Source organism: Clostridium sp. 1001271B_151109_B4, from assembly GCF_015670405.1.
In the GTDB taxonomy this organism is placed as follows: Bacteria; Bacillota; Clostridia; order Clostridiales; family Clostridiaceae; genus Clostridium.
In genome coordinates, this window is the sequence record NZ_JADPBQ010000005.1 from 57672 (window position 1) to 115342 (window position 57671).

Annotated in this window: 53 protein-coding genes and 2 pseudogenes (2 of these 55 cut by a window edge); 42 read left to right on the forward strand and 13 right to left on the reverse strand. The window is 27.6% G+C overall.

The genetic code is table 11. From position 1 onward, the window contains the following. From I4V63_RS04970 to I4V63_RS05010, 9 genes are all read left to right on the forward strand, one after another. Positions 1-188, forward strand: partial view of a polysaccharide deacetylase family protein gene (locus I4V63_RS04970; RefSeq protein WP_196000196.1) — the end only. 736 nt of this gene lie to the left of the window's left edge; 188 of the gene's 924 nt are visible here — the last part of the coding sequence; its start codon lies off the left edge, out of view; its stop codon occupies positions 186-188. Between the two features lie 96 nt (positions 189-284). After that, entirely contained in the window at positions 285-986 is a 702-nt protein-coding gene (locus I4V63_RS04975; protein ID WP_196000197.1) for a response regulator transcription factor, read from the forward strand. After that, positions 967-2373, forward strand: a complete 1407-nt coding sequence (locus I4V63_RS04980) for a HAMP domain-containing sensor histidine kinase (RefSeq protein ID WP_196000198.1) — start codon at positions 967-969, stop codon at positions 2371-2373. The genes I4V63_RS04975 and I4V63_RS04980 overlap by 20 nt, the downstream gene beginning before the upstream one ends. After that, positions 2370-3839 carry a hypothetical protein gene (locus I4V63_RS04985; protein WP_196000199.1) on the forward strand — a complete coding sequence of 490 codons (1470 nt, stop codon included), beginning with the start codon at positions 2370-2372 and terminating at the stop codon, positions 3837-3839. The genes I4V63_RS04980 and I4V63_RS04985 overlap by 4 nt, the downstream gene beginning before the upstream one ends. Positions 3840-4028: 189 nt before the next feature. Then, complete coding sequence (locus I4V63_RS04990; RefSeq protein ID WP_042394571.1) at positions 4029-4187, forward strand: zinc-ribbon domain-containing protein; 159 nt, start codon at positions 4029-4031, stop codon at positions 4185-4187. Positions 4188-4368: 181 nt separating this feature from the next. Then, on the forward strand, positions 4369-5532 hold the full coding sequence (locus I4V63_RS04995) for an LCP family protein (protein ID WP_243280450.1): 1164 nt from the start codon (positions 4369-4371) through the stop codon (positions 5530-5532). A 210-nt stretch (positions 5533-5742) separates the two neighbouring features. Then, on the forward strand, positions 5743-7728 hold the full coding sequence (gene pulA, locus I4V63_RS05000) for a type I pullulanase (protein WP_196000200.1): 1986 nt from the start codon (positions 5743-5745) through the stop codon (positions 7726-7728). 105 nt (positions 7729-7833) lie between these two features. Beyond that, entirely contained in the window at positions 7834-8646 is an 813-nt protein-coding gene (locus I4V63_RS05005; protein WP_196000201.1) for a nucleotidyltransferase domain-containing protein, read from the forward strand. A 74-nt stretch (positions 8647-8720) separates the two neighbouring features. Beyond that, positions 8721-9779, forward strand: coding sequence for an aldose epimerase family protein (locus tag I4V63_RS05010; protein WP_196000202.1), 1059 nt, complete (start codon positions 8721-8723; stop codon positions 9777-9779). A gap of 46 nt (positions 9780-9825) precedes the next feature. On the opposite strand, the gene I4V63_RS05015 is transcribed toward I4V63_RS05010, so the two are convergent. The 4 genes from I4V63_RS05015 to I4V63_RS05030 are packed head-to-tail and all read right to left on the reverse strand — an operon-like array spanning position 9826 to position 12896. After that, positions 9826-10260: a Fur family transcriptional regulator gene (locus tag I4V63_RS05015; RefSeq protein WP_196000203.1), complete on the reverse strand. Its 435-nt coding sequence runs from the start codon at positions 10258-10260 to the stop codon at positions 9826-9828. A 21-nt stretch (positions 10261-10281) separates the two neighbouring features. Next, on the reverse strand, positions 10282-11124 hold the full coding sequence (locus tag I4V63_RS05020) for a metal ABC transporter permease (RefSeq protein WP_196000204.1): 843 nt from the start codon (positions 11122-11124) through the stop codon (positions 10282-10284). 3 nt (positions 11125-11127) lie between these two features. After that, positions 11128-11922: a metal ABC transporter ATP-binding protein gene (locus tag I4V63_RS05025; RefSeq protein ID WP_196000205.1), complete on the reverse strand. Its 795-nt coding sequence runs from the start codon at positions 11920-11922 to the stop codon at positions 11128-11130. Then, positions 11919-12896 (reverse strand): metal ABC transporter substrate-binding protein, encoded by a 978-nt coding sequence (locus I4V63_RS05030; RefSeq protein WP_196000206.1) that lies wholly within the window; start codon positions 12894-12896, stop codon positions 11919-11921. Before I4V63_RS05030 ends, I4V63_RS05025 begins: the two co-directional genes overlap by 4 nt. 324 nt (positions 12897-13220) lie before the next feature. On the opposite strand from I4V63_RS05030, the gene I4V63_RS05035 reads away from it, so the two are divergent. Continuing rightward, a complete protein-coding gene (locus tag I4V63_RS05035) occupies positions 13221-14528 on the forward strand; it encodes an NCS2 family permease (protein WP_196000207.1) in 1308 nt (435 codons plus the stop codon). Between the two features lie 110 nt (positions 14529-14638). On the opposite strand, the gene I4V63_RS05040 is transcribed toward I4V63_RS05035, so the two are convergent. Further along, positions 14639-15079: a MarR family transcriptional regulator gene (locus I4V63_RS05040; protein ID WP_196000208.1), complete on the reverse strand. Its 441-nt coding sequence runs from the start codon at positions 15077-15079 to the stop codon at positions 14639-14641. Between the two features lie 183 nt (positions 15080-15262). Here I4V63_RS05040 and I4V63_RS05045 point away from each other — a divergent pair, with 183 nt between their 5' ends. Together I4V63_RS05045 and I4V63_RS05050 are read left to right on the forward strand one after the other, a co-directional pair. Continuing rightward, positions 15263-17506, forward strand: a complete 2244-nt coding sequence (locus I4V63_RS05045) for an ABC transporter ATP-binding protein (protein WP_196000209.1) — start codon at positions 15263-15265, stop codon at positions 17504-17506. Next, positions 17499-19349, forward strand: coding sequence for an ABC transporter ATP-binding protein (locus I4V63_RS05050; protein ID WP_196000210.1), 1851 nt, complete (start codon positions 17499-17501; stop codon positions 19347-19349). The genes I4V63_RS05045 and I4V63_RS05050 overlap by 8 nt, the downstream gene beginning before the upstream one ends. A gap of 56 nt (positions 19350-19405) precedes the next feature. Here the strand turns inward: I4V63_RS05050 and I4V63_RS05055 are convergent, their stop codons facing one another. Both I4V63_RS05055 and I4V63_RS05060 read right to left on the reverse strand, forming a co-directional pair. Then, on the reverse strand, positions 19406-20647 hold the full coding sequence (locus tag I4V63_RS05055) for a GerMN domain-containing protein (protein ID WP_196000211.1): 1242 nt from the start codon (positions 20645-20647) through the stop codon (positions 19406-19408). A 242-nt stretch (positions 20648-20889) separates the two neighbouring features. After that, positions 20890-22239 (reverse strand): [Fe-Fe] hydrogenase large subunit C-terminal domain-containing protein, encoded by a 1350-nt coding sequence (locus I4V63_RS05060; protein WP_196000212.1) that lies wholly within the window; start codon positions 22237-22239, stop codon positions 20890-20892. Between the two features lie 164 nt (positions 22240-22403). On the opposite strand from I4V63_RS05060, the gene I4V63_RS15580 reads away from it, so the two are divergent. The 14 genes and pseudogenes from I4V63_RS15580 to I4V63_RS05125 all read left to right on the forward strand — a co-directional run bounded on the left by I4V63_RS15580 (position 22404) and on the right by I4V63_RS05125 (position 37498). Continuing rightward, a complete protein-coding gene (locus I4V63_RS15580; protein ID WP_243280451.1) occupies positions 22404-22511 on the forward strand; it encodes an ATP-binding protein in 108 nt (35 codons plus the stop codon). An 18-nt stretch (positions 22512-22529) separates the two neighbouring features. Next, positions 22530-22706: pseudogene (locus I4V63_RS15585) on the forward strand (ATP-binding protein); the annotation flags it as partial. A gap of 17 nt (positions 22707-22723) precedes the next feature. Next, the gene (locus tag I4V63_RS05070) at positions 22724-23404 is read left to right on the forward strand and encodes a Crp/Fnr family transcriptional regulator (protein WP_196000213.1); all 681 of its coding nucleotides are present in this window, start codon (positions 22724-22726) and stop codon (positions 23402-23404) included. A 98-nt stretch (positions 23405-23502) separates the two neighbouring features. Then, a complete protein-coding gene (gene hcp, locus I4V63_RS05075) occupies positions 23503-25230 on the forward strand; it encodes a hydroxylamine reductase (RefSeq protein ID WP_196000214.1) in 1728 nt (575 codons plus the stop codon). A 346-nt stretch (positions 25231-25576) separates the two neighbouring features. Beyond that, complete coding sequence (locus I4V63_RS05080) at positions 25577-25954, forward strand: hypothetical protein (protein WP_196000215.1); 378 nt, start codon at positions 25577-25579, stop codon at positions 25952-25954. Between the two features lie 269 nt (positions 25955-26223). Next, on the forward strand, positions 26224-26706 hold the full coding sequence (locus tag I4V63_RS05085; protein ID WP_196000216.1) for a flavodoxin: 483 nt from the start codon (positions 26224-26226) through the stop codon (positions 26704-26706). Between the two features lie 12 nt (positions 26707-26718). Beyond that, positions 26719-28476, forward strand: coding sequence for a helicase-related protein (locus tag I4V63_RS05090; RefSeq protein WP_196000217.1), 1758 nt, complete (start codon positions 26719-26721; stop codon positions 28474-28476). 257 nt (positions 28477-28733) lie between these two features. Continuing rightward, positions 28734-30281, forward strand: coding sequence for a YceG family protein (locus I4V63_RS05095; RefSeq protein ID WP_196000218.1), 1548 nt, complete (start codon positions 28734-28736; stop codon positions 30279-30281). Positions 30282-30297: 16 nt separating this feature from the next. Beyond that, positions 30298-31527, forward strand: a complete 1230-nt coding sequence (locus tag I4V63_RS05100; RefSeq protein ID WP_243280452.1) for a toxic anion resistance protein — start codon at positions 30298-30300, stop codon at positions 31525-31527. Positions 31528-31733: 206 nt separating this feature from the next. Continuing rightward, complete coding sequence (locus tag I4V63_RS05105) at positions 31734-32360, forward strand: TerD family protein (RefSeq protein ID WP_196000219.1); 627 nt, start codon at positions 31734-31736, stop codon at positions 32358-32360. A gap of 88 nt (positions 32361-32448) precedes the next feature. Then, positions 32449-33027 (forward strand): TerD family protein, encoded by a 579-nt coding sequence (locus I4V63_RS05110; RefSeq protein WP_196000220.1) that lies wholly within the window; start codon positions 32449-32451, stop codon positions 33025-33027. Positions 33028-33038: 11 nt separating this feature from the next. Next, entirely contained in the window at positions 33039-33668 is a 630-nt protein-coding gene (locus tag I4V63_RS05115; RefSeq protein WP_196000221.1) for a TerD family protein, read from the forward strand. Positions 33669-33822: 154 nt separating this feature from the next. Continuing rightward, positions 33823-36474, forward strand: coding sequence for a calcium-translocating P-type ATPase, PMCA-type (locus I4V63_RS05120; RefSeq protein ID WP_196000222.1), 2652 nt, complete (start codon positions 33823-33825; stop codon positions 36472-36474). 145 nt (positions 36475-36619) lie between these two features. Continuing rightward, entirely contained in the window at positions 36620-37498 is an 879-nt protein-coding gene (locus tag I4V63_RS05125) for a GGDEF domain-containing protein (RefSeq protein WP_243280455.1), read from the forward strand. Between the two features lie 95 nt (positions 37499-37593). Here the strand turns inward: I4V63_RS05125 and abc-f are convergent, their stop codons facing one another. The 3 genes from abc-f to I4V63_RS05140 form a co-directional block, all read right to left on the reverse strand. Then, positions 37594-39510 carry a ribosomal protection-like ABC-F family protein gene (abc-f, locus tag I4V63_RS05130; RefSeq protein WP_196000224.1) on the reverse strand — a complete coding sequence of 639 codons (1917 nt, stop codon included), beginning with the start codon at positions 39508-39510 and terminating at the stop codon, positions 37594-37596. Positions 39511-39767: 257 nt separating this feature from the next. Then, positions 39768-40385: a DUF4397 domain-containing protein gene (locus I4V63_RS05135; RefSeq protein ID WP_196000225.1), complete on the reverse strand. Its 618-nt coding sequence runs from the start codon at positions 40383-40385 to the stop codon at positions 39768-39770. 9 nt (positions 40386-40394) lie between these two features. Beyond that, positions 40395-41048: a hypothetical protein gene (locus I4V63_RS05140; RefSeq protein WP_196000226.1), complete on the reverse strand. Its 654-nt coding sequence runs from the start codon at positions 41046-41048 to the stop codon at positions 40395-40397. A gap of 166 nt (positions 41049-41214) precedes the next feature. Between I4V63_RS05140 and I4V63_RS05145 the strand changes: the two genes are divergently transcribed. Beyond that, the gene (locus I4V63_RS05145) at positions 41215-42510 is read left to right on the forward strand and encodes an aminotransferase class V-fold PLP-dependent enzyme (protein ID WP_196000227.1); all 1296 of its coding nucleotides are present in this window, start codon (positions 41215-41217) and stop codon (positions 42508-42510) included. 112 nt (positions 42511-42622) lie between these two features. Here I4V63_RS05145 and I4V63_RS05150 read toward each other — a convergent pair whose 3' ends face one another. Further along, the gene (locus tag I4V63_RS05150) at positions 42623-43840 is read right to left on the reverse strand and encodes a 6-phosphofructokinase (protein ID WP_196000228.1); all 1218 of its coding nucleotides are present in this window, start codon (positions 43838-43840) and stop codon (positions 42623-42625) included. A 233-nt stretch (positions 43841-44073) separates the two neighbouring features. Here I4V63_RS05150 and I4V63_RS05155 point away from each other — a divergent pair, with 233 nt between their 5' ends. From I4V63_RS05155 to ybaK, 6 genes are all read left to right on the forward strand, one after another. Next, positions 44074-44631: a manganese efflux pump gene (locus tag I4V63_RS05155; protein WP_196000229.1), complete on the forward strand. Its 558-nt coding sequence runs from the start codon at positions 44074-44076 to the stop codon at positions 44629-44631. A 170-nt stretch (positions 44632-44801) separates the two neighbouring features. Beyond that, the gene (locus tag I4V63_RS05160) at positions 44802-46007 is read left to right on the forward strand and encodes a dicarboxylate/amino acid:cation symporter (protein WP_196000230.1); all 1206 of its coding nucleotides are present in this window, start codon (positions 44802-44804) and stop codon (positions 46005-46007) included. Positions 46008-46335: 328 nt separating this feature from the next. Beyond that, positions 46336-47604, forward strand: a complete 1269-nt coding sequence (locus I4V63_RS05165) for a DEAD/DEAH box helicase (protein WP_196000231.1) — start codon at positions 46336-46338, stop codon at positions 47602-47604. Positions 47605-47710: 106 nt separating this feature from the next. After that, positions 47711-48145 (forward strand): hypothetical protein, encoded by a 435-nt coding sequence (locus tag I4V63_RS05170; protein ID WP_196000232.1) that lies wholly within the window; start codon positions 47711-47713, stop codon positions 48143-48145. A 218-nt stretch (positions 48146-48363) separates the two neighbouring features. Next, a complete protein-coding gene (locus I4V63_RS05175) occupies positions 48364-48516 on the forward strand; it encodes a zinc-ribbon domain-containing protein (RefSeq protein ID WP_196000233.1) in 153 nt (50 codons plus the stop codon). Between the two features lie 233 nt (positions 48517-48749). After that, positions 48750-49217, forward strand: coding sequence for a Cys-tRNA(Pro) deacylase (gene ybaK, locus I4V63_RS05180; protein ID WP_196000234.1), 468 nt, complete (start codon positions 48750-48752; stop codon positions 49215-49217). Between the two features lie 147 nt (positions 49218-49364). Here the strand turns inward: ybaK and I4V63_RS05185 are convergent, their stop codons facing one another. After that, the gene (locus tag I4V63_RS05185) at positions 49365-50222 is read right to left on the reverse strand and encodes a patatin family protein (protein ID WP_196000235.1); all 858 of its coding nucleotides are present in this window, start codon (positions 50220-50222) and stop codon (positions 49365-49367) included. A 326-nt stretch (positions 50223-50548) separates the two neighbouring features. Between I4V63_RS05185 and I4V63_RS05190 the strand changes: the two genes are divergently transcribed. The 3 genes from I4V63_RS05190 to I4V63_RS05200 all read left to right on the forward strand — a co-directional run bounded on the left by I4V63_RS05190 (position 50549) and on the right by I4V63_RS05200 (position 51846). After that, on the forward strand, positions 50549-51040 hold the full coding sequence (locus I4V63_RS05190; protein ID WP_196000236.1) for a DUF1648 domain-containing protein: 492 nt from the start codon (positions 50549-50551) through the stop codon (positions 51038-51040). A 76-nt stretch (positions 51041-51116) separates the two neighbouring features. Next, a complete protein-coding gene (locus I4V63_RS05195; RefSeq protein WP_196000237.1) occupies positions 51117-51566 on the forward strand; it encodes a sensor histidine kinase in 450 nt (149 codons plus the stop codon). Between the two features lie 10 nt (positions 51567-51576). Further along, positions 51577-51846, forward strand: coding sequence for a hypothetical protein (locus I4V63_RS05200; protein ID WP_196000238.1), 270 nt, complete (start codon positions 51577-51579; stop codon positions 51844-51846). Positions 51847-51887: 41 nt separating this feature from the next. Here I4V63_RS05200 and I4V63_RS05205 read toward each other — a convergent pair whose 3' ends face one another. After that, on the reverse strand, positions 51888-52337 hold the full coding sequence (locus I4V63_RS05205) for a hypothetical protein (RefSeq protein WP_196000239.1): 450 nt from the start codon (positions 52335-52337) through the stop codon (positions 51888-51890). Positions 52338-52498: 161 nt separating this feature from the next. Here I4V63_RS05205 and I4V63_RS05210 point away from each other — a divergent pair, with 161 nt between their 5' ends. The 6 genes and pseudogenes from I4V63_RS05210 to I4V63_RS05240 form a co-directional block, all read left to right on the forward strand. Beyond that, positions 52499-52897, forward strand: coding sequence for a DUF6762 family protein (locus I4V63_RS05210; protein WP_196000240.1), 399 nt, complete (start codon positions 52499-52501; stop codon positions 52895-52897). A 36-nt stretch (positions 52898-52933) separates the two neighbouring features. Next, positions 52934-54730 carry an oligoendopeptidase F gene (gene pepF, locus I4V63_RS05215; RefSeq protein ID WP_196000241.1) on the forward strand — a complete coding sequence of 599 codons (1797 nt, stop codon included), beginning with the start codon at positions 52934-52936 and terminating at the stop codon, positions 54728-54730. Between the two features lie 110 nt (positions 54731-54840). Next, positions 54841-55701: pseudogene (locus tag I4V63_RS15590) on the forward strand (rhomboid family intramembrane serine protease). A 19-nt stretch (positions 55702-55720) separates the two neighbouring features. Next, positions 55721-56335, forward strand: coding sequence for a hypothetical protein (locus I4V63_RS05230; RefSeq protein WP_196000243.1), 615 nt, complete (start codon positions 55721-55723; stop codon positions 56333-56335). Positions 56336-56517: 182 nt separating this feature from the next. Beyond that, a complete protein-coding gene (locus tag I4V63_RS05235; RefSeq protein ID WP_243280453.1) occupies positions 56518-57042 on the forward strand; it encodes a phosphatase PAP2 family protein in 525 nt (174 codons plus the stop codon). 68 nt (positions 57043-57110) lie between these two features. After that, on the forward strand, positions 57111-57671 hold the 5' end (the start) of the coding sequence (locus I4V63_RS05240; RefSeq protein ID WP_196000245.1) for a glycosyltransferase. Its footprint extends 597 nt past the window's final position; 561 of the gene's 1158 nt are visible here — the first part of the coding sequence; its start codon is at positions 57111-57113; its stop codon lies off the right edge, out of view.

Consider the following 57671-nt stretch of genomic DNA (forward strand, 5'->3'; position numbering starts at 1 on the left):
GAAATGGTAAAACAGTTGATCAATTAATTAATAGATTAAAAGAAACAGTAACTAATTTATGTGGAAATGATGATGTTTTAGTTGTTTTAATGCATGATACTGATGCAAAACCTACTACAGCAGAATCATTGCAACAAAGTATAGACTATCTAAAGTCTTTAGGATATGAATTTAGAACTTTAAAATAAGATACTGGATAAATACAAATTTTATCCAGTATTTTATTTGCATAAAATTCAAATTATAAATAGTGGACTATAATAATTTATATTTGTGAGGGAGTAATGAGAAAGATATTAATAGTGGAAGATGAAGAAAGTATAAGAGGATTTTTAAGAATAAATTTGAGAAGAAATGGGTATGAAGTTATTGAAGTAGATAATGGAGAAGAGGGTATAAAAATAGCTAAAAATGAAAAACCGGCAATCGTAATACTTGATGTAATGTTACCGGGAATAGATGGTTTTAATGTATGTAAGAGAATTAGAGAAGAAGAAAAGAATATTGGGATTATTATGCTTACAGCAAAAAGTCAAGATATTGATAAAATAACAGGATTAGAATATGGAGCAGATGATTATATTGTAAAGCCTTTTAATCCTATGGAGCTTTTATTAAGAATAAAAGCAATATTAAGAAGAATTGGTGATGAAGAAGAAAAAAGAACTATATCTCAAGGTAGATTTAAAATAGATACTTATGCAAAAAAGGTATTTAAAGAGGATAAGGAAATTGATTTAACGCCAAAAGAGTATTCTATAATAAAGTTATTTTTAGAGAATCCGGAGAAGGCATTTTCTAGAGATGAATTAATGGATTTAATTTGGGGAGAAAATTATATTGCAGATCCTAAAATTGTTGATGTTAACATAAGAAGATTAAGAAGTAAAATAGAATGTTCTTCATCAAAGCAAGGATACATAGAAACTATATGGGGATTTGGATATAGATGGAGAGGCGAAGAAGTTGAAGAGTATACGAAGTAGACTATTAAAAAATTTTTTAATAGTAATAGTATCTACGGTATTAGTCTTTGATATATTAACAATTTTATGTCTTAAGGGATATTATTATAAAAATACTCAAAATACATTAATTAATCAATTAGAGTCAGCTATAAATTTTTATCAAAAATATTTTTCAAATAATAAGTTAATGGAAAATATTTATGATAATGTGGATATTTTTTGGAATACAAAGGAAGAGCAAATTGAAATATTAGATTCAGATGGGAATTTATTAATGGATTCTTATGGAATTAGGGATAATCAACTTTTAACTACTCCAGATATAGCAAAGGCTAAAAGTGGAAGTGTAGGAATATGGAGTGGACATATTGATTGGTATAATGACAAAGTAATGATCATTTCTAAGAGTATTAATTCTAAGATTGATGAAGATGAAATGATTGGAATAGTAAGAATAATCTTTCCGTTAAATGAAGTAAACAAGATATTAGATTCATTTAGTGTTTTAATATTATTTGTTTCTGTCGTAGTTATATTATTAGGAGGAATAATGAGCTTAATAATAGCCAGAGATATAGTTAAACCTATAAAAAAAATAACAAAAGTAGCTAAAGAAATGGCTGATGGAAATTTGGATATAAGAAGTAATATTACAGATAATATTGAAATTTCGCAATTATCGAAAACATTAAACTATATGGGAAGTGAATTAGAGAAGAGAGAAAAGTTGAAAAATGAATTTATTTCATCTGTTTCACATGAATTAAGAACTCCATTAACATCTATTAAAGGATGGGCTATAACATTAAAGTATGATTATAGTGATATTGATACACTTGAGTTAGGGCTAGATATTATAGAGAAAGAAAGCGATAGATTAACAGATATGGTTGAAGAATTATTAGATTTTTCTAAATTAATCAATGGAGTTATTACATTAAATAAAAGTAATTGTGATATAAAAGAATTTATGCAATTTATAGAAAATAACTGGAAGCCGAGAGCTATAAAAGAAAGAAAAAAATTTACTATATTAATCCAAGAAAACATAGGGTATGGCTATTTTGATGAGAATAGGTTAAAGCAAGTATTAAATAATGTTATTGATAATGCCTTTAAGTTTACTGATAAAAATGGGGTAATAATTATAAAAGCAAGCAGGGTAGAGAACATGTTTCAATTAATGATAGAGGATAATGGAATAGGAATAACTGAAGAAGATTTACCAAGGGTTAAGGATAAATTCTACAAAGGGAAAAACAGTAAATCTAAAAATGGAATAGGATTATCAATTGCAGATGAAATAATTATGCTTCATGGAGGAGAATTTAAAGTATATAGTAAAGAAAAAGAAGGAACGATAATACAAATAGAAATTCCCTTATGTGAAGGGAGAGATCTATGATGAAGGTAAAAAGAGGTTTAATAGTATTAATTACAATATTCGTATTAATATTCATAAGCTGTGAAAATGCAAATAAAAAGTCAGAAAAAATAAATACTTTCAAATTTATAGGAAGTTGGAAGGTAAATTCTGTAGAAGTACTTGATGAGGATGAAGCAGACTATACTGATAACATTTTGAACAAAGAAATAAAAATAGGAAATAATGAAATAAAGATATTAGATAATAATAAAAAAAAGGTAAGGTATAAATTAAAGGCCGTTAAAAGTGACTATATGCTATCATATGAAAAAAATTTATCTATAAGTAAATATATGAATGGGAGAGACTTTATAGATTTGATTTCAGTAATAGATAATAATCAAATAATAGGAGAGTTTTTCTTGAATTCGGATACGGAAATGACATTTATATATCATGGATATTTATTGAATTTAACTAGAATTAGTCAAAATGTGAATTTTACAAGAGATGAAGAAGATAAAAATATAAGCAGTAAAGTTAAGTATGATGATTTTGAGGCAGTAGAAGGAGTTATGTTAGGATTGAAGACTCCTAGAGAAGAATTAGAGGATATGAGTTATAGCGAAGAAAGTTATAGAACACTTTGGATATCACATGATAATTATAGACTTGGATATGTATATGCAAAAGAAAATATAATATTTCCAAGGCTAAGTGGAATTTGGAGTTTGGGAGTAAATGAAAAGAGTAAAAATGGATTTGTAATTGATGAATTTAAAGTTGGAGTATATGGGGAAGTGGGTAGCGAAAAAAATGAAAGTAGTAATTCTTTTACTACTAATATATTAAAAAGCATACTTTTTGTTGGTAATGATTATATAGCCATTGAAAAGTATATAGGAGATAACTTTCAAGGAAATTATCCGATATATGAAATAATTCCAGTAAGCAATATTAATATAGATAGTGGATTACAAGTGAATGAAATATTTAATGAAAATGAAAATGAAAAATATCTTAATGAGTTAAAAAATAAAATAGATAGTTTGTCAGATGAGGAAAAAGAAAGATTAAATACTGGGATTTATGATGAAAGCAATATTGCTATTAAAAGAGAGCTTGGAAAGTGGAGATTTATAGGTAAAATTTTACCTAAAAATATGAATGAAGACGGCGAAGAATTTAATATAGGAATATTACCAGAAAAGAGATTCATTAATTATAATAATATGTATATTTCTTGGAAAGATTTAAAGAGTGAGTTGGGGTTATTTAAGGATGCATTTATATCTCCGTTAGGGAAAATTGCATTAATTCAGTTTGATAGATATATTTCAATATATAAAATAGAAAATGGAATGTTAATTGCTGAGCCTATAGAAATGATTCCAATTGATGAAAATGAAGAGGTGATAATGGCTGAATGGTGTGATGGTAATTATGTAGAGCAATGGGAAAAAGTATTTATTGATGGTGATGTAATTTTAGATGATGATTATTAGTTTACAATTATGTAAAATGTTTAATATAACAATATAAAAGTATTGAAAACAGAAAAAAATATGGTATAATAAAGAAGAAGTCGATTTTGACAATAACAAGATTTAAAATAGATTAATAAAATTTCTCCTTATTTTTTAAGAGTAATATTATTAACCATGATAAATCTTAAGAAAATGGAGGAATTTATAATGGCAGATAAGACTATTGTATGCAGAGATTGCGGAAAAGAATTTTTATTCACAGAAGGTGAACAAGCATTCTACAAAGAAAAAGGATTCGATAACGAACCAGTAAGATGCGTTGAATGCAGAAGAGCAAGAAAAGCACAACAAAACAACAGAAAGTAATTGAATTTTCAAGGCTGTAAGATTAATTCTTACAGTCTTTTTTTATTATAAAAAGATAAATATAGTATAAAATATATTAAGATAAATTGTTTTTGTGAAAATATAACAATTTAACACATATAATAAAAAATATGGTAAAATATATAAATAATATACAGTTTATTAATAGGGGGCAATAAAATTGAGCAAAAAAACAGTAGATAAGAAAAAGAAAAAGAAGCCTAAAAAAAGGATTATAATTCTATCTATAATAATTATACTGATGGTTGGGATTGTTGGAACAGCTGTAGGGTATTATAGTTATGTTAAAAGCAAAATATATACGAAATCTAATGAAATAAAAATTAAAACTGTAGATAAGAAAAGTGAAGATGATGTTGATTATAAAGAGGTTGAAGGTATTACTAATGTATTGTTAGTTGGAACAGATGGTAGAGATCTAAATGAAAAAGCAAGAGCAGATTCTATTATAATTGCAACTTTAGATAGTAATAACAAAGAAATAAGGTTAACATCATTATTTAGAGATACGTTAGTCAATATTGAAGGATATGGACCATATAAATTAAATGCAGCTATGGCTTTTGGGGGAATAGATTTATTAAAAGATACAATACAGGAAACATATGATATAAGCATAGATAAATATATCATAATAAACTTTTGGGGATTTGAAGCTATTATAGATCAAATAGGTGGATTAGATATAGATGTTAAAGACTATCAATTAGATGAATTAAATAAGTATATAGGTGAGTCTACAGGAGGTAATGATTGCCCAGTTACAGAATCAGGATTACAATTATTAAATGGAAAGCAGGCATTATCTTATGCAAGAATAAGAAAAGGTGTTGGAGATGAATTTGAAAGAACTGAAAGGCAACGAGAAGTATTATTCAAGGTTATAGAAAAGTTAAGAGAAACAAAGCCAACGAAATATTTAGGAATTGTAAATAGTATGCTTGATTATATAAATACAAATATAGATATTTTTGATGCATTGGATATGGCATATACAATTTATAAATTTCCTAGTTTAGATACCAAACAAATTCATATACCTGTTACGGAATTATCGGATGATATGGATTATGGAGGCGAAGTTGGTTGGGTATTTATAATGGATAGAAAACAAAATACAGAAATTTTACATGATTTTATATTTAATAACATAGAACCAGATGAAAGTAACTTTGATTATAGTTCGTTAAAAAAAGCGCTTAGTGAATATAGAACTGGTGAATGGGTTGAAGATTATGAAAGTAATTATGAGGATGATAGTTCAAGTGCTAGTGTAAATAATCAAGACGAAGATGATATAACTTATACAGATGATTGGGAATAAATAAGAAAGAAAATTGTTTATAATTAATTTGGTGATTATAAACAATTTTCTTTTAATAAATAATATAAGTTTACAATAAATAAAAATTATTGATAAAATTACATTTACTGTAGATAAGTAATGAAAAATAGTATAGAATTAAATATAGACTCGGAAACGTTTCCGAGATTTATAGCAGATGAATGAACTTTATGGAGGGGATAGAGTATAATGAGTATTAAATTAAATTTTAATAATGATTTTGATAAATTATATGGTTATGATGGAGAACTAGGAGTTATTTATTCTAAGGATAAATGTAAATTTGTATTATGGGCTCCAACAGCAGAAAAAGTTAAATTAGCGTTGTATGGTAATAATGGGTATGAGTTTGATTGTAAAGCTAAAAAGGTCTATACAATGAGTAAAGGTATTAATGGTACTTGGATAACTGAATTAAATGGTGATTTTAATGGTGAATATTATAATTATTTAATTGATATAAATGGTAAAGTTAATGAAGTTGTAGATCCATATGCAAAAGCTGTAGGGGTCAATGGTAATAGGGGAATGGTCATTGATTTAGATAGTACTAATCCAGAAGGTTGGGAAAATGATACTAAGCCTGAATTGAAATATGCTACAGATTCAATAATTTATGAGGCACATATAAGAGATTTATCAATTGATGAGACTTCAGGAATAAGTAATGAGTATAAGGGTAAATTTAAAGCATTAACCATCTTGGACTCATGTATTCCAGGAACAAATGTTAAAACAGTAGTAAATCATATAAAGGATATGGGATTTACTCATATTCACTTATTACCAGCCTTTGATTTTGGATCTATAGATGAAACTAAATTAGAGAAACCTCAATTCAACTGGGGCTATGATCCTAAAAATTATAATGTTCCTGAAGGGTCTTATTCTACTAATCCGTATTTGGGTAATGTTAGGATAAAGGAATTTAAAGAAATGGTTAAATCATTACATGAAGCTGGAATAAGAGTGGTTATGGATGTTGTATACAATCATACTTATAACTTAGACTCTTGTTTAAATAAGGCTGTACCAGGATACTATTATAGGCAAGATGAAAATGGTGAATATAGCGATGCATCAGCATGTGGTAATGAAACCGCTTCAGAAAGATATATGTTTAGAAGATATATGATTGATTCTATTGTTTATTGGGCAAAGGAATATCATGTTGATGGATTTAGATTTGATTTAATGGGAATACATGATATAGAAACCATGAAATTGATTAGAGAAGAATTAAATAAGATCGATCAATCTATAATTATGTATGGAGAAGGATGGACAGGAGGACCAAGCCCTTTAAAAGAAGAATTAGCTGCATTAAAGAAAAATACTTACAAATTTGATAAGTTGCAAATAGCAGCCTTTAGTGATGATTGTAGAGATGGAGTTAAAGGGCATGTTTTTTATGAGGAAGAAACTGGTTTTGTAAATGGAAAAGATGGGCTTGAAGAAACTATTAAATTTGCTGTAGTTGCATCAACACAGCATGAAGAGATAGATACAGAAAGTGTAGTTTATTCTAATGATTTTTGGTCTAATGAACCATATCAAACAATAAATTATGCTTCGGCTCATGATAATTATACTCTTTGGGATAAACTTAAGATATCTACACCTAATTGTACAGAAGAAGAATTAATTGCCATGAATAAGTTAATAGCAGGAATAATATTTACATCTCAAGGAATAAGTTTTGTACATGCAGGAGAGGAAATGGCAAGAACCAAAGAAGATGAGCAAGGGGAATTAGTGGAAAATAGTTTTGCATCATCAGATAAAGTGAATAAAATTTATTGGGATAGAAAAGTTAAATATAACGATTTATTTGAATATTATAAGGGATTAATATCGTTAAGAAAAGAATATAAAGCATTTAGGATGAATACAAATGAAGAAATTAAAGAAAATATTCATTTCTTAAAAAGGGGTATAAATTTTAGAGATAATAATTTGGTAGCATATATTATCGAAGCTAAAAATATAGATAGTAAGTGTAATAAAATAGCAGTTATCATTAATGCTAATGATAAGGATATTGAGATAGATCTTAATGAAAATAATTGGAATGTTATTGTTGATGAAAAAAGGGCTGGAAAGGAAATACTTGAAACAATAAAAAGTAGTAAGGTAAATGTTTCAAGAAAATCAATAAAGGTATTAATTAAATAGGATATTATTTTTAAAAATAAGAATAAATTATATAGAATGCTTCTTTATTATTTATATAGTAGCATTCTATATATTATATTTAAGGAAAAAAAGGAGTGAGATTTTATGGGAATGAACATGATTGTATATCAACTAGTTAATGAGTTCAAGCGATTAAATGAAGTTGTAGCTATAGTATTGGCAGGTTCATGTGCGAGTGGTAGAAAGGATACTTATTCAGATATAGATATAGATATTATTATAGATAAGGAAATATCCGTTGAGAAAAGAGAAAGTATTGCAAAAAAATTCTCTGATTTAATGGAGATAAATAATACATTTTGGGGACCATCTGATGAATTTATAATTAGAAATTCATCAATAACAGTAGATATAGCATATTTTGAGTATCAATGGCTAGTAGATCAATTAAAAAATGTAGTTGATAATCATATTGCATCTACTGGATATACTACTTGCTTTTGGAATAATGTAATAAATTCTAATATAGTATATGATAGAGATAATAAATTTAAAGATCTTCAAGAGAAATATACTATACCATATCCTAAAGAATTAAAGATAAATATAATAAAAAACAATTATCCGATTTTAAAAAACAATTTTTCAGCATATTATAATCAAATAGAAAAAGCAATAAATAGAAATGATATAGTAAATATAAATAATAGGGTTTCAGCTTTTTTAGATAGCTATTTTGATATAATTTTTGCAATAAATGAAATGCCACATCCAGGGGAAAAAAGATTATTGAATATTGTAGTGAAATCATGCAAAAAGTTGCCAGGTGATTTTGAAAGTAATATTAAAAATTTATTTGATAGTATAAGTAAATGTGATATTAGTATATTAAGTAATATAGATAATATTGTAAAGCAGTTAGAAGAGATATTGAAAGATGAAAAGTTGATAAGTTAAGGTGGAATTGTTTACATTGGTGAGATAAATTGGTATAATTAATTTTGAAACTGATTTTAAAAGAGGATGGAAATATGGGGATTTTAAGAGAAAAAATGAATAACAAAATTGATAATAAATCAATTTACATTTATACTTTAGAAAATAATAATTCGAAGGTAAGAATTACTAATTTTGGAGGTATAATTTTATCGTTTGAAACAAGAGATAAAAATGGACAAAGTGATGATATTGTATTAGGATATGATAATTTTGAGGACTATAAAACAACTACAACATATTTTGGAGCTATAATTGGACGTTGTGCCAATAGAATAGCTGATGCTTCTATAAAAATTAATGGCGAAAAATATGAGTTAGCAAGAAATGATGGAAATAATCATCTTCATGGTGGGGATAAGGGATTTAATAGAGTAGTCTGGGATTCAGAGGTATTAGAAGATAATAATGGAGAATATTTAAAATTATCATATTTAAGTAAAGATGGGGAAGAAAATTATCCTGGTAATTTAAATGTTAATGTTCAGTATAGATTAACAAATGAAAATGAATTGATTATTAATTATTTTGGAAAAAGTGATAAGGATACAATAGTAAATTTAACTAATCATTCATATTTTAATTTAAGTGGACACTCATCTGGAGATATTTTAAATCATAAAGTAAGGATTAATTCAAAAAACATAACAGCAGCTAACTCAGAAAGCATTCCAACAGGAGAAATAAGAAATATAATAGGAACTCCTATGGATTTCACTGAGTTTAAATGTGTTGGTAGAGATATTAATGAAGAATATGATCAATTAATAAATGGCAATGGATATGATCATAACTGGATTATAGATGATTATAATGGCCAACTAAAAAAGGCAGCAGAAGTTATTGATGATAATAGTGGTAGAGTTTTAGAGGTATTCACAACTAAGCCAGGTATACAATTTTACACTGGAAACTTTCTAAATGAAAGAGAAGTGGGGAAAGGTGGAGTTAACTATAAAAAGAGACAAGGTCTATGCCTTGAAACTCAGTATTTCCCAGATAGTTTGCATCATGAAAAATTTACTAATGTAATATTAAAGGCTGGAGAAGAGTATAATCATACAACTATATATAAGGTTAGTGTAAGAGAATAAAATAAATTTAAATGGCTCCTATCTATGTGATAGGAGCCATTTAAATTTATTTTTTATTTTTTTTGCAATTTTTACAATATCCATAAATTTCGAGTTTATGGTCAGTTACATCAAAATCCATATCATCTTTTAAATGTTTTTCATAAATGCATAAAGGGCAATCGGTTAATGGAAAGACCTCTTTACATTGCTTGCATATTAAATGATGCATATGAGCTGATGAGGTAATTTCGTAAGAGGTCTTATTATCGTCTCCTAATATACATTTAGATATAACATTTTTACTTGATAAAGAATCAAGTATTTTGTAAATGGAAGATAAATTAACTGAGATTGAATTTTCTTTTAATTTTAAGTAAATTTCTTCAGCACTAAGAGGTTGTTTACTTTCTACTATTACCTTAAGAACTGAAGTCCTATGTTTTGTAACCTTTAAGCCCTTTGATTTAAGGAGGTCACTAAAATTAATATTATTGTCCAATGTAATACCCCCATAAAAACACTATATAAATTTACGTCTAGCTAGTAAAGTTATAAAGAATATAACTGATGCAACAAGAACTATAGTTGCACCTGTAACAGTATTAAGATAGTAAGAGATTATTAGCCCAACAATTCCAGAAAAAATAGCAATCAATATTGAAAATAAATGATATTGACGAATGTTTTTTGAAATATTACGTGCAGCAGCAGCTGGTAATACTAAAAGTGAATTTATAATTAATAAGCCTACCCATCTTATAGTTAATGTTACAATAACAGCAATAGTGCAAGTAAATATAATTTCTATTAATAATGTATTCATACCACGACTATTAGCAAGTGATGTATTTAAACTTGTAACAAGAAGCTTATTAAATATTAATATCCAAAGTGTAATTACAGCTATAAATACAAATATTAATAGTACTATTTGCCCCTGAGATATACTAAGTAAATCACCAACTAAATAGGATGAAAATTTACTTAAACTACTAGAAAAACTCATAAGTACTAATCCTAAAGCAATAGACATAGAAGAAAATACCCCTATTATCGTATCAGTAGAAGAAGTTCCTTTATTTTTAATTATAGTTATTGCAATTGCAAAACAAACTGAAAATAAGGTAGCACCCCACATAGGATCCATTCCGCCTAAAAGTATACCAAGAGCTATTCCAGTAAATGCTCCATGCCCTAATGAGTCTGCAAAAAAGGACATTTTATTACTTACAACCATTGTGCTTAATAAACCGAATAGTGGTGTAATAATTATAATAGCTATAAGTGCATTTTTCATGAATGTATGAGAAAGCCACTGAAATGGTAAAAGAAAATCAATGGCATTGTATAAAGTGTCAAACATTTTTTAAAGTCCTCCTGTTTTAGATGAATCTTCATTTGAAGCATTAAATGATAATCCAAAGATCTTTTTTGTAGCTGGATCATTAAATACTTGATTAGGGGTACCAGAGCATACTACAGTACCGTTTATAAGTGCTACACGATCAGAGTATTTATATACTAAATCTAAATCATGAGAGACTAAAATAATAGATAAATCATAATTCTTTTTAATGTCCAATAATATCTGATAAAATAGCTCTAAACCATTTTGATCCACACCAGAAACAGGTTCATCAAGTAAAAGTATATTAGGAATAGGATCCAATGCTAGTGCAAGTAAAACTCTTTGTAGTTCTCCACCAGATAAAGCACCTAAACGTCTATCTATTAAATAAGGTACTTTAACTCTATTTAAGCTTTCTAATACTTTTTCACGTAACTTTTTTTTAGGTTTAATCCATGAGGGTTTTGTTGTTTTACAACAGACAAATAAATCAAGTACACTAATTGGTGTGTTTTTATCAAAAGTTAAATATTGAGGTACATAACCAATTATAGGTTGATGATAAGTATTATTATTTTGGCCTGTAAATGTTAAGTTTCCAGTATGTTTAACTTCGCCAAGTAAAGCTTTAAGAAGTGTACTTTTTCCAGCTCCATTAGGCCCAATGATGGAAGTAAGTTCTCCACAATGAATGTGGAGATTTACATCCTTAAGTATCTCATTGTTACCAATGGTAACAGAAAAATTATCAATTTTTGTACAGCAGAAGTTATTACAGCTGTTATTTTTATTAAAGTTAGCTTTTTTTATCATTTCAACGCCTCTTTTAACACATCAAGATTTTTTTGCATTTTATTTATATAATCGTCATATGCATCAGAATTAGCATCCCCAGTTACTATAGGATCTAATTCGTAAACTGTAGCGCCAGTTTCATTAGCTATAGTTTGTGCAACTTGAGATGAATATTGAGGTTCAGTAAATAGAGCCTTTATATTGTTTGCTTTTACAGTAGCAATTATATTTTCGATTTCCTTAGCAGATGGTTCAGAATCAGGCTCAATTTCGATAACACCAACAATATTTAAATTAAATTCTTCTGCAAAATATGGGAATGCTTCATGGAAAGTAATTATATCTCTATTGGGTAATCTATCTAGCTCAGTATGCATTTTAGTTTTTAAATCTTCTAATTTAGAAACATAAGTATTAGTATTTGTTTCATAAGCATTCTTGTTTTCAGGATCTAAAGTTTCAAGTTGAGAAGCAATGTTTTTAACTTCATTTATATTACCTGATACACTAACCCAAATATGAGCATTGTATTCATGATCATGGTCATCTTCAGTATCATGATTGTGATCATCTTCATCATGGTCATCTTCGGTATCATGACTATGTGTATCATCCTCTAATAGGTCAAGTCCTGAACTAGCATCTATTATTTGAAGATTTGGATATTGGGAAATGATACTGTCTAAGAAGGATTCCATTCCAGCACCATTTACAATTAGAATATCAGCATTTTCTAGTGTTTTTAAATCTTGAGGTGTAAGTTGATAGTCATGTAAACAACCAGTTTGAGATTTAGTCATATTTGTAAGTGTTACATTTGGAATATCTTTTACAATATTTAAAGTTGATATATATATAGGATAGAAAGATGTTACTATATTTAAAGTATCATCTTCATTAGATTTATCCGAAACTTGAGTATTATTGCAACCTATAAATAATAATGAAGTTGCTAATAATAATGATAATAGCTTTGGTAGTTTGAATTTCATAATTTGTCCTCCTAAAGTCAAATGATAATAATTTGCAATTATAATATTAATTATACACTTTTTAGTTTAAATGTAAATTATAATTTTTTTTATTAAATTGATAGTATAATAAAAGTTTTGACAGTAAAGTATAAAAATATATAAAAAAACTAAAGATGAATAAAAAAATAAAAAAACAAAAAAGTGTTCGTAAAAACTATTGGATTTTTAAAAATTTCTGTTATTATATATAAGGTAACTCATTTGCTCATTAGGTTAATGAGTAAATTTGAACAAAAAATAAAATTTGAGCTCTAATTTAAAACAAAAGAAAAAGGTGATTTAATGAATAAGTTTTTAAATAATTATTTTAAACTTAAGGAAAATAATACAAATCCTAAGCAAGAATTTATTGCTGGTATTACAACATTTATGACAATGGCATATATACTAGTGGTTAATCCAAGTATTTTATCAGCAGCAGGTATGGACTCAGGGGCAGTATTTACGGCAACTGCTTTATCGTCTATAATTGCTACATTAGTAATGGGGTTATATGCAAAATTACCGTTTGCCTTAGCTCCTGGTATGGGATTAAATGCATTCTTTGCATATACTGTAGTTTTATCTATGGGATATTCATATCAATTTGCTTTAACAGCAGTATTATTAGAAGGAATAATTTTCTTGTTATTAACAGCATTTAATGTAAGAGAAGCAATTGTTGATTCAATTCCAGTAAATATAAAAAAAGCTATTTCAGTTGGAATAGGATTATTTATAGCATTACTTGGCTTAGAAGGTGCAGGAATAGTTGTTCATCCAGCTGATGGAGGAACAATAGTGTCTTTGGGAAATATTACTTCAGGAACAGGGCTTTTAGCAATTATAGGAATAGTAATTACTGGTATATTAGTTGCAAGAAAAATTAAGGGTGCATTATTCTTAGGAATGATAATAACTGCTATAATAGGTATACCTATGGGAGTAGTAAGCCTTCCAGATAAGATTTTTAGTATGCCACCATCAATAAGTTCAACCTTTATGCAGTTTGAATGGCATAATATTTTTTCTTGGGATATGGTAATAGTATTATTTACTTTATTATTTATGGATATGTTTGATACTATAGGAACTTTAGTTGGAGTTGCTACTAAAGCAAATATGTTAGATAAAAATGGGAAAGTTCCGAATATTAAAAAGGCATTATTTGCAGATGCAGTAGGAACAACTGTTGGTGCATGTCTTGGAACAAGTACAGTTAGTACATTTGTTGAAAGTGCATCAGGTGTTGCAGAAGGAGGAAGAACTGGATTAACAGCAGTATCTACAGCATTTATGTTCTTCTTAGCATTATTCCTATCACCGATATTTGGAGTGTTTACTTCGGCAGTTACAGCTTCAGTTTTAGTTATAGTTGGATTATTTATGATAGAAAATATAAAAGAATTGGATTTAGAAGATTATACTGAAGCAATTCCAGCATTTTTAACAATAATAATGATGCCATTTGCATATTCAATTTCAGATGGTATAGTATTTGGAGTTGTATCGTACATATTACTAAAGTTATTTACAGGTAGATGGAAAGAAGTTACTTGGCCAACAGTAATGGTTGGAATAATATTTGTATTAAAATTCATATTTATATAAATAAGTTTATATTAAAATAAATTAAGGAAAAGGTCCACTTGATAAATTATCAAAGTGGGCCTTTGTTTTTGCACAATTTTTAAATTTTAAAATATAGTATAAGAGTAATTTTAAAATTTCTTTATTACAGATAATAATGAATCTAAAGAAGTAGATAAAGTATTTATATCTTCTTCATTTAAAGAAGATAGTTTTTCTTTTATTATTTCCTTAATAAAGTCTTGAGTTTCTTTTAAAAATTCTAGAGCTTTTGGTGTAGTTTGTATTAATATAACTCTTCTATCAGTTGGATCATAATCTCTTGTAACAAAGCCGTCTTCAACTAGCTTATCGATTACAGGAGTCATATTAGGCTTAGATATACAAAGTTCTTTAGCCATTTTAGAAATCGATGTTGGACCATGATGGATTAAATGAAATAATACTTTTATATGTGAATGTGGGACATTAAATTTTTTTGTAAGAACATTAGGATTAAAAATATGTCTATTTAGAGATAATAATAGTAAATATAAATTATCAGATATTTCATTTAAATATAAAGTAGTCATGTTAGCCTCCTTACAATAATAATTGATAATATTATAATCTATAAAAAAATAGTTTACAATATATAGTTGTAAAAATATAACTATTATAAAAATATAATTATTATATTGACAGAGAATGGTTATGAAAATATAATTATTATAAAAATAGAAATATATTAATTTAAAATAAGGAGAGGAGAGCTTATGCTTAATTTATTAAAACACTTAAAGCCTTTTGTTGGTTCAATGATACTTGCAATAGCATTATTATTTGTTCAAGCTATATGTGATTTATCATTACCAGACTATATGTCGGATATAGTTAATGTGGGAATACAACAAGGGGGAGTAGAAAATGCTGTTCCTAAAGTTATTAAATCATCAGAAATGCAAAAGCTATTTATTTTCATGAATGATGATCAAAAGACAGTCATAGATGATAATTATATTTTATTAGATAAAGGTAATCTTACTACTGATGAGTATAATAAATATCTAAAGGATTATCCAGAGCTAGAAAATGAAAGTATTTATAAATTAGATAGTAAAGATAAAGAAAAGCTAGATGAATTAAATAACATATTCGGAAAACCAATGCTTATTATTTCAATGCTAGAATCTCAAGGATTAAGCGGAGTTCCAGGTATTGATAGCATGGCTCCACAAGGCATGGATTTATCTACTATGGATCCTTTTGAAGTGTTAAAAATGATGCCTCAAGATCAAATTGATAGTATGTTAGCAAGTGTTGATGAAAAGTTAGCTGACATGCCTGATAGTATGATAACTCAATCAGCTACTAGCTATGTAAAAGAACAATATAAAGATATTGGTATTAATACTGACAAGCTTCAATCTAATTATGTAATAATAGCTGGAGTAAAAATGGTTGGTATTGCTTTAATTAGTATGCTAGCAACAGTATTTGTAAGTTTTATAGCTGCAAGAGTTGGAGCTGCATTAGGTAGAAATTTAAGAAAAGATGTATTTAATAAAGTTGTTGGTTTCTCAAATTCAGAATTTGATGAATTTTCAACAGCATCACTTATTACTAGAACAACAAATGATATACAACAAATTATTATGCTTGTTGTAATGGGATTAAGAATCGTATTCTATGCACCTATATTAGGTATTGGTGGTGTTATTAAGGTTATTAATACTGGAGCATCAATGGGATGGGTAATTGTAGTTGCGGTAATATCAATATTACTTTTAGTAATTGTATTATTTACATTTGCTATGCCGAAATTTAAAAGTGTACAAAAGCTTGTTGATAGATTAAATCTTGTTACAAGAGAAAGTTTAACTGGTATGCTTGTTATACGTGCTTTTAGTACTCAAAAGTATGAAGAAGAGAAGTTTGAAGTTGCAAATAAAAACTTAACAAAAACAAATCTTTTTGTTAATAGAATTATGACAACAATGATGCCATTAATGATGTTTATAATGAATGCAATAACATTACTAATAGTATGGGTTGGAGCTCATAGAATTGATGAAGGTATTATGCAAGTTGGTACAATGATGGCATTTATGCAATATACTATGCAAATAATTATGGCATTCTTAATGATATCAATGGTTTCAGTTATTTTACCAAGAGCAATGGTTTCAGCTCAACGTGTATCTGAAGTTTTAAATGTTGATGTAGCAGTTAAAGATTCAGATAATTTACAAAAATTTAACCATGATGAAAAAGGAACTATTGAATTTAAGAATGTTTCATTCAGATATCCAGGAGCTGATGAGGATGTAATAAGTAATGTTAGCTTCAAAGCTCTTCCAGGAGAAACTACTGCATTTATTGGTAGTACAGGTAGTGGTAAATCTACATTAATTAATTTAATACCTCGTTTCTATGATGCAACTGAAGGGGAAATATTAATTGATGGAGTAAATATAAAAAATGTATCTCAATATGATTTAAGAGAAAAGATAGGATTTATCCCTCAAAAAGGACTTTTATTCTCAGGTACAATTGAAAGTAACTTAAAGTATGGTGGAGATCATATAAGTGATGAAGATATGATAAAGGCTTCTGAAATTGCTCAAGCGATGGAATTTATAAATAGTAAAGAAGATAGATTTAATACAGAAATTGCTCAAGGCGGTACAAATGTTTCAGGTGGTCAAAAACAAAGATTATCCATTGCACGTGCCATAGCTAAAAAGCCAGAAGTATTTATATTTGATGATAGTTTTTCAGCACTAGATTTTAAGACAGATGCTAAGCTTAGAAAAGCAATAAATACTGAATTAAAAGAAAGTACACTTTTAATTGTTGCTCAAAGAATAAGTACTATAATGAGTGCAAATCAAATTATAGTTCTTGATGAAGGTAAGGTTGTTGGTAAAGGAACTCATAAAGAGCTTATGGAAAACTGTGAAGTTTATCAGCAAATAGCTCTATCACAACTTTCAAAGGAGGAGCTTTCAAATGAGTAAGCAAAGAATGAGAGGCCCAATGGGTGGAGGTCCAATGGGTGGAATGGGAAAAGGTGGCGAAAAGGCTAAAGATTTCAAAAAGACTATGAAGACTCTTGCAACATATTTAAAGCCTTATAGCTTATCTATAATAATTGTTGTAATATTTGCTATTGGTTCTGCTGCATTTTCAATTGTAGGACCAAAAATATTAGGAGAAGCAACTACAGAAATATTTAATGGATTAGTTAAAAAAGTTACAACTACTAATGCTGAAGGAATTAACTTTACTCGTATAGGTGAAATAATTTTATTATTAGTAGGTTTATATTTAATTAGTGTAATTTTCTCGTTAATACAAGGGTGGGTAATGGCAGGTGTTGCTCAAAAAGTATCTTATAATATGAGAAAAGAAATATCTGAAAAAATAAATAGAATGCCACTTAAGTATTTTGATACTAAAACACATGGAGAAGTATTATCAAGGGTAACAAATGATGTTGATACTGTGAGCCAAACTTTAAATCAGAGTTTATCACAAATGTTAACATCAGCAACTACACTTATTGGGGTACTTATAATGATGTTCTCAATAAACTGGATAATGACATTAGCTTCATTAATTATAATTCCAGTTTCTGCAGGGTTAATTACTATTGTTGTTAAAAAATCTCAAAAGTATTTTAAAACTCAACAAGAGTATTTAGGATATGTTAATGGTCAAGTTGAAGAAGTTTATTCTGGACATAACGTAATGAAGGCATTTAATGCAGAGGCAAGAGAAATAAATAAATTTACTGAACTTAATGATACGCTTTATAATAGTGCTTGGAAATCACAATTTTTATCAGGTATGATGATGCCTATAATGACTTTTGTAGGTAACTTAGGATATGTTATAGTATCAATACTTGGTGGATGGTTAGCAATTAAAGAGGTTATTCAAGTTGGTGATATTCTATCTTTTGTTCAATATATTAGATCATTTATGCAACCAATAAGTCAAACTGCACAAATAGCAAATGTACTTCAATCAACTGCAGCAGCTGCTGAAAGGGTATTTGAATTCTTAGATGAAGAAGAAGAATGCTTAGATATCAAAGATCCAGTAAGTACTGATAATATAGAAGGAAAAGTTGACTTCAAGGATGTTCATTTTGGATATAATCCAGAAAGAACAATTATTAATGATTTCACAGCGCATATAAAACCAGGTCAAAGAGTTGCAATAGTAGGTCCAACTGGTGCTGGTAAGACAACAATGGTTAAACTTCTTATGAGATTTTATGATGTTAATGATGGAGCTATTTTAATTGATGGGCATAATATTAAAGATTTCAAAAGAAACGATTTAAGAAAAATGTTTGGTATGGTTCTTCAAGATACATGGTTATTTAATGGAACTATAATGGAAAATTTACGTTATGGTAGATTAGATGCTACTGATGAAGAAGTTAAGCAAGCAGCAAAAGCAGCGCATGTTCATAGTTTTATAAAAACATTACCTCATGGATATGATATGGAGCTGAATGAAGAAGCAAGTAATGTATCACAAGGACAAAAGCAATTATTAACTATTGCTCGTGCAATATTAGCAGATCCTAAGATATTAATTCTTGATGAAGCTACGAGCTCAGTTGATACAAGAACTGAAGTGTTAATTCAAAAGGCAATGGATAACTTAATGCATGGAAGAACAAGTTTTATAATTGCTCATAGACTTTCTACAATTAGAGATGCTGATTTGATTTTAGTTATGAAGGATGGAGATATAGTAGAGCAAGGAAACCATGAAGAGTTATTAGCTAAGGGTGGATTCTATGCAAATCTTTATAACAGTCAATTTGAAAAAGCGGAAGCTTAGATTTTAAATATTATATTATTTTAAGAAGGAAACTCCAATTTACTGGAGTTTCCTTTTTAGCATAACCTTATTTTTAAACCAGGTTTTAAAACATCTAAATTAGATATATTATTAATTTTAATTAATTCTTCAATAGATAAACCAAACATAGTGGCTATTTCCTTTAGTGAATCTCCTTCTTTTAAAGAATATACTCCTGATGAATATATCTGAAGAACCTGATGTTTATTAATAGTATTTGGATTTTCGATATTATTTAGCTTAGCAAGTTTTAAATAGCTTATATTAAATTTTCTTGAAATATTAATAAGAGTATCATTATCCTTAACAACATATGTGAAAGGATATTTACAGTCTTCTATTTTCCAATTTTGGATTATAAGGTTATGAGATAATGGAGAAATGTTAAGATATTTTTTTATAGGCATGCCTTCAATATTAATTAAAATATTATCAGTATTATAGAAATCCTTTAGTGTATTATAAATTGAATAATAAAATAAAGTATTATATTCTGAACTACTATTTAAATTAAGCAATATATCTTTAGAAAAGTCTATATTAACAGAATTAGTACTTAAATTATAATTCATTTTATTAATTACAGTATTTCTATTGATTAATGGTAATAGTCCTTTAGGAGAAGATTCGAATTCTTTAGAAAAAACTATTGAAGGGTCATCATTAGTATTAAAAATTATAGTTTTTTCAACAGACCAAATAGTATTTAAGTTTTTATCAGGATAATAAAATTTAACTTTTTTTGAATAAGGAATATCGTCTAAGATATCTTCTAATTCAAAAGAAAGAAATCCTTTTTTATTAATATAATAAATGCTTTTTACTAAACCTATACCTAGTACATAATAGTTTATTGAAAATTGAGAATTGTTTTTTGCTGTTGTAACAACTTCTATAGCTGAATCATAAAGCTTAAATTGAGTTTTGACCTTTACATCGATATTTGTAATGCAGCGTTTGCTACCATCAGATAAAATCCAAATATTATCCTTAGCAATAGGGTCTTTTATTAAATAGTTATTTATACAACCTGCATGGGTTGTAAAATCTTGACGATATAAAGATGTGCCTGTGTAGTAGCAAAGTTTAATACCATCAGGAGTATATTCATAAACATTAACAAAAGAATTTAAACCATTATCAAATTTAATTTGAATTTTATCATTATTAATATATTCAATATATCTTTTAAAGGTAAAAGTATCGTTGTTTATTCCTTTATAGAGATAAATTGAATTTGATTTAGATGGAAGGTAGTCTTTTGATTGTATTCTCATAGTTACTCACCTCATAATCATTTGTGTAATAATTTTTTGATTGTTATTATAGTATATGAATTTTATAATAGCTGTGATTAAAGGCTTATATAAGTTTTTTAAATTTATAAAAACTTGAATAAACTTATTATTTATGTTCATTAGTAGAAATAAAATTCAGACAAATAAATTTTAATTTGGGCTATACATTAAAAAAGCTATTACTAATAGTTATTAGTAATAGCTTTCTGATATGTTAAATGCTAGAAATCTCTTTCTAACATACTGATTTTTTGAGGATCTTCGAAATCTTTTAATGATGTAATGCCTATCTTTTCTAATACATCATCAAGGATTTTGCTATGAACAGCAACTTTAATTGAAGCATCATAGGCAAATTTATCAACTGCTTTTTTTGCATCATCAGGAGGTACTAGAATCTTAGGACCGCCAACACAACCGCCAATACAACCCATTCCTTCAAGGAAGCTTGCATCTAATTCTCCCTTCATTGCTTTATCAAGAACTTCTTTACATTCTTTTACTCCTTCTACTTTTTTGGATTTAAAATATTTAACCTTATCAGGATATAATTCTTCAATAGCCTCTGAAACGGCAATTGAGACACCTCCAGTTCTAGCATAGAGTCTTCCACCTCTTGAAGTATATTCTATAGAAGGAACTCCTTTTAAGTCTCTTGGATGAAAATTAAATGCTTTAAATATATCATTTAACTCTTGGAAAGTTAGTACGAAATCAATGGCATCAGCAACATCTGGAGCTTTAGCTTCAGCTTTTTTAGCAATACATGGACCTATAAATACAACTTTTGCATCTTCATTAAGAGCCTTTATTACCCTTCCAGCTGCAATCATAGGAGATACAGAAGGTGAAAGATTAGGTATTAAATCTTTATAAACTTTCTTTAACATTCCAACCCACATTGGACAACAGCAAGAGGTAATCATTAAATCTTTTGGACTTTTAACATGTTTATCAAATTCTACAGCTTCTTTAATTGTTAGCATATCTGCAGCAAAGGCCACTTCGATCATATCAGTAAAGCCTATTTTTATAAATGAAGCTCTTAATTGGTCCATAGTAACATCTTCACCAAATTGGCCCATAATAGCAGGCGCAACAGCAGCTATAACTGTTTTATTATTTTTTATTAAATCCATAATAGGTAAAAATTCAGTTTTATCTAAAATACGCCCATCCTTACAAGAATCAACGCAAATTCCACAGTCAATACAAATATCTTTATCAATAACTGTTGTTTTATTTTTATTATCGTAAACTATAGCATTAAAGGGGCAGGCTCTTTGGCAAGTGTAAACATTGTTTTCATCAGGTTTGCAAGTTGCACCAGAACATTCAAGTTTTTCAACTATCTTTTTATTAACATTATATTCTGTAATTGCCTTTTTTAAATTATAGACATAGTTATTATCAAATTTAATATCAACACCACATAAAGAAGTTATTATTGCAAAGGTTTCTTGTGGAGACTTTTCGTGACAAGTGATTATCTTATTTAATGTTTCATCGAAATTTCCATCATAATAAGATTTGATTAATATATCAAACAAATCAACATATTTATTATTCATAATATACCTCCCAAAAATAAATAATGTTTGTATATTTTAGTATTTGTCTTTAGAGATAAAAATAAACAGATAAAAGCTTATAAAATAAAATGATTTTTTAAACAGTATGAAAATTATTCAAAATATAGTATAATTTTAACCAAATATGATGAAAAAGAGGGAAAATGAAGAACAAACTTATTAAATTCACTGAAGCAGGAGGTACTATAACTGTTAGTATTTGTGAATTAGAAGGCAAAGTTAGAATAGTCGTAAAGGATACTGGAGTATGAAGAGATGAAAAGTATCACAATAATATTTTTGATAGATTTGGTCAGGTTTATAGCGTCTCTTCCGAAATATTTTGGGGTAGTGGATTAGGTTTAACTTTGACTAAGAATTTAATTAATCTTCATGGAGGAGAAATTAGCGTAATTAGTGAAATTGGTAAGGAAAGTGAATTTATTATTATATTACCTATACAATAGTAAAAAGGAAGTATTATATGGAAAGTATAATTAAAATAATAAAGAAAAATCAATTATTTATTGGATTAAGTGATGAAAACATACAAGGTGTATTAAAAGAAATAAAGTATTACGTAAAGACTTATAGTAAAGGCGAAATAATTGCACATGAAGATGATGAATGTAGAAGTTTAGCCTTGGTTTTAGATGGAATTGTAGAAATACAAAGATTATATTCTAATGGTAAATACATAGTATTAAACAGATTAGATGAAGGAGATGTATTTGGAGAAGCATTAGTATTTTCAAAAACAAAGGCTTATCCAGCAACTGTTATTGCTTTAAGTGAATGTAAGATACTTTTTATAAATAAAAATGATGTTTTAAAAATATGCTCAAATGAAGAAAAAGTATTAGAAAATTTTATTTCTTTATTAAGCAATAAGGTTTTTATTTTAAATTCTAAGATAAAGAGTATATCATTCAAAAGTATAAGACAAAAGGTTATTAATTATATTTTAAATGAAGTAAAAGAACAAAAAAGCAATTCTATTATGTTGAAAAATACAAAAGAGGAGATTGCAGCATTATTAGGAATTCCAAGGCCATCATTATCAAGAGAATTGATTAATTTAAGAGAGATGAATTATATTGAATTTGATAGAAAAATAATAAATGTATTAGATATCGAAGGTTTAGAAGAAGAATTATTTATATAAAAAAAGAATCTGTAACAAATGTTACGGATTCTTTTTTTATATAGATATAGAATAAACACATAAAGTTTAAAAATATATTTCAAAAGGGGATTTTAAGTATGGAAAATAAGATGTTTTGTTTTCAATGTCAAGAAACAGCAGGATGTAGTGGATGTACTAAATTTGGTGTGTGTGGAAAAAGTCCAGAACTTGCAAATATGCAAGATTTATTAATATATGTTACTAAGGGATTATCAGAGGTAACAACAAGATTAAGAAAAGAAGGAAAGAAAATAGATAAAGAATTAAATCACTTTATTACATTAAATTTATTTACAACTATAACAAATGCTAATTTTGATAATGAAGTGTTTTATAGTAGAGTTAAGGAAACTTTAAGAATAAAGGCTGAATTAATGGCTAAATTAGATAATAAAGAAGGTTTATCAGAGGTAGCTTTATGGGATGCTTATTCAAATGAAGAAATGGAGAAAAAAGCAGGTATTTTAGAAAAGATTAAAGGTATTGTAGGTGTAAATAAGGAAGCTAAATCATTAAATTTAATATTAGAAGAAAAGTCAAATAGTGATGAAGTTGGTGTTCTTGCAACAAAAGATGAGGATATAAGATCGTTAAGAGAACTTATAACTTATGGATTAAAAGGATTATCAGCATATTCGAAGCATGCTAATGCGCTAGGATATGATAATGAAGAAATAGATGCATTTATGCAAGAAACTTTGGCTAAATTAGTAGATGATACTTTAACTGTAGATGAGTTAATTGCTTTAACATTAGAAACAGGTAAAGTAGGGGTTGATGGTATGGCATTATTAGATACTGCTAATACTACAACTTATGGTAATCCAGAAATAACTAAAGTAAATATAGGAGTAGGTAAGAATCCAGGAATTTTAGTATCTGGACATGATTTAAAGGATATAGAGCAATTGTTAATTCAAACTGAAGGAACTGGTGTAGATGTTTATACTCATTCAGAAATGTTACCAGCTCATTATTATCCAAATTTAAAGAAGTACAAGCACTTAGTAGGTAACTATGGTAATGCATGGTGGAAGCAAAGAGAAGAATTTGAAAGCTTCAACGGACCAATATTAATGACTACTAACTGTATAGTACCACCAAAGAATGAAAGCTATAAATCAAGAATGTATACAACAGGAGCAGCAGGATTTGAAGGTTGTGTTCATATTGAGGCTGATGAAAATGGTAAAAAAGATTTTACTGCAATAATTGAACAAGCTAAGAAGTGTAAAGCTCCAACAGAAATAGAACAAGGTGAAATAATTGGTGGATTTGCACATGCACAAGTTTTAGCGTTAGCAGATAAAGTTGTTGAAGCTGTTAAAACAGGTGCAATAAAGAAATTCTTTGTAATGGCTGGATGTGACGGAAGAGCTAAATCAAGAAATTACTATACTGACTTTGCAAAGGCTTTACCAAAAGATACAGTAATATTAACTGCAGGTTGTGCTAAATATAAATATAATAAATTAGATCTTGGTGATATAAATGGAATTCCAAGAGTTTTAGATGCAGGACAATGTAATGATTCATATTCATTAGCATTAATTGCATTAAAATTAAAAGAGGTATTTGAGTTAGAAGATATTAATGAATTACCAATAGCATTTAATATTGCTTGGTATGAACAAAAGGCGGTAATTGTATTATTATCATTATTATATCTTGGAGTAAAGAATATTCATTTAGGACCAACACTTCCAGCATTCCTTTCACCAAATGTAGCAAAAGTTTTAGTTGAAAACTTTGGAATTGGTGGAATAACTAATGTAGAAGATGATATGAAGATGTTCTTAAGTTAATAATTAAAAAAGATAGAATTTTAATAAAGGTATAAGAAATTCCTAGAAGTGTTATTTTACATAAGCTACTTCTAGGAATTTTCTGATTTTATAAGGAAATTAATAAGAAGGTTAAGTGATTATAATGATAAAGTGATAGTGATAATGCCATTTCTTTATTGAAAATTACTAGCTTTTCTAAGATAAGAATGACTTTCATAAATTTATAATTTGCCATGGATTATGTGGAGTAAAGAGTGATTATTAATGACTGAATTGTGTATATTATAGTAGGTAAGTAAAAAGAGAGGTTAAGTTTTTTATTTAAGTAATTAAAAAAATAACATAAATATGGAGGGAAAAGGTTATGTATAAAAGTATGATAAGATCATTTGGAAAATGTATGTTGTATGCCGTAATATTAAGCGCAGTATTAATTCTTACCGCATTGGTAATTACTAAAACTGCAATGTGTCCATTAAATGATGTGCTTTTTATGGAAGGAATACTTTTTGTCATGCTAGGAATTTTTTCTTCTATAGGAGGAAATCCCATTGGATTATCATTTCAAGTAACTGAACAAAATAATGCACAATATTTAGCTAAGTTTGATAATGAAAGTTTTGAATTGGAAAAGAAAAATGAAGAGTTGCCAAAAATAGAAACGACTATAAATATAAGTACAACAATGATTTCTTTAGTTATTGCAGGAGTAGTATGTATATTAATCAATTATATAATTTAATTCCGGTAAACGATTACTAAAAATTTTAAATAAATAAAAAGTTCCTAGAATATTTACCGGGGGATGGTATCTTCTAGGAACTTTTTGTATTAGGGGAAATTTTTTGTTTCACTTTATGTATTTAGTATAATATTTAAATTTGTCAATTGTGTTTCAAATCAATGAAAATAATATGATTTAAATTTACATATGAATTTTTGTTGGGTAATAATGTAAAGTAATTTATAATAATGTTATATTAATTAATATAAAAAAGAGGAGATTATTCTATGAGGAATTTAGTTGTGTTTTACTCATTAGAAGGAAATACAAGGTTAATTGCAGAATCAATAGCAAAGGCTATAAATGCAGAGGTTTTAGAACTAAAAACAAAAAAGAAGTATAGTGATAAAGGGTTTAAAAAATATTTCTCGGGAGGAAGAAGTGTAATTTTAAAAGAAAAGCCAGAGCTTTTGTATTTAGATAAAGATGTTAATCAATATGATAATATTTTTATTGGAACACCTATATGGGTGGGAACTTATGCACCACCATTTAATACTTTTTTAAAAAATAATAAAATTGAAAAAAAGAATATCGGATTATTTGCATGTCATGGTGGAGGAGCAGCAACTAAATTTTTTAATAATATAAAAAAAGAAATTCCTAATAATAAGTTTATAGGAGAAATTGATTTTATGGAGCCACTTAAAAATAATAAAGAGGAAAAGGTTAAAAAAGCAATAATGTGGGCAAAAGAACTAATAGGTTAGTGGAGGAATTATATGAAAAAGAATGCAGCACTAAGAGAGTTTAAAAAGTTAAAGAGTCAAATTAATCAAATAGAGGAAATAGCGCATCATTCAAAAGTAGGAGCGTTAATAGAACAAGAAACTTCAATTAGAAAGAAAATTAAATTATTAAAGGAAATGGAAAATGAAGGATTTAAAGAATATCAAGATGTATGTGATAGATATGAAGAGATATTAGAAGACATTTCTAAGAGAATGCTTGAAGATTATAATAAAAAAAATAATACTGATTTTGATTTTTATGAAGTGGTTAGGGGGAACTATAATACTTTTTTAAATTCAGGTGTTATGACAGTTCTTACAAAGAAGCATATACCGAAACTTATTGGAGAAGCTTTTGAAGAGGCTTTCCCAGATAACCCAAAAGATGAATATATGGTAACAAGAAGAATGAAAAGAAAGATTTATGTTCACTTAGGGGATACAAATACAGGAAAGACTTATAATGCAGTAGAAAGATTAAAAACAGCTAAAAAAGGCGCTTATTTATCACCACTTAGAATACTTGCATTAGAAAATTATGAAAAATTGAATAATGAAGGTGTAGTTTGCGATTTAATGACTGGAGAAGAGGAAATAATTAAAGAAAATGCTACACATGTGTCATGTACGATTGAGAAGGTTAATTTAAAGCAAAGTTATGATATTGCAGTTATTGATGAAATACAAATGATTAATGATTCTCAAAGAGGTATTGCATGGACTAGAGCATTGCTTGGTCTTAGATGTAATGAAATTCATATTTGTGGAGCAATAAATGCTAAAGAGTTGTTAATTAAAATTTTAGACGATTGTGAAGATGATTATGAAATAAAAGAATATCATAGAAGTATACCGTTAGAAGTTGAAAATAAAAACTTTAGCTATAATGATGTTCAAGAAGGGGATGCTATTGTAGTTTTCTCTAAAAAGAGGGTTTTGGAAATAGCTCAAGATTATTCTAACAAAAATATTAAGACTAGCATTATTTACGGTGATTTACCACCAGAAGTTAGAAAGATGCAATATGAACAATTTATAAATAAAGAAAATAAAGTGCTAGTTACAACTGATGCTATTGGAATGGGAGTTAATCTTCCAATTAGAAGAGTTATATTCATGTCCATAAGAAAGTTTGATGGTGAAGAAATGAGAGAGTTAACTTCACAAGAGGTAAAGCAAGTAGCCGGTAGAGCTGGTAGAAAAGGTATATATGATGTTGGATATGTTGCAGGTGTTTCTGATACGCATAATTTTTTAAGTAGAAAGTTAGAGGTAAAAGATGAAGTAATTAAAGAAGCTGTTGTAGGTCCATCAGAGGCCATACTTACTATTAAAAGCTTACCATTAAATGAAAAGCTAGTTTTATGGAAAACTAGAGAAGAAAAGATTGAGTATTATACAAAGATGGATATTAGTGAGTATTTATTGATATTAGAAAAAATTAAAAGATATAAGCTTAAGGAAGAGGATCAATGGGATTTATTAAAAGTTCCTTTTGATGTTTCAAGTGAAGAACTTATGAATAAATTCCTCGAGTATGTAGAAGAGGTTTTTGTTGCTAAGGTAAAAGAAATAACAAAGCCAGAATGTTTTACAGGAAATCTTGACGATTTAGAGATTTATTATCAAAAGATTAATATGTATTATTCCTTTTCAAAGATATTTAATCTAAAATTTGATGTGGATTGGGTCTATAGTGAAAGGCTTAAAGTAAGTGAAGATATAAATGAAATTTTAGTTAAAATTTAATTTTATAATTATATAAGAGTTATGAAATTATTAAAAATGCCATGAGTTATTATACTTGTGGTATTTTTATATCAACTAATGAAATAGTATGTTCATTAAAGAAAAGTAGATAAACAAAATTTAACATGTATTTAAGAGTATTTACTGTGAAAAAACAATAATATTAGGAAATAAAGTTAAGAAATGTTGAAAGATGGATATTAAATAAGGTAAAATTTATATATAAGTATAATTTAGAGAAAGCAAGAGGAATATTAATGGCTATAAATTTAAAAAACATAACAATGTATATGTTTAGAACTATTTACGAGCGAGAGGATGTATATAATAAGTTTAAGCCATATTTTTATAGATTTATAGGTGTAGAAGATAGTTCTAATTACGATAATTACATTAAGACAGTTGAAAGTAAGTGTTTAGAAGAAAAGGATAAGTGCATTATATTTGACGGATCTATACCGTTAAGTGGAGAGATGGAGTTAATTCAATATATATTTAATGAACTTTCATCTATGGATGTGTATAAAATGACTTCTCAGGAAATTGTTATTTTTGATGACTTTGAAATTAACTTTAAGTTTTTAAGTGCATTAGAATACGTTATTCCAATAGCCTGTAATAAAGAAAATTTTTTTAATGATAATGTAAGAAATAATTTTATAACAAAGCTAATTGTTTGGGGTTATACATATGTGAGGAATATAAAGTATGATTCAAATATAAATCCTAAATGTATTTATTATGGAAATATTGAAAGACATGAAATTTACTTTCTAATTATGCTTTATAAAATGGGATACGATGTTATTTATATTAATCCGCTAAAAGAAGAGTTTTGGAATGAAATAGAAGAAGATAGCTTAAGTAATTGTATAAAAAGTATGGGGATTTTGAGTATAGAATCATTTAATGAAAGAGCTAGTAAGGGGAAGGTTATTGATAATTTTGAAACAATTACTAAGCAAATTCAAAGAGAAGTAGAGGAGAAATTGTTTTCTAAAACGGGAGTTTTTAAACCATGGCAATTTAGAAAAGGTTATACTAAAAGTGTATTATTAGATACTGTTTTAGAAGATGTTTATATTTATTGGAATGAACCTTGTAAATTAAGAAGTGGATTTAAGGTTGAAGGAGATACAGTTAGAGTACCGTGTTTCTTTAAGAAAATAGATGGGATGTATAATGATGAGTATGAATATCAAAAGCTTGTAAAACATTGTACTTCATCACCTAATACTTTGGTGTTTAATGGAATATATTTTTCAGAAGATGTAAAGTTTACAGATGACATGTATCAAATTATGTTTTGTCAATTAAGTGATGGTACTTTTGATATTGAAGCAATTAAGAAATTACCGATATATAAATTTTCTAAATATAGTGAAGATGTGCAAAACTTCTTACTTAAAAAATTTAATGAAACAATTACCAGTAAGGAATTGTACAATAAAAATTTTAGTAAAGAAGAAATATTGAAATTACTTGTATTAGTTTTAGGGTTAAACGAGAGTATTGTCAGATTAGTAGATAATTTTGATTTTACAGGTGCTATTCCTAAAATAGTAATTTATCTTGAAGAAGAAGAGGTTTTACCGGAATCGATGCAAATTCTTTTAGGATATATTCATACTATTGGTATAGATATAGTAATTTTTAATCCATCAGGATTATTTAATATTGATAATGTAATAAAAGAAACTGTATTAAATGACTTTAGATTGGAAGTAATGAAATATGATTCAACTTATAAGGAGTTAATTAGTATGAAGCAGGGGATATTTTCAAAATTTTTAAAGAATAAATAAAGGTGGAGTTATAACAATGAATAATTATAATAATGATAATTTAGGACAATCTTTTAATGGGGTAAATGATAATTTTCAAGCGAACAATAATAATTATAATGAATATCAAAATGCGCAAATGAATTATAAAATGGGAAATCAAAATCAATATGACTATATGAATCCACATGAAAATATGCAAATACAAAATCAAGAATTTGATATGGCTACTGTTTCAGAGTATAAACAAAGGTTAAGAGGAATGAAAGAGGTTCAAGCATTAACTGGAGAAGTTGAAATTCAAAATCCTAATTCTATAGTAATGTTTGGGCAAAAAGCTAGTGAAAATATTTCTAAGGTATCAGATGAATTATTAAATTCAATGAAGGTTGTAAAATCAGAAGAAGTTAGTGAAATGCTAGTAAACTTAACAAAAATAATGGATAAATTTGATGTCAAGGAATTAGAAGGTACAGAAAAAAAATCAATGCTATCTAAACTTATGAAAGGTGTAGGTAATAGTGTTGCAAAATTATTTCAAAAATACGACACTATGGGATATGAAGTTGAAAAGGTATATGTTTTACTAAAAAAATATGAAAATGACATACGAGAATCAAATGCTAATTTAAAAAAATTATATGATGCTAATCTTCATTATTATCAATTGCTTGAAAAGTATATTGTTGCAGGAGAGTTAGCATTAGAAGAAATAGATTTGTATATTTCACAAATTGCTATGAATAACACTATAAATCAAGAAGAAAAGCATATGTTAACACAAAAACTTGAGATAAGTAAAGAGATGTTATCACAACGTGTTTATGATCTTCAAATTGCAGAAAATGTTGCAATTCAAGCAGCACCAATGATTCAAAGTATTCAAATGTCTAACTTTAACTTAATGAGAAAAATTAATTCTTCATTTATAGTTACATTACCTATATTTAAACAGTGTTTAGCTCAAGCAGTAATTTTAAAGAGACAAGAAATACAAGCTAAATCAATAAAACAATTAGATGATAAGACAAATGAGCTTATTATGAGAAATGCTCAAAATACTGCTAGGCAATCTGTAGAGATTGCGAAAATGGCTTCGGGAAGCTCAGTTGCTATATCTACACTAGAAAGCTCCTTTGAAACAATAATGAAAGGAATTGAAGATACAAAAGCAATTCAAGAATCTAATAGAATTCAAAGAATTGAAAACTCAGCTAAACTTGAAAGAATTAAACACAGTATGAAGAAAAATATAGCACAAAGCTAATCTGATAATATAATGAAAAAATAAATAGTAAAAATATAAAGCTGGCATAATGCCAGCTTTATATAAAATATTAATAAAAATTTAAAGGAAATTCAAAAAAAACTATTTTAATACCATAAAAAGAGTTGAAAAATAATTTGTTAAATGGTATAATTTATCACATAAAATGATTAAAAATAATATTTAAATCCTAAGGGGGTATAGAAATGGGAATTAATTTAGGATCAATGATGAATAATATTTATTCAGGATCAAGCAATAATAACGTAAATGCATTAAATTTAAAGAAGAATGATGTACTAAATCTGACTAAGAAGAATCCGGGACTTAAAAAAGTAATATTAGGTGCTGGTTGGGATGTTGCAACAATAGGACAGGATTTTGATTTAGATATAGCAGCATTTTTATTAAATTCAAATGGTAAGGTGCAAAATATCCCAGAAGATGTTATATTCTTTAATAATATGCAAGGTCAGGGTATTTACTTAGAGGGTGATAATAGAACAGGTGCAGGTGATGGTGATGATGAAAGAATCAGAATAGATTTAGAATCTATTTCTCCACATGTTCAAAAAATAGTTTTTGTTGTTACAATCCACGAAGCTCAAGCTAAAAGGCAAACTTTTGGAATGGTTGAAAATTCATATGTAAGAATTTTAGATGAAGAGCATAATGAAAGAGAAGTTTGTAGATTTAATTTAAAAGAAAATGGTTCGACTGTTACTTCAGTAATTTTTGCAGAGTTATGCAAACAAAATGGTGAATGGCAATTTAAAGCTATTGGAGAAGGGAAAATTGCTGATTTGAATGGAGTTTTAGGGATTTATATGTAGTTAGAAGTTTTGAGTTAGTAGTTAAGATTAAAATTACTAAATCAATACTCCTAATTCCTAACTAATCAAAGATTGGAGAGAGAAAGAGATGGTAGGAGTTTTAAATTTAAAAAAGAATGATGTTTTAGACTTAAGAAAAGCAGAGCCAGGATTAAAGAATGTGATGCTAGGAGCTGGATGGGATGTTGCTAAAAAGGGTTTCTTTAAATTAGGTGCTGATTACGATTTAGATTTAATTGCTATATTATTAAATGAAAATGATAAACTTATAAATAGAGGGGTAATTTACTTTGGAAATTTAAATGGTCAAGGTATATACTTACATGGTGACAATAGAACAGGTGCAGGTGATGGTGATGATGAAAAGATATCAGTTAACTTAGATAAGCTTCCATCTAATTGTAGTAAGGTGATTTTTGCTCTTAATATTTATGATGCAGTAGCAAGAAAACAAAGTTTTTCTAAAGTGAAAAATGCGTATATTAGATTATTAAATGAAGATAGCGGCAATAAGGAAATTTGTAGATACAATTTATCTGAAGAGGGTGGAGATAATACAGCGTTACTTTTTGCAGAGTTAGAAAGAAAAAATGGAAACTGGCAATTTAAAGCAAGAGGAGAACTACTACATGCAACAGTTTCTTCTTTAGCAAATATGTACAAATAGAGGTGTAGGAAATGGGAATTAATTTAGGTTCAGGATTTGGAAATTTAACAGGAAATTCAAATAATACTTCTCAAACAGGAGGGATTTTAAATTTAAATAAAAATGATATTTTAGATTTAACAAAGAGAAATCCAGGGTTAAAAAGAGTAAAGCTTGGTGCTGGTTGGGATATATCAAATAATGGTTTTGATTTTGATTTAGATATAGCAGCTTTTTTATTAGATTCAAATAATAAGTTTAATACAGTATCGAATGTTATATTCTTTAATAATAGAGAAGGTCAAGGGATTTCATTAGCAGGAGATAATAGAACTGGCGCTGGTGAAGGTGATGATGAAACTATAAACATAGATTTAGAAAATATTAATCCTAATATAGCTAAGATTGTATTTGTTGTTACTATACATGAAGCTATGGCTAAGAGACAGACATTTGGAATGATAAATAATTCATATGTGAGGTTAATAGATTTAGATCAAAATGAAAAAGAAATTTGTAGATTTAACTTAAAGGAAAATGGATCAACTGCAACATCAGTAATTTTTGCAGAGCTTTATAGAAATGGCTCGGAATGGCAATTTAAAGCAGTAGGAGAAGGTAAAATAGCAGATTTAAATGGTGTATTAGCTTTATATCAATAATCAAAGAAATACATGCAAAAGATAAGGATGCTTTTGCATGTATATTTTTAGACATATATTAATAATATTTTTAATATGTAATAATAAGTGATAATATAGTATGTATACTATATTTCATAAAAAATATGTAAATTTATATTAGGGAGAGGAAGTAATGATTAAAGGACTTAATAAAGACCAAGTAGAAGAAAATAGGAAGCTCTATGGAGATAATATAATTCATGAAGCTGAACCAGAAACATTTTGGGACAAGTTTAAGGGTGCATTTGATGATCCAATGATAAAGCTATTACTTGCAATTGCAGCAATTATGGCTGTTATGGCGTTTATGGGATATGCAGAGTTTGGAGAACTTATAGGGATAGCTATTTCAGTATTACTTGTTACTGGAATTTCTGCAAAAACTGAAATGGCAAGTGATAATGAATATAGAAAGTTAAAAGACTCTGCAAAGAAGGATGTATGTAAGGTACATAGAGATGGAAAAATAGTAGAAATTGAAATTGATGATTTAGTTGTTGGAGATATGGTAATTCTTCAAAGTGGAGATAAGATTCCAGCTGATGGATACCTTTATCAAGGGGATTTAAGGGTTGATAACTCTGCACTTAATGGTGAGGCTGAAGAATGCAAGAAGTTTGCAGTAAGTGATTCTAAAGCATATAGAGAAGTAGCAATGACTGCAGATATAACTGGTGATACTTTTGTTGATGCACATTCTTTATTTAGAGGTGCAGTTGTATTCAATGGTGAAGGTATAATGGAAGTTACTAAAGTTGGTATGAAAACAATGATGGGTGTAATGGCAGAAGATATGGCTGATGATGAAGTAGATAGTCCATTAAAAGTTAAGCTTTCTAAGCTTGCATCACAAATTTCTATGTTTGGATATATAGGTTCAGTTGTTATAGCTTTAGCGTTATTAGGGCATAAGGTAATTGTTGCAGGTGGATTTGCTGATTATTTTGCTAATGGTGGAGTAATGATATTTAAGGATGTATTAGAAGCTATTATGCTTGCTGTTGTTATAGTTGTTATGGCTGTTCCAGAGGGGTTACCTCTTATGATTGCTATTGTTCTTATGAGAAATACTTCTAAGATGTTACAAAATAACGTACTTGTTAGAAAACCAATAGGAATAGAAACAGCAGGTTCTTTAAATATTTTATTCTCAGATAAAACAGGTACAATTACTAAAGGTGAATTAGAAGTGGTTGAATTCTTTGATGGTAATTTAAAAGATAGTTATAAAGATGGTTCAAGGGTAAAAGAAATGATGAAACTTTGCATTGGTAAAAATACAGGTGCAATGTTTGATGCTGAAGGTAAAGTTATTGGTGGTAATGCTACTGATAAAGCATTATTAAATTTCTTAACTCAAGAAGAAATGAATAAACTTACTGACATTACAGTAGAAAAATCTCAGGGATTCAATTCTGCTAACAAGTATTCAGCAAGTCAATTAGAAGGAAAAACTGTATATAAAGGTGCTCCAGAAAGATTACTAGCTAAAGCTACTAAGATGATAGACGAAAATGGAAATGTTGTAGCTATAAATAAAGACAAAATTAATGAAAAAATTGATGGATTAGCTGTAAGAGCGATGAGAGTATTATCTTTTGCTTATAGTGAAAGTGAATTAGTTGATGATACATTACCAGAAGATTTAGTTATAGTTGGTTTTGTTGGTATTAGAGATGATGTAAGACAAGAAGCTAAACAAGCTATAGAAGAAGTTCAAAATGCAGGTATTCAAGTTGTAATGATAACTGGTGATAGAAAAGAAACTGCAGTTGCTATAGCAAAGGAAGCTGGATTATTAAGAAGTAAATCAGATGTTGCATTAACATCAGAAGAGTTAAACAAGATGTCAGATGATGAAGTTAAGTCCATTATACCTAACTTAAGAGTTATTGCTAGGGCTTTACCAACAGATAAATCAAGAATGGTAAGACTTGCTCAAGAATTAAATCTTGTATGTGGTATGACAGGTGATGGTGTAAATGATGCTCCTGCATTAAAGAGAGCAGATGTTGGTTTTGCAATGGGTAGTGGTACAGATGTTGCAAAAGAAGCTGGTGCAATAGTAATTTTAGATGATAATTTTAAATCAATTGAAAGTGCTATACTTTATGGTAGAACAATTTATAACAATATCTTAAAGTTTATTAAATTCCAATTAACAATAAATGTTGGTGCAGTTGCTGTTTGTGCTATAGCTCCATTTTTAGGGGTTGAAGAGCCACTTAAGATAACACACATACTATGGATTAACTTAGTTATGGATGGTCTTGGAGCTTTAGCTTTAGGTTCTGAACCAGCTCTTAAAAAGTATATGTTAGAAAAGCCTAAATCAAGAACTCAAAGTATAGTTTCTGGCCCTATGATGAATCAAATTTTATTTGCTGGTGCTTGGGTAACTATCTTAAGTTTTATATTTTTAAAGGCTCCATTCTTTACAGAGATGTTTTCAAGTACAGAAGAGCATATGACAGCATATTTTTCAATGTTTGTACTTTGTGCAGTATTTAATGGATTTAATGTAAGAAGCAATACTGTAAATATATTTGAACATATTAAAGAAAATATGAGCTTTTTAAAGGTTATGGGAATCATAGTAGTAGTTCAAGTTGTATTAACTATCGTTGGTGGAGAATTCTTTAGCTGTACACCAATTACACCAGTACATTGGCTTGTTATAATAGCTATGGCATTTACAATAATTCCAATAGATATGATAAGAAAAGTTATATTTAATAGCTTAGATAAGGAAAAGAGCTCACAAAATATTGTAGAAGCAGCTTAATGAAAAAGGTAGTGTATTTATAAAGATACACTGCCTTTTTTATTAAATATATAGTTATTTATTAATAACTATATATTTAAATTAGTGAAATAAATTAATATAATAAATAATATAATATTATTTAGGGGATAAAATTGTGGTTAATATGAATAATTTACTTTCAGAAAAAGATTATCTTATTAAAATATTTGATGGGGTAAGAGTTGTAGATCCCATTAAAAAGATAGTTGTTAAGCAAAGTGGGATGATATTAGATAAGGAAAATAAATGTTTTAATTTATGCAAGAAAAAAAATATATGTAATAATTGCATTTCTATTAGGGCTTATAATGAAAATCGTTGTGTTATGAAAATAGAATATATAAATGAGAGAATTTATATGATTATGGCAACACCGATAGATACGAATAACTCTCAATTAGTTATTGAAACTTTAAAGGATATAACAGAGTGTAATATTAGTGAATTTAATGGAGTGAATACTACAGAAGATTTACATAAAAAAATAAATAAAGTTGATAAGATGAACAAGCTAGTAGTTACAGATGAATTAACTCAATGTTATAACAGAAGATACATTAATGAAAGGCTCCCTGTTGATATTGACAAGGCTAAAAGAGAAAACGAAGAATTATCAATTGTATTAGTTGATGTTGATCATTTTAAAGATATTAATGATAAATATGGTCATTTAGCAGGGGATTTAATTTTAAAGGAATTAATAAATGTAATTAAGAGTAATATAAGAACAACAGTTGATTGGATAGCAAGATATGGAGGAGAAGAGTTTTTAATTGTTTTTAATGGTGCAACTAAAGAAGAAGCTTATAATATATCAGATAAAATTAGATTGATAGTTGAAAAAAATGTGTTTAAATATCAAGGAATAAATATTAATATAACTATAAGTATAGGAATTTCTACATTAAATCAAGGTATTATAAATATTGATGAACTAATAGAGGTTGCAGACAAAAACTTATATAAAGCAAAAAAGAATGGTAGAAATTTAGTGGCTTTATAAAAGAGGATATATAATAAAAATAAGAAATTAAGACGAAAATTCCTAATTTCTTATTTTTTATTAAATATTTAAAAGTGCTTATTAATAAGATAAGTTTAAGCTAGTGATTCCCACTCTTCATAAAGATTAGCAATATTTTCTTCTAATTCTTTAATTTCATTATTAACTCTTTGACTTTCAGATGGATTAGAATATATTGATTCAAGACAAAGTTGCTCTTGTAATTGAGTTAGTTCATCTTCTTTTTCAGAAATAGTTTTTTCAAGGTTTTTAATTTTAAGCTGCATAGCTTTAGCTTCTTTTTCAGCTTCGCGTTTCTTTTTCTTTTCATCCTTAAGTTGGGTTTTAGTTTTACCATTAGCTAATTCTTCATAACTCTCAAATCTACTAGGGTTAAGCTTTTTTTCTTGATAATAGCTATAATTTCCTAAGTATTCAGTTACTCCATCTTCTTTTAATTCAAGTATACGCCCAATTACTTTATTTAAGAAGTATCTATCATGAGATATTACCATTAATGTACCATCGTATTGTAAAATTGCATCTTCTAAAGCTTCTCTTGACATAATATCAAGGTGATTTGTAGGTTCATCTAGTAGTAAAAGATTAGATTTAGAGAGCATTAGTTTCAATAAATTGATCCTACATTTTTCTCCACCGCTAAGAGTTTTTATTACTTTAAATACATCATCACCAGTAAAAAGGAATGAGGCTAAATAGCTTCTAAGTTTTGATGTTGTTAAATTAGGGAATTCATCCCAAACTTCATCAATAATAGTTTTATCTAAATTTAGATCAGATTGTTCTTGATCGTAGTAGCCAACATTAACATTAGTACCTAATACTTTTATTCCAGTATCAGATTCAATAGTATCCATTATTATTTTAAATAAAGTAGTTTTACCACGGCCATTTTCACCAATTAATGCTACCTTTTCTCCACGCTTTAAGTCTAAATTTAAATTTGAAAACAAAGTTTTTTCTCCATAAGATTTTGTCATGTTTTCTATATGTAAAACATCATATCCACTTTTTACTGAAGCTTCAAATTTAATTTTAGATGCTTCCTTCTCATGAGCAGGAGCTTCAATTTTTTCCATCTTATCTAGAGCCTTTTCTCTACTTTCAGCAGCTCTTATACTTTTTTCTCGATTAAATGAACGGAACTTTTCGATTATGGCTTCTTGTCTTTTAATTTCAGCTTGCTGTAAATTATAAGCTTTTAGTTTAGCTTCATAGTTCTTTTTTCTTAAATCTATAAATTTAGTATAAGGAACATTGTAACATTCTATTTTACCGCTTATTACTTCATAAGTATGAGTAGTAACAGAATCTAAGAAAAATCTATCATGTGATATTACTAAAACTGTTCCCTTATAATTTTTCATATAATCTTCTAACCAACTTATAGCTTCTAAGTCTAAATGGTTAGTAGGCTCATCAAGTAATATTATATCAGGCTTACGTAATAACAATTTACATAATGCAACCCTTGTTTTTTGTCCACCGCTTAATGTAATTATTGGTTTATAAAAATCATCTTCAGTAAAGCCAAGACCCTTTAATACTCTTGAAATTTCACCTTTATAGACATAACCACCTTTATGTGAATATAAATCTTGAAGAGTAGTATAATCTTTAATAAGCTTTTCATGATATGCTGCATTTTTATCATCATAGGGCTCACTCATTTTTATTTCTAATGATGAAAGTCTCGATTCAATATTTAATAGTTCTTCAAAAACTGAAATAGCTTCTTCGTAAATATTTTTATCAGAGTTAAGTGATAAATTTTGAGATAAATAACCTAGTGTTTTATTTTTGTCTATAAAAACTTCACCAGAATCTTGAGATATTTCTTTTGTTATTATCTTAAAAAGGGTAGATTTTCCCTCACCATTGGCACCAATGATTCCAACTTTATCGCCTTCATTAATTGAGAAGGTGATATCTTTAAGAACATCCCTTACTCCATAGCTTTTACATATATCTTTACAACTTAGTATTATCATAATTTCCTCCGTAATATAGTGAAGTCTTATAAGTAATATGAGGCTGTATCAAAATTTAACTGTGAAGTTTAGAAGTTATAAGTTAAACATAAAATTTAAGTTAAGCTGAATTATTCTTAAACTTAAAACTTTAAACTTGAGACTATGATAATCTTTTGATATAATACCTCAATTAAAATTATACCTTCTAATTATACTATTATACTAAAACCTTATCAAATCTAAAAAAGGAGATGTTTAAAAAACAACTCCTTTTTTTAAATTAAATCTTCAGTGAGCAAATAACCTATAACTGGTTTACCATTAAATACTCCAAGGATATAGATTGTATAAAATTTTCCACCGTCTAAAGTTATATTTTTTATATATTTGGCTGTAACATCAGAAGAAGCAAATGATACTTCGAAGTTATATATTCCAGGAGAAAGTTGATAGTAGCTAGTAGTTTCTAGATATTCAGCTCCATTAAATAAGATGAAATTATTAGGTAATGATAAAGTTAATAACGGTGAATTTTCTGATAAATTTATGAATCTTAAATATGCCTGAGATTTTGTTACTGGAATATTATCATCTTTTAATCTAAATAAAAATAAGTTATTAGATAATGTAACTAATGAAATAGTATAATTTGCATTAGCAACTAGCTGTATATCTTGAGAAAGTATAGGTGTATCATAAGTGCCAGTTAGATAAAGTTGAAAATTATATTCTCCAGGAGTTAGAGTAAAGTATTTAGAAATTTTTCCAAATGCAATATTGCTAGCTAAGAGTGAACCATTGACATAAACATCTATATTAGATGTAGTTGGGTTAGCATGAAGTATTCTTATATTAGTATTTACTCTAGGTAGATATTTGTTAAATTGTTCCATAAAATTCACCTACTTATTACAATTGTCTAAAGAAATTTTAATAATCTTTTTAATCAATAGTTTTGCTATTGGATAAGGAACCCTATAGGCTTTCATAGTAGCTAGTATCCCAGAATGATCATTTTCAATTATATCAAAAATTTTATTCACATCTTCTTCGGTACAATTGTTTTTACGAGAATCAGTTGAAATATAATCTAAAGAAAGATCGAAGTTCCTTAATATATCCACAGCATTAATAGGATTATCTAAGTATCTTTGGTTAAGTGATGGTTCATTGTATGAATGAAGAAAATCATCATCTGATTCTGATGGATACTCTAAATCGTTAGAATTATTGTTTTGGTTTTGAACATTATTATTAGGTTGTTTTGTTTTAGGTGTATAAGGGGTATTATCATCATTTATAGTAGGTATATTTTTAGGATAAGGTGTAAGTGGTGCAATTACAGAAGTTGTTGTTCCAACTAAGTCTAATGGAATGGGAGTGGTATTAAGATTTGAAAAACCTAATGACATTCCACCGTACATTCCTGAAAGTGATATTTGATCAAAATTAAAAAGTAATGGAAACTTTGAACCATCTGGTGAAAGAGTAGAATCAATATTTAAAGGTATAAAATTTAAATCATCATTGTCTTTATTATTTTTTTTTGAACTCATTATTCCCCTCCAAATAATAAATTTATTAATAATATATGTATTTTAAACACATATGTTACTTTATAGAATATGAGTATTATATAGGATATATTACAATAAGGGTTGCTGAGAATGTGGATGTAACAATCGATATAATAAGGAATATATTGTATTGGAGGGAATTATTATGCATAAGGATAATAAAGATGATTTAAGAAAACTATTTGTAGGATTGGATAAAAAGGTTAATGTAGAAGGAAAGGGAAGGATTATTCCTATAAATTTTGATAATGCAGCAACTACACCACCTTTTAAAAGAGTTATGAAAAAGGTTTTAGAAACAAGTGAATATTATGGGTCAATTGAAAGGGGTGATGGGCAAAAATCATTATATTGTAGTGATTTATATGAGGAAAGCAGAAGTTATCTTTTAAAGTATTTTAATGCATCAGAGGATATTTATACAGCAATTTTTGTTTCTAATACTACTGATGGATTAAATATGCTATCTAATATATTGATCAATAGTAAAGATGATATTGTAATTACAACAAGAATGGAACATCATTCAAATGATTTGCCATGGAGATGTAAGTGTAATTTAAAGTATGTTGAAGTAGGTGAAGATGGAAGAATAGATGTTGATGATATAGAGGAATTAGTAGATAAGTATAGGGAACGTGTAAAATATATAACAATAACAGGTGCTTCAAATGTAACTGGATATATAAATGATATAAAAAGGATAGCTAAGTTAATTCATAAATATGGTGGTAAAATTATAGTAGATGGAGCACAATTAGTTCCGCATAAAAAGGTATCTATGTGCCAAGAAGATAGTTCGGAGAATATAGATTTTTTAGTCTTTTCTGGACATAAAATATATGCTCCATTTGGGAGTGGGGCAATTATTGGATTAAAGGAAAGTTTTAATATAAATCCACCTGATTCAAAAGGTGGTGGTACAGTAGACCTTGTATTAGATGATAGAGAAATATGGTTAAATACCCCAGAAAAAAATGAGGCAGGAACACCGAACCTTTTTGGGGCTGTAGCTATTATGGAGGCTATGAAGGAAATTGAAAGAATAGGCTTTGATACTATAGAGAAAAATGAAAAGGAATTATTAAAATATATAATCGATGGACTTAAAGATTTAAATAGAGTAACATTGTATGCTGATAATGAGAATATTAATGATAGATTAGGAATTTTAGTGTTTACTATTGATGGAATGAGCTATGAAGAGGTTGGAGAAAAACTTTCAGAAGTTAGGGCAATTGGTGTAAGGCAAGGTGGTTTTTGTTCACATCCATATACAAGAAGAGTATTAGGAATAGCAGATAATAAACTTCAAGAGTATATTAGTAAAAATGGAGTGCCAGGATTAGTTAGAGTAAGTTTGGGAATATATAATACTAAAAAGGAAGCAAATATATTTTTAGAAACTATAGAGTATTTATGCAGGAGATATGCTAAATAGTTTTGGATTGGTAGTTTGGAGTTAGTAGTTAAGGAAGAAACTCCTGTAGGAGTTTCTTACATAATATCTTTTTTTAATTCAGCTTAACTGAATTTATACCTAAAACTACTAACTATTTATTAAATACTTTAAATACGGGCATTGAAAGAGATGAAATAGCTGATGGTACTGAAGAAACTAGTGGAGATAAGTACTCAAGAACTTCAGCTTTTAAGTTATTTCCCTCTTCATTTATCCATTCAGTTGGGAAATATTTAACGTTATTTGCAACCTTATCAGCTTCTATTAAGAAGTATGATGATTTATAAGGAGCATTATTTTCACGTTTTATACCAATCATATAGCCGCATTTTCCAAGAGAAGCTTGTCTTAATGCTTCATATCCAACTTCATAAGCTTCTTCTATATCAATATTAGAGGCACAGTGCATTGCACATCTTTGTAGAACACCAAGTTCTAAAGATTTTACTCTACTAGTTATACCTGAAGAAATTATTAAATTCTTAAGATAATTACCAACACCTCCTAATTGAGCATGACCAAATTTATCATGAGCTTGTGCGTCAGCTTCAGCAACAAATTTACCTTCAGCAGTTCTTATTCCTTCAGAAACTACTATATAAACCTGATTTTGCTCATCAAATTTATTTTTTACATCTCTTAAAAATTTATCAACATCGAATGCTATTTCAGGTAAATATATAAAATCAGCAACTTGTTTTCCGTTTAATTGAGCTAATGATGCGGCAGCAGCTAACCAACCAGTGTCACGACCCATAGTTTCTAATATGAATATTCCATTATTAATATAAACTGATGAATCCAAGTAAGTTTCTAGTACAGAAGTAGCTATAAATTTTGCTGCACTACCAAAGCCAGGTGTGTGATCAGTGTACATTAAATCATTATCTATTGTTTTAGGAATACCTATAAATTTAATATCTATTCCAGTTTGTTTAGCATAGGCGCTTAATTTTGCAGTAGTATCCATAGAATCATTTCCACCAACATAAAAGAATGCTTTAATATCATTAGCTTTTAATATTTCTAATAATTTGTCATATTCTTCAGTAGATTCTTCAAGTTTTTTCATTTTATATCTGCAAGAACCTAAACCAGATGAAGGTGTATATCTAAAGTTATTTATTTCTTCTTGTGAAAATGAAGAAAGTTCAATTATATTACCATTTAATATACCTTCTATTCCATTTAAACCAGCAAAGACTTTGTTAAAAGTTCCTAAAGTATTATTTGCCTCTAATAATCCAACAACGCTAGAATTAATTACTGATGTTGGTCCTCCTGATTGTGCTATGATACAATTAGCCATTAAAAATACGCTCCTTTTAGTAAAATTAAAATTTATAGTTTTATTTAAATATATATTAATAACTAATACTTAAGAATTAATATGATATACTATTTCGTTATTTAGTGAATACAATATATACTATACAATAAAAAAGAGTAAATTAAAAGATAAAAAATAAAATTTACAATATGAATCATAGGTAGATGAAATATATAATAAAATTATACAAATACTGTAAAATGGAGGATGAGATGAATTTTAAGGATTTAATTATAGTAGGAGTAGCGTTAGCAATGGATGCTGTAGGGGTAAGTATAAGTATAGGAGTCAATTCAGCTATAAAAAGAAGAAATAAAATAGCCTTTATTTTTTCTTTTGCCTTTTTTCAATTTTTATTCTTTTTTTTAGGCGGAGTTTCTGGACATTTATTTGAAACTTATATTACTACAATTCCTAAAGTCGTAGGGGGAATAGCTATAGCTGTTGTAGGTATACTAATGATAAAAGATGGATTTGAAAATGAGGAGAGAGATGAAAGTTTATTAATAAAAAGAGGTATAGTATTAATATTGGGTATATCTGTAAGTATTGATGCCTTTGTAGTTGGGTTTACCGGATTTAGTTACATAAGTAATATAATAAGGGTAATAGGTGATTGCTCAATTATTGGATTTATAACACTAATATTATGTACTTTTGCATTTTATTTATGTAGGTACATTAGAAAGATAGAATTCGTTTCTAAGTATGCAGATTTTTTTGGAGGGGTAACACTAATTATTTTTGCTATCAAAATGATATTTTTTTAAAGTATAAAATTAAAAAAAGTGGAAAAAATCAATCTATAATTTTGAAGTTATTTACAAAATTATAGATTTTTTCGAAATAAAATTTGACATTATGTAAATGATAGGGTATAGTGAATATAACGAAAAGACAGATGTGTTTTATTGAAGGACAAATAAAGGGGGCAAATTCAATGAAAAAACTATCTTTAATTACAAAAATATTTATATGTTTAGTATTAGGAATTGGTATTGGATTATTATGTGGGGCAAATAATATTCAATTCCCAGTAAAAATACTGGCAACTTTTAGTGGGTTGTTTGGCAACTTTTTATCTTTTGTAATACCGTTAATAATAATAGGATTTATAGTTCCGGGTATAGCTTCATTAGGAAGTAAATCAGGAAAAGGAATTATTATAACTACAATAATTGCTTATTTATCTACTTTGTTAGCAGGGTTTGCTGCATATTTAGTTGGAACAGGTATTTTACCTAAATTAATAAGTGAAAGTATAGCATTGGGTGAAGAAGGACAAGCTATTGAACCTTATTTTACAATTGAAATTCCAGCAATTATGGGGGTTATGTCTGCATTAACATTAGCTTTTATATTGGGAATAGGATTATCCAAAATAAAGAATAGTACTATGTTAAAAGTCATTGATGAATTTAACAAAATAGTTTTAATGATAGTTACTAATGTTTTAATTCCATTAGTACCTATATATATTGGATGTGTTTTTGCAAAGTTAAGCTATAGTGGTGAGATTTTTAGTACATTAAAGTCTTTTGGAATAGTATATATTTTATTATTCTCATTACAATTAGTTTATATAGTTATTCAATACTGTATTGCAGGAGCTATTAAGAAAGAAAATCCATTTAAATTAATAAAAAATATGATACCAGCATACATGACTGCTGTAGGAACTCAATCTTCAGCAGCTACTATACCAGTAACACTAGAATGTGTTAAGAAAAATAATATTAGTGAAGAAGTTTTAGATTTCGTTGTACCTCTAGGAGCAACAATACATTTAGCAGGAGACACTATTACTTTAGTTCTTACTTCTATGGCGGTTATGTATATGAATGGACAAACACCAACTTTCGGTATGATAATACCGTTTATATTTATGTTAGGTGTTACAATGATAGCAGCTCCAGGAGTGCCAGGTGGTGGTGTTATGGCAGCACTTGGACTTTTAGAATCGATGCTTGGATTTGGAGCAGTAGAGAAACCAATCATGATTGCATTGCATGCAGCTCAAGATAGTTTTGGTACAGCAACTAATGTAACAGGTGATGGAGCTATTGCTATAATTGTTGATTATATTATAAATAAGAAGAAAAGTAATAGTGTTCAAAATGAAGATAATGAATCGGTAGTAGCATAAAGTTATAAGTAAAAAGGAATGTTTTTAAATTTATATGATAACACTATGGTGTACATATTATATTTTAAAATATTCCTTTTATATTTTATAAAAATAAATAGTAACAAAAGAAACAATTTTGTTTTGAATTTTATTTATAATGTATTTTTATAAAGTTACGTTAATATAGGGGGATTATGTACGAATTGGAAATAATATTAAAAAGTTAATGCTTTTTATTGAAAAATAGAGTATAATTAAAAAAGAGGAACGCTATATAGATGCTATTTTAGTGATTTAGCATTTGTGTGTGTTTCTTTTTTTTTATTTTAATTACAAAGGAGAAAGTATGTTATTTAAAGATTTAGATATAATAAAACCAATATTAAAGGCATTAGAAGAGTCAGGATATGAAAAGCCTACGGAAATACAAAAGAAATCAATTCCTGTAGTTTTAAAAGGAAAAGATATTTTAGGATGTGCACAAACAGGAACTGGTAAGACGGCTGCTTTTGCAATTCCAATATTACAAAATATAGCTGCGGATAAAGAAAAAGATAATAATAGAAGTATAAAGGCTTTAATTGTAGCGCCTACAAGAGAGTTAGCTATTCAAATAGAAGAAAGTTTTGCCGCGTACTCTAAGTATTTAGATGTAAAAGATACAGTTATATTTGGTGGAGTGAATCAAAGTTCTCAGGTTAGGAAGATAAAAGCTGGTGTAGATATATTAGTTGCAACACCGGGAAGACTTTTGGATTTATCTAATCAAAAACATGTTGATTTAAAAAATATAAAATACTTTGTTCTTGATGAAGCAGATAGAATGCTTGATATGGGAATGATTCATGATGTAAAGAAAATAATATCAAGATTACCTAAGGAAAGACAAAATCTATTATTTTCAGCTACTATGCCAAAGGAAGTAATGAAACTTGTAAATTCTATTTTAAATAATCCGGTAAAAGTAGAAGTTCAACCAGTATCTTCAACTGTAGAGATTATTTCACAAGGGGTATATTATGTGCCTAAAAAGAATAAAAGGTCATTACTTATACATTTATTAAAGGATGAAAGTATAAAATCTGTAATAGTCTTTTCAAGAACTAAGCATGGGGCAAATAAAATAGCAAAGGATCTTGAGAAATCAGGAGTAACATCGGCAGCTATTCATGGGAATAAGTCTCAAAATCAAAGGCAGTTAGCATTAAATAATTTTAAACAAGGAAATATAAGAGTATTAGTTGCTACTGATATTGCGGCTAGGGGTATTGATATTGATGAATTATCTCATGTTATAAATTATGACTTGCCAGATGTAGCTGAAACTTATGTACATAGAATTGGACGAACAGGAAGGGCTGGATCTTCAGGTATTGCTATTACTTTCTGTGATGAAGAAGAAAAAGCTATGTTTAGAAGTATTGAAAAGCTTATTGGGAAATCAATTCCTGTTTTAGAAGAAGAATATGAAATAATTAAACCAATAACTAACGTGGTGCAAAGAGCAAATAACAATTCGCGTAATAGAAACAATAATGGAAGCAGAAATAATACAGGAAATTACAGAGGAAAAAGATATATCAAAAACAAGCCTAAAAATGATAAAAAACAATAATTAAAAGTGAGAAGGTGTTATAGTATATAAACTATAGCACTTATTATATAAGAAACAACAATAGAGATAAGGGTTTAAGGGGTTTTGGTAAAAAATTTTAGAAAAGGTGGGAGCAATTACGGAAAATAAAGTATTTAAAGAATTAAATGAAGATTATAGATATTTAAATAATTATATAATAGCTATGGAGAAAGCATTATTTAAAGATGCTAATATATCAATATCAAAGGCAAAAGTATTTTCAGAAAATTTAGCACAAGAGGTAGCTAAGCTTGAGAGCTTAGGACTACTTATGGGAATGAATCAGAATGAGAGATTAAAAGAATTGAATAAAAAAACGGATATAGATAAATATGAACTGGAAATATTTAATAAGATAAGAAGGATTATAAATATAGCGTCTATAAATACGGGTGATAATACTGAATCGGCATTATTATTACATAGATGTTCTTATGATTTAACTTGTTGGTTTGTTAATAGATACATAAATAGGGAGCTTGAGATACAAGAATACATAATTCCAAGTATTAAATTATAAAATAGTTATAGATGATTTAGAAAGATATAAATTAAGGTGTTTATAAAGTATATAAAAAATAAATAGAAAAAGTTTGTAATATAATAAATAGTATGTTATACTAAATGAGTAGCAAAAATGCTAACAAAAAAATAGGTTTCATTTGGATAGGTAGTTTCTCGTAAATTAGGGGATTATATTATCGATTTAAAATCTTTTAATTTTAGGAGGAACAAATTATGACAGATAAGACAATTGTATGCAGAGATTGCGGAGCTGAATTCGTATTTACAGTAGGAGAACAAGAATTCTACAAAGAAAAAGGATTCGACAACGAACCTGTAAGATGTATCGCTTGCAGAAGAGCTAAAAAAGAACAAAATAGAAGATAATTTTAGATTGTTATAAGCTGTAGTTTTAGACTATAGCTTTTTTTTATTTAATATTTTATTAATTTGTATTAGTGTATTATAAGCAAATTTTTAAATTTTAATTTTATTAAATTAACTTTCAATTATGAATGAAAGTTAATAACAAGTTTTCTTTAAATAAGTGGAATATATTAAATGTGTTATTGGCTTATGTTATAATTTTTATATTAATGAATTAATAAGAGGATGATATCATGGATGAAAAAACAAATGTAATGAGAATTTTAGAACAGAAAAAAATTAAATATGAAACACATAGTTATGTTGGAACAGGAGCCATTAGTGGAACCGAAGTTGCAACGGTATTAGGTCAAGATCCAAATCGTGTATTTAAAACATTAGTTACTGTTGGTAAAAGCAAGAATAATTATGTATTTGTAATACCAGTTGAAAAAGAGTTGAATTTAAAAAAAGCTGCAAAAATAGTTGGTGAAAAATCTATAGATATGTTAAAATCAAAAGATTTATTATCTTTAACAGGATATATTCATGGTGGATGTTCACCAATTGGAATGAAAAAGTTTTTTAAAACTGTTATAGATATTTCAGCTGAAGATTATGACGCAATTATTTTTAGCGCTGGAAAAATTGGTTATCAAGTAGAAATGTCTCTTTCAGAGCTTTCAAAAGTAATAAGATTCACTACTGCAGAAATTATATAAATTATGTATAAATAATTATGCATAAATTTAGTTAGTAGTTAAGGATGAAATTGCTAGTAGTTTTTTTAGTTATATATTTTTAGAATTCAGCTTAGCTGAATTTATTCCTTAACTACTAACTGAAAAAAGTGTTGTTCACTTTTTTAGTTAAACAATTGCTTGAGAATCAGATTTGATGAAGCTTAATAGTGATTCAGCATCTTTATAACCTTTATTATAAAGTTGTAGTAAATTTTCTGCTTTTTTAGTTAATGTATTTACACCACAGCAATCATCAGGAGCTATTATTAAAGCTTTGTTTTGAGATTGATATTTTAATGCTATTCCAATACCCTCGTTATATTTTTTATGTCTATTAAGAAGTTTTTGAGAAGCAATTGGATAAGTTTTATTAAGTAGTTTTGCTAGTATCCTATCAGTTTTATCAGGTTCATCAAAGCCAACAGGCTTAGTAAGTATAAGTACTATTTTATCACATCCATCATTAATAGCTTTTTTTATAGGAAGAGGGTCTGAAAGACCACCATCAAAATAATTAATACCATTAATAGTATAGGGTTTACAAACAATAGGTATACAACAAGAAGCTTTAAAAACATCATAGTCATCCTTAGATAATGAACCTTTATCAAAATAAACAGTATCTCCGGTTAATGAATTAGTAGCTACAATTTTAAAAATACTATTTGATTTTATAATTCCATCATAATTAAGGGGGTTTTCACAATTAGAATTTGAAAGTCCACTATAAACATAATCTAAATCAATATAAGAACCATTTCTAAAAAGGTTGTGAAAGCTCATATATTCTTTTCTAAAAATGTATTCAGAGTAAAACTTTAAGTTTCGTCCCTTTTGTTTTCCTAAAAATGATGCAATATTAGCACTTCCAGCAGAAACACCTATTCCATAATCAAAATTAATATTATTATCTAGGCAAAAATCAAAAACTCCTGCTCCATATATTCCTCTAAGTCCACCACCTACATCAATAACTCCTATCAAAGATATAACCTCCTTTAATAAAATACCAAAATTAACCACAAAGATATTTTATATCATTAAATTTAAATAGTAAATAAGTTAAAATGTTTAATGAATTTGTAATATGGAAAAAGTTGAGAAGTGCTAGGCCTATATGGTACTATTTAAGTAGTAATAAATAATGAAATATATTATTAAAATAATAGGGAGATAAGATGTGAAAATCCGGCTCTAAACTTAATGAATTAATGATATATTACTAATATGTGTATTATGTGAAATGGTAATTGTGTATTATAATGCAAATACAAGACAAAGAATGGGTATTGGGGGAGGGTGGATTAATAATGAGAAAATATGATATAAAGGATAAATATAAGAAGATTAATAAATGTCTTGATATTATAGGATTAATCTTAGTTGTAGCATTAGTGATTATGACTTTTATATACTGGGGAAAGGCACCAGATATAATACCAACTCATTATAATTTCAAGGGAGAAATTAATGCTTATGGTTCCAAAAATACAGTATTTATTTTATTGCCTATAGTGCTAATAACATATATAGGTATAGCAGTTTTATCTAAGTTTCCACAGGTATATAATTATCCAGTTGAAATAAATCCAAGAAATAAAGAAAAGCAATATTTAATGGCAAGTACTTTTATTAGGGTACTAAATGTAGAAACAATAGCAATTTTCTTTTATATTCAAATGAGTATATCAACAGCAATGAGTAGTGATAAAAATTTATCAATAATATTTTTGCCTATATCTTTATTTATTTTATTTGGTAGCATTGGATTTTATATTTATAAAGCTATTAAGTATAAATAGTAAAAAGTGAAGTAGAAAAATAAATCTACTTCACTATGCAAGAATAGAAAGTAATGCAGTAAGGTATAATAAAGAAATGATACCACTTAGTGAAAGTATAAGGTATGCTATAGCACCGTTAAAAGTAAGTGCTAATGATAAAAATCAAAGTATAGAGTTACTTATTAATAGTGAAGGATATTATTTTCATGATAAAAAATGGATTGCTGAAAGCTTAAGTAATATAATAAAAAATGCTATAGAGCATACTAACATTAATGGAAAAATTAAAATTACTCTCGAAGAAACACCTATGTCTATTAGTATTACAATAAGTGATAATGGGGAAGGTATAGATGAAGATGAACTTAAAAATATATTTAAGAGGTTTTATAAAGGGAAAAGTTCTATAAATCCTAAGAGTGTAGGAATTGGATTATCACTAAGTAAAAAGATAATAGAAGCATATGGTGGAAGTATAAGTGTAAAAAGTAAGCTTGAAAAAGGCACAATTTTTAATATAATATTCTTGAAAGTAATAATATAAGGAGAATAACATGACAAAAGATAAAGTTGAAAAATTAATGGAAAGCTATGACACATTAGTAGAATTAGGAGTAATATTTCACTACGGAAGTGAAGAGATAGAACAAGGGGAAGTTACTAGTATTGAATTTACTGAAGATGATACTGTTAAGCTTGAATTAGATGAATTTACTGAAGTTGAAGTTAATTTAGAAGATTTTATAGAGAATCATTCTAAGGAAGGTAATAACTATCATACTTGGAATGTAACTAGAGAGTTTGATAATTTATTAGAGTCTTAATAATAAAAATGCGCACCATTTTATCGGTGCGCATTTTTGTATTATTTAGTTATAACATCTTCTTCATTTTCTATTTTAGATTCTTCGTTTTTAAGTTTGACTGATTTCATATGCCAGTGGCCTTTATCATCTTGAGTAAAGGTTCCAATTAAATAAGTTTCTTTATAAGGTTTTTCATAAGCAAGTCCATGAGCCTCTATTTCAACAGTATTATCAGTTCTAGATATTACAGAAAAAGAATCAACCTCAATAAGTCTAAGATCCCTATCTTTCCAATGTGTAAAATAATAATCTAGAGAATAAATAAAATCTGAACATCTGAAATATACATACATATTTTTTATGGAGGTTCCTATAATAAGTAGTGATAGCAATATAATACAGAGCGTTGCAAACTTTTTGGTTTTTTGAATACGTAATTTTTTATTGTGTAATTTTTTTTTTCGTATTTTAATTACATTTTTATTTTTTAATGTATTTACAGTATCCATAAAGCTACCTCCATAAAAGAATTTATATATTTATATATTACCATAATATGTAAATAAGTAAAGAAAATATTGTATATTTAATACACTAAACTTATAATGAAGATACAATAAATTAAAATACAAATAAAAAAGATAAAGATAAGTAAAAGGAGAATATTATTATGGATTATTCAAGCTTAATATTAATGGAAAAAGATAAAGAAACAGGTTTTGTGGTTAAGGAAGTTGGAAGTTATACTGTATCTGAAGGTGCAGAACATATAAAAAGCTTTTACGTTTTAGGAGATGAAGTTTATATAAAGTTTGATACAAATAAAGATGTTGAAGAATGGGAATACTCTGCAATATATGATGTATTTAATATGAATTCATTTGAACAAGAAGGATTTGAAATTGAAGAGGTTGAAGATGAATATAATCCTACATATTTAGTAAAATTTAAATATGAGGATAATCGTGAGTACATTAGTGAAAAATTATCATTATGTATTGAGTTAATAGAAGAAGCAATGGAAAAAGCTTTTAGTGACATTGAAGGAAAAGAAGAAGAGTATAATTAGAAAGGAGGAGCCTATAAAGATAGGCTAGGAATTAATATGGAAAGTAAGGTTGTGAAGAAAAGAGAGGAAATACAAGAAAGGGATAAGTGGACTGTAAATGAAATTTATTCTAGTGACGAAGTTTGGGAAAAAGATTATAAAGAGTTACAAGAAGAAGCTCCTAAATTAAAAGGATTTGAAGGAAAATTAGGAGATGGTAAAACTTTAATTGAATATTTTGAAGTGAACGAAAAAATTTCAAGAAAAGCAGAAAAAATATATGTATATGCGCATTTAAGAAGTGATGAGGATACTAGCAATACAACTTATCAAGCAATGATGAATAAAATAGATGCTTATATGGCTGAATATGCAACATATACAGCTTATGTTGTACCAGAAATTTTATCACTTCCAGATGGAAGAATTGAAAAGTTAATGAGTGAATATAAGGAATTAGAACCTTATAAATTCTTATTAGAAAATATATTAAAAGAAAAACCACATGTATTAAATAAGCAAGAAGAAGAATTGTTAGCTGCTGCTTCAGATTGTTTAGATGCACCATCAGCAATACACAATATAATGACTAATGCAGATATGAAGTTTGGAAATATTAAAGATGAAGATGGAGAAGTAGTTGAATTAACAGAAGGAAATTATTCTTCATTTATAAAATCAAAAGATAGAGAAGTTAGAAAAGCAGCATTTGAAAAATTATTTGGTGAATATAAAAATTTTGAAAATACATTGGCAACAACATTATCTAGTTCTATTAAGGTATTTAACTTTGGGGCAAAGGTAAGACATTATAATAGTGCATTAGAAGCATCATTAAAGCCTAATGATATTCCATTAGAAGTTTATACTAATGCAATTGCAACTATAGATAAGAATTTATCATCACTTCATAGATATGTAGCATTAAAGAAAAGACTATTAGGTGTTGATGAAATGCATATGTATGACTTATATGTTCCAGTTATTGAAGTACCTAAAGAAAGAGTAGAATTTGATAAAGCTATTGAAATGGCAGTAGAGGGATTACAACCTTTAGGTAAAGAATATTTAGATATATTCCAAGGTGGAATAAATGATGGATGGATAGATAAGTATATTAATAAGGGAAAACGTGGAGGAGCTTACTCTTGGGGTGGATATGATACTAAACCATATGTTTTATTAAATTATAACTATGAACTTAATGATGTCTCAACATTAGTACATGAAATGGGTCATTCAATACATTCTTATTATTCAAGAAAAGAACAAAGCTATTATTATGCTGGATATACTTTATTCTGTGCTGAAGTTGCATCAACAACAAACGAAGCACTATTAATTCATCATTTAATAAATAAAGAAAGTGATAAAAAGAAAAGGCTTTATTTAATAAATCAAGAATTAGAGCAAATAAGAACTACAGTATTTAGACAATTAATGTTTGCAGAATTTGAATTATATACACATGAAAGCTTTGAAAAGGGTATTCCACTAACTGCAGAAGATTATAATGCAAAGTGGCATGAACTAAATGTTAAATATTTTGGTCCAGATATGGTAGTTGATAATGATATAGATATTGAATGGGCAAGAATACCGCATTTTTACAGTGATTTCTATGTATATCAATATGCAACTGGATATGCAGCTGCATCAGCATTTGCTAAAAATATATTAAATAATGAACCTAATGCAGTTGAAAAATACGTTGGATTCTTAAAGAGCGGTGGAAGTGATTATCCAATAGAAATTTTAAAGAAAGCTGGAGTAGATATGACTACAGCTAAGCCTTTAGAAGCAACAATTGATAGATTTAATGAGTTATTAGATATGTTAGAGAAAGAAATATAAGCATGAATAAATTAGAAAAAAACTTATTTGAAGAATTAACAAAGCAATTAGGGTTTTATATTAAAGATTATTATAGTGAACATTTAAATAGCAATAAGTGGATAGCTATAATGGAAAATAAAGATTTCATTTATGCTGTTATAGTGTGTAAAGATAATGAAAGTGAATTTGAATATTATGAAGCAAAGGCTTTTTTAGAGAAAAATTATTCTACAAGAATTGCACTTAATGTAGTCATTTATTCAACAGAAGATAATGAGATTTTTATTAATAAAAACTTTAATAAGGTGATTTATTCAGAAAAGGAACAACAAGTAGTTTACAGCGATAATAGCTGTAAACCACTTGTTTCTATTCTTAATAATAGTAAACAAAAAGAAATAAAGAAAAAGTTAAAATATAAGGATAATCTGGTTACATATATATTGATTGCTATAAATATTTTAATATATATATTAACAGCATTTATATCTAGAAATATATATGATATAGATTCATATACTCTTTTAGCATTTGGTGCAAAGGTAAATGAATTAATAAATAGTGGACAATCATGGAGGTTAATAACATGTGCCTTTTTACATGGGGGATTAGCTCATATAGCATTTAATATGTATGCCTTAAAAATAATTTGATCAGAGGTAGAGTATGCTTATGGTAAGGTTAAATATATTGGAATATATTTAATTTCAGCTATAGGAGCTAGTTTGTTTAGCTATATATTTAATGCAGATTCCATAAGTGTAGGAGCATCTGGAGCAATATTTGGTTTATTTGGGGCCATGCTTATATTTGGAATTAAAAATAGAGATAGAATAAGAAAAGAGTATATAATAAATTTATTTAAGGTTATAGTTATAAATATTATAATAGGTGTAACAATAAGTAATATAGATAATTCAGCTCATATAGGTGGATTAATATTTGGAGCACTTTCAGCTCTTATATTAAAAAACAAGAAAATATATTAATTTTCAAAGGAGTTTTCAAATGAGATTTGTCAAAGATAAGGCTCTTATAGTAAATATAATCTCAATGGTGATATTAATAATTACAGCAGTATGCAATTTTGTATTTTATGGTGGAAGTAAATTATTTAGAATAGGATTAATGGCAGTAGCATTATGGTTTATGTACTTTGTTTATAAAAAAACATTTTTAAGAAAATCGAGAATAAGTTTTTATTTAATATTTTCTTTTATAGTTGGAGCGATGTATTTGGGTAGTATTTTAAATTTTTACGAGATAATTCCCATGTATGACAAAATACTACATTTATTATCAGGAATTATTATAGGCATGATAGGGTTTATATTATTTTTACATGTAACAGATGGAAAAGGAATGAGTACATGTAAAAGTTATGCTCCAATGTTGTTTTCTATTATATTTTCTATAGCGGGAGCTGCTGTTTGGGAGATATGGGAATTTTCAACCGATCAGTTGTTTGGATTTTTATCACAAAATAATAGTTTGCATGATACCATGTGGGATATTATTTGTGGTTCTATAATGGGGATTGTTTCAAATATACCAGTTTATTTATACATTAAAGGTAAAAAAATTAAATATATAGAAAAAATAATCGAAGAGATGAATGAATAAGAAAAAGTAAAAATGATGAATAATTTCATTATTTTTACTTTTTTGTTGCATTATTAAGAAAAACTTAAGGAAATTTATAAGTAATTGTTAACAAAAAATTAACTCTTTATAAAATATATATTATATAATAGAGTTATGGAAAGAATATTAATAAGGGCAAAATACTATGGGGGATGAAATGGTTGAATATTTTAGAGAAGATAGATAAGAGAGCATTAGAGTACATAAGTGAAAAGTGTAAAACAAAAACACTTGATAAAGTTATGCCTATCATAACTATGATGGGTAATTTAGGAATTATTTGGTTTGTAATATCGACGTTATTAATTTTAAGGGTTGAGTACAGAATTATTGGTGTTGGAGTAATTTTAGCATTAGCATTAACAACAATAATAGGAGAAGGATTGATTAAACATATAGTGAAAAGAAAAAGACCCTTTGAAGAAAAAGAAGAAAATTTATTAATTAATAAGCCAATAACATATTCATTTCCATCAGGACATACAGCTTCTTCATTTGCTGCATTAGCAGTATTTATTCAAATGAATACTAAATTAGGGCTAGTAGTAAGTCCGATAGCAACTTTAATTGCATTTTCAAGAGTTTATTTAAAGGTTCATTATCCTACAGATGTTATATTTGGAATGATGCTAGGATTTACATGTGGTATAAGTGTAGTAGGGTTTATGGGGAGAGCGGTATTTTAAATATTTAATTTTATGTTATAATAGTTAATTGACTAATTAAGCAAATTTAATTGTTAGGGGGACTTTAAATGAATATTCTTATTTTGTCTGCATCTACTGGAGGCGGACATATGAGGGCATCTAAAGCTATAGAGGGTTATATGACCCAACAAAATAAAGATATTAATGTGAAAATTGTAGATAGTTTATTATATATTAGTCCGATATTAAATAAAACAATAACATCAGGATATGTATATTTAGCAACCAAAACTCCTAAATTATATGGAAAGCTATATGATTTAACAAATAAGGAGCATAGACTAGCAAACTTTGTTACAAGATTAAATAACATATTTGCTAATAAGCTTTTACCATTAATAGATGATTTTAGACCAGATGTAATAATTACTACACATCCTTTTCCAACAGAAATGGTTTCAAGATTAAAATCAAAGGGAGAAATAAATATACCATTAATTTGTATAATGACAGATTATGCACCTCATAAGGCATGGATAAGTGAGAAAGTTGATGCTTATATTGTTGCTAATGATGATATGGTAGGAAAAATGATTAATGAAGGTGTAGATGTAAATAGTATTTACCCATACGGAATACCGATAGATGAGGTATTCTTTGAAGAAAAA

Bases quoted from the DNA above. Each gene is read 5' to 3' on its own strand.
- I4V63_RS04975 (WP_196000197.1), top strand. From the start codon at position 285: ATGAGAAAGATATTAATAGTGGAAGATGAAGAAAGTATAAGAGGATTT.
- I4V63_RS04985 (WP_196000199.1), top strand. From the start codon at position 2,370: ATGATGAAGGTAAAAAGAGGTTTAATAGTATTAATTACAATATTCGTA.
- I4V63_RS04990 (WP_042394571.1), top strand. From the start codon at position 4,029: ATGGCAGATAAGACTATTGTATGCAGAGATTGCGGAAAAGAATTTTTA.
- pulA (WP_196000200.1), top strand. From the start codon at position 5,743: ATGAGTATTAAATTAAATTTTAATAATGATTTTGATAAATTATATGGT.
- I4V63_RS05005 (WP_196000201.1), top strand. From the start codon at position 7,834: ATGGGAATGAACATGATTGTATATCAACTAGTTAATGAGTTCAAGCGA.
- I4V63_RS05010 (WP_196000202.1), top strand. From the start codon at position 8,721: ATGGGGATTTTAAGAGAAAAAATGAATAACAAAATTGATAATAAATCA.
- I4V63_RS05020 (WP_196000204.1), bottom strand. From the start codon at position 11,124: ATGTTTGACACTTTATACAATGCCATTGATTTTCTTTTACCATTTCAG.
- I4V63_RS05025 (WP_196000205.1), bottom strand. From the start codon at position 11,922: ATGATAAAAAAAGCTAACTTTAATAAAAATAACAGCTGTAATAACTTC.
- I4V63_RS05030 (WP_196000206.1), bottom strand. From the start codon at position 12,896: ATGAAATTCAAACTACCAAAGCTATTATCATTATTATTAGCAACTTCA.
- I4V63_RS05035 (WP_196000207.1), top strand. From the start codon at position 13,221: ATGAATAAGTTTTTAAATAATTATTTTAAACTTAAGGAAAATAATACA.
- I4V63_RS05040 (WP_196000208.1), bottom strand. From the start codon at position 15,079: ATGACTACTTTATATTTAAATGAAATATCTGATAATTTATATTTACTA.
- I4V63_RS05045 (WP_196000209.1), top strand. From the start codon at position 15,263: ATGCTTAATTTATTAAAACACTTAAAGCCTTTTGTTGGTTCAATGATA.
- I4V63_RS05050 (WP_196000210.1), top strand. From the start codon at position 17,499: ATGAGTAAGCAAAGAATGAGAGGCCCAATGGGTGGAGGTCCAATGGGT.
- I4V63_RS05055 (WP_196000211.1), bottom strand. From the start codon at position 20,647: ATGAGAATACAATCAAAAGACTACCTTCCATCTAAATCAAATTCAATT.
- I4V63_RS05060 (WP_196000212.1), bottom strand. From the start codon at position 22,239: ATGAATAATAAATATGTTGATTTGTTTGATATATTAATCAAATCTTAT.
- I4V63_RS15580 (WP_243280451.1), top strand. From the start codon at position 22,404: ATGAAGAACAAACTTATTAAATTCACTGAAGCAGGAGGTACTATAACT.
- I4V63_RS05070 (WP_196000213.1), top strand. From the start codon at position 22,724: ATGGAAAGTATAATTAAAATAATAAAGAAAAATCAATTATTTATTGGA.
- hcp (WP_196000214.1), top strand. From the start codon at position 23,503: ATGGAAAATAAGATGTTTTGTTTTCAATGTCAAGAAACAGCAGGATGT.
- I4V63_RS05080 (WP_196000215.1), top strand. From the start codon at position 25,577: ATGTATAAAAGTATGATAAGATCATTTGGAAAATGTATGTTGTATGCC.
- I4V63_RS05085 (WP_196000216.1), top strand. From the start codon at position 26,224: ATGAGGAATTTAGTTGTGTTTTACTCATTAGAAGGAAATACAAGGTTA.
- I4V63_RS05090 (WP_196000217.1), top strand. From the start codon at position 26,719: ATGAAAAAGAATGCAGCACTAAGAGAGTTTAAAAAGTTAAAGAGTCAA.
- I4V63_RS05095 (WP_196000218.1), top strand. From the start codon at position 28,734: ATGGCTATAAATTTAAAAAACATAACAATGTATATGTTTAGAACTATT.
- I4V63_RS05100 (WP_243280452.1), top strand. From the start codon at position 30,298: ATGAATAATTATAATAATGATAATTTAGGACAATCTTTTAATGGGGTA.
- I4V63_RS05105 (WP_196000219.1), top strand. From the start codon at position 31,734: ATGGGAATTAATTTAGGATCAATGATGAATAATATTTATTCAGGATCA.
- I4V63_RS05110 (WP_196000220.1), top strand. From the start codon at position 32,449: ATGGTAGGAGTTTTAAATTTAAAAAAGAATGATGTTTTAGACTTAAGA.
- I4V63_RS05115 (WP_196000221.1), top strand. From the start codon at position 33,039: ATGGGAATTAATTTAGGTTCAGGATTTGGAAATTTAACAGGAAATTCA.
- I4V63_RS05120 (WP_196000222.1), top strand. From the start codon at position 33,823: ATGATTAAAGGACTTAATAAAGACCAAGTAGAAGAAAATAGGAAGCTC.
- I4V63_RS05125 (WP_243280455.1), top strand. From the start codon at position 36,620: ATGAATAATTTACTTTCAGAAAAAGATTATCTTATTAAAATATTTGAT.
- abc-f (WP_196000224.1), bottom strand. From the start codon at position 39,510: ATGATAATACTAAGTTGTAAAGATATATGTAAAAGCTATGGAGTAAGG.
- I4V63_RS05135 (WP_196000225.1), bottom strand. From the start codon at position 40,385: ATGGAACAATTTAACAAATATCTACCTAGAGTAAATACTAATATAAGA.
- I4V63_RS05140 (WP_196000226.1), bottom strand. From the start codon at position 41,048: ATGAGTTCAAAAAAAAATAATAAAGACAATGATGATTTAAATTTTATA.
- I4V63_RS05145 (WP_196000227.1), top strand. From the start codon at position 41,215: ATGCATAAGGATAATAAAGATGATTTAAGAAAACTATTTGTAGGATTG.
- I4V63_RS05150 (WP_196000228.1), bottom strand. From the start codon at position 43,840: ATGGCTAATTGTATCATAGCACAATCAGGAGGACCAACATCAGTAATT.
- I4V63_RS05155 (WP_196000229.1), top strand. From the start codon at position 44,074: ATGAATTTTAAGGATTTAATTATAGTAGGAGTAGCGTTAGCAATGGAT.
- I4V63_RS05160 (WP_196000230.1), top strand. From the start codon at position 44,802: ATGAAAAAACTATCTTTAATTACAAAAATATTTATATGTTTAGTATTA.
- I4V63_RS05165 (WP_196000231.1), top strand. From the start codon at position 46,336: ATGTTATTTAAAGATTTAGATATAATAAAACCAATATTAAAGGCATTA.
- I4V63_RS05175 (WP_196000233.1), top strand. From the start codon at position 48,364: ATGACAGATAAGACAATTGTATGCAGAGATTGCGGAGCTGAATTCGTA.
- ybaK (WP_196000234.1), top strand. From the start codon at position 48,750: ATGGATGAAAAAACAAATGTAATGAGAATTTTAGAACAGAAAAAAATT.
- I4V63_RS05190 (WP_196000236.1), top strand. From the start codon at position 50,549: ATGAGAAAATATGATATAAAGGATAAATATAAGAAGATTAATAAATGT.
- I4V63_RS05195 (WP_196000237.1), top strand. From the start codon at position 51,117: ATGATACCACTTAGTGAAAGTATAAGGTATGCTATAGCACCGTTAAAA.
- I4V63_RS05200 (WP_196000238.1), top strand. From the start codon at position 51,577: ATGACAAAAGATAAAGTTGAAAAATTAATGGAAAGCTATGACACATTA.
- I4V63_RS05205 (WP_196000239.1), bottom strand. From the start codon at position 52,337: ATGGATACTGTAAATACATTAAAAAATAAAAATGTAATTAAAATACGA.
- I4V63_RS05210 (WP_196000240.1), top strand. From the start codon at position 52,499: ATGGATTATTCAAGCTTAATATTAATGGAAAAAGATAAAGAAACAGGT.
- pepF (WP_196000241.1), top strand. From the start codon at position 52,934: ATGGAAAGTAAGGTTGTGAAGAAAAGAGAGGAAATACAAGAAAGGGAT.
- I4V63_RS05230 (WP_196000243.1), top strand. From the start codon at position 55,721: ATGAGATTTGTCAAAGATAAGGCTCTTATAGTAAATATAATCTCAATG.